The organism is Acinetobacter sp. TY2, assembly GCF_046269225.1.
Lineage (GTDB): Bacteria > Pseudomonadota > Gammaproteobacteria > Pseudomonadales > Moraxellaceae > Acinetobacter.
In genome coordinates this window covers 172,558-229,776 of sequence record NZ_JBJZOR010000001.1, presented here as the reverse complement: position 1 = coordinate 229,776, position 57,219 = coordinate 172,558, and the positions used below count along the sequence as shown (strand labels likewise).

General features: G+C 39.5%; 63 protein-coding genes and 1 pseudogene. 16 read left to right on the top strand and 48 right to left on the bottom strand.

From position 1 onward, the window contains the following. Positions 1-111: 111 nt before the first annotated feature. From ACK1JC_RS01130 to ACK1JC_RS01110, 5 genes are all read right to left on the bottom strand, one after another. On the bottom strand, positions 112-2,310 hold the full coding sequence (locus ACK1JC_RS01130) for a TRAP transporter large permease subunit (RefSeq protein WP_409510002.1): 2,199 nt from the start codon (positions 2,308-2,310) through the stop codon (positions 112-114). 416 nt (positions 2,311-2,726) lie between these two features. Beyond that, entirely contained in the window at positions 2,727-3,335 is a 609-nt protein-coding gene (gene rrtA / locus ACK1JC_RS01125) for a rhombosortase (RefSeq protein WP_409510018.1), read from the bottom strand. A gap of 80 nt (positions 3,336-3,415) precedes the next feature. Then, positions 3,416-4,522: a hypothetical protein gene (locus tag ACK1JC_RS01120; RefSeq protein ID WP_409510001.1), complete on the bottom strand. Its 1,107-nt coding sequence runs from the start codon at positions 4,520-4,522 to the stop codon at positions 3,416-3,418. Between the two features lie 573 nt (positions 4,523-5,095). Then, positions 5,096-5,503 (bottom strand): hypothetical protein, encoded by a 408-nt coding sequence (locus tag ACK1JC_RS01115; RefSeq protein ID WP_409510000.1) that lies wholly within the window; start codon positions 5,501-5,503, stop codon positions 5,096-5,098. After that, positions 5,496-5,753, bottom strand: coding sequence for a succinate dehydrogenase assembly factor 2 (locus tag ACK1JC_RS01110; protein WP_409509999.1), 258 nt, complete (start codon positions 5,751-5,753; stop codon positions 5,496-5,498). The genes ACK1JC_RS01115 and ACK1JC_RS01110 overlap by 8 nt, the downstream gene beginning before the upstream one ends. A 190-nt stretch (positions 5,754-5,943) precedes the next feature. Here ACK1JC_RS01110 and ACK1JC_RS01105 point away from each other — a divergent pair, with 190 nt between their 5' ends. Then, positions 5,944-7,116, top strand: coding sequence for an acyl-CoA dehydrogenase family protein (locus tag ACK1JC_RS01105; protein WP_409509998.1), 1,173 nt, complete (start codon positions 5,944-5,946; stop codon positions 7,114-7,116). Between the two features lie 123 nt (positions 7,117-7,239). Here the strand turns inward: ACK1JC_RS01105 and ACK1JC_RS01100 are convergent, their stop codons facing one another. The 30 genes and pseudogenes from ACK1JC_RS01100 to ACK1JC_RS00955 form a co-directional block, all read right to left on the bottom strand. Beyond that, positions 7,240-8,730: a flavin-containing monooxygenase gene (locus tag ACK1JC_RS01100; protein ID WP_409509997.1), complete on the bottom strand. Its 1,491-nt coding sequence runs from the start codon at positions 8,728-8,730 to the stop codon at positions 7,240-7,242. A gap of 201 nt (positions 8,731-8,931) precedes the next feature. Beyond that, positions 8,932-9,297, bottom strand: coding sequence for a 50S ribosomal protein L17 (rplQ, locus tag ACK1JC_RS01095; RefSeq protein WP_004281488.1), 366 nt, complete (start codon positions 9,295-9,297; stop codon positions 8,932-8,934). An 18-nt stretch (positions 9,298-9,315) separates the two neighbouring features. Beyond that, on the bottom strand, positions 9,316-10,323 hold the full coding sequence (locus ACK1JC_RS01090; protein ID WP_409509996.1) for a DNA-directed RNA polymerase subunit alpha: 1,008 nt from the start codon (positions 10,321-10,323) through the stop codon (positions 9,316-9,318). A gap of 17 nt (positions 10,324-10,340) precedes the next feature. Then, positions 10,341-10,967 carry a 30S ribosomal protein S4 gene (gene rpsD / locus ACK1JC_RS01085; RefSeq protein ID WP_409509995.1) on the bottom strand — a complete coding sequence of 209 codons (627 nt, stop codon included), beginning with the start codon at positions 10,965-10,967 and terminating at the stop codon, positions 10,341-10,343. A 12-nt stretch (positions 10,968-10,979) separates the two neighbouring features. Then, positions 10,980-11,366: a 30S ribosomal protein S11 gene (gene rpsK / locus ACK1JC_RS01080; RefSeq protein ID WP_004281491.1), complete on the bottom strand. Its 387-nt coding sequence runs from the start codon at positions 11,364-11,366 to the stop codon at positions 10,980-10,982. 19 nt (positions 11,367-11,385) lie between these two features. Continuing rightward, positions 11,386-11,742, bottom strand: coding sequence for a 30S ribosomal protein S13 (gene rpsM, locus ACK1JC_RS01075; RefSeq protein ID WP_004650467.1), 357 nt, complete (start codon positions 11,740-11,742; stop codon positions 11,386-11,388). Positions 11,743-11,848: 106 nt separating this feature from the next. Then, positions 11,849-11,965 carry a 50S ribosomal protein L36 gene (rpmJ, locus tag ACK1JC_RS01070; protein ID WP_000867907.1) on the bottom strand — a complete coding sequence of 39 codons (117 nt, stop codon included), beginning with the start codon at positions 11,963-11,965 and terminating at the stop codon, positions 11,849-11,851. A 20-nt stretch (positions 11,966-11,985) separates the two neighbouring features. Then, positions 11,986-13,305, bottom strand: coding sequence for a preprotein translocase subunit SecY (gene secY, locus ACK1JC_RS01065; RefSeq protein ID WP_409510017.1), 1,320 nt, complete (start codon positions 13,303-13,305; stop codon positions 11,986-11,988). 45 nt (positions 13,306-13,350) lie between these two features. Further along, positions 13,351-13,791: a 50S ribosomal protein L15 gene (gene rplO / locus ACK1JC_RS01060; RefSeq protein ID WP_409509994.1), complete on the bottom strand. Its 441-nt coding sequence runs from the start codon at positions 13,789-13,791 to the stop codon at positions 13,351-13,353. Between the two features lie 3 nt (positions 13,792-13,794). Next, a complete protein-coding gene (rpmD, locus tag ACK1JC_RS01055; RefSeq protein WP_067762901.1) occupies positions 13,795-13,971 on the bottom strand; it encodes a 50S ribosomal protein L30 in 177 nt (58 codons plus the stop codon). A 6-nt stretch (positions 13,972-13,977) separates the two neighbouring features. After that, positions 13,978-14,475 carry a 30S ribosomal protein S5 gene (gene rpsE / locus ACK1JC_RS01050; protein ID WP_409509993.1) on the bottom strand — a complete coding sequence of 166 codons (498 nt, stop codon included), beginning with the start codon at positions 14,473-14,475 and terminating at the stop codon, positions 13,978-13,980. A 2-nt stretch (positions 14,476-14,477) separates the two neighbouring features. Further along, complete coding sequence (rplR, locus tag ACK1JC_RS01045; RefSeq protein WP_004869518.1) at positions 14,478-14,828, bottom strand: 50S ribosomal protein L18; 351 nt, start codon at positions 14,826-14,828, stop codon at positions 14,478-14,480. Positions 14,829-14,842: 14 nt separating this feature from the next. Continuing rightward, complete coding sequence (gene rplF, locus ACK1JC_RS01040) at positions 14,843-15,376, bottom strand: 50S ribosomal protein L6 (protein ID WP_409509992.1); 534 nt, start codon at positions 15,374-15,376, stop codon at positions 14,843-14,845. A 13-nt stretch (positions 15,377-15,389) separates the two neighbouring features. Continuing rightward, positions 15,390-15,785 (bottom strand): 30S ribosomal protein S8, encoded by a 396-nt coding sequence (gene rpsH, locus ACK1JC_RS01035; protein WP_409509991.1) that lies wholly within the window; start codon positions 15,783-15,785, stop codon positions 15,390-15,392. 12 nt (positions 15,786-15,797) lie between these two features. Further along, complete coding sequence (gene rpsN / locus ACK1JC_RS01030; protein WP_166322118.1) at positions 15,798-16,103, bottom strand: 30S ribosomal protein S14; 306 nt, start codon at positions 16,101-16,103, stop codon at positions 15,798-15,800. A gap of 9 nt (positions 16,104-16,112) precedes the next feature. After that, complete coding sequence (gene rplE / locus ACK1JC_RS01025; protein WP_409509990.1) at positions 16,113-16,649, bottom strand: 50S ribosomal protein L5; 537 nt, start codon at positions 16,647-16,649, stop codon at positions 16,113-16,115. Between the two features lie 16 nt (positions 16,650-16,665). Then, a complete protein-coding gene (rplX, locus tag ACK1JC_RS01020) occupies positions 16,666-16,983 on the bottom strand; it encodes a 50S ribosomal protein L24 (RefSeq protein WP_409509989.1) in 318 nt (105 codons plus the stop codon). A gap of 11 nt (positions 16,984-16,994) precedes the next feature. Then, on the bottom strand, positions 16,995-17,363 hold the full coding sequence (gene rplN, locus ACK1JC_RS01015) for a 50S ribosomal protein L14 (protein ID WP_004725701.1): 369 nt from the start codon (positions 17,361-17,363) through the stop codon (positions 16,995-16,997). A 94-nt stretch (positions 17,364-17,457) separates the two neighbouring features. Further along, a complete protein-coding gene (gene rpsQ, locus ACK1JC_RS01010; RefSeq protein ID WP_409509988.1) occupies positions 17,458-17,715 on the bottom strand; it encodes a 30S ribosomal protein S17 in 258 nt (85 codons plus the stop codon). After that, positions 17,712-17,909: a 50S ribosomal protein L29 gene (rpmC, locus tag ACK1JC_RS01005; protein ID WP_409509987.1), complete on the bottom strand. Its 198-nt coding sequence runs from the start codon at positions 17,907-17,909 to the stop codon at positions 17,712-17,714. Before rpmC ends, rpsQ begins: the two co-directional genes overlap by 4 nt. After that, complete coding sequence (gene rplP / locus ACK1JC_RS01000) at positions 17,909-18,322, bottom strand: 50S ribosomal protein L16 (protein ID WP_409509986.1); 414 nt, start codon at positions 18,320-18,322, stop codon at positions 17,909-17,911. Before rplP ends, rpmC begins: the two co-directional genes overlap by 1 nt. Continuing rightward, positions 18,262-19,078 (bottom strand): annotated as a pseudogene (gene rpsC, locus ACK1JC_RS00995) (30S ribosomal protein S3). Before rpsC ends, rplP begins: the two are co-directional and overlap by 61 nt. Position 19,079: 1 nt before the next feature. Next, positions 19,080-19,409, bottom strand: coding sequence for a 50S ribosomal protein L22 (gene rplV / locus ACK1JC_RS00990; RefSeq protein ID WP_086179951.1), 330 nt, complete (start codon positions 19,407-19,409; stop codon positions 19,080-19,082). A 9-nt stretch (positions 19,410-19,418) separates the two neighbouring features. Then, a complete protein-coding gene (gene rpsS, locus ACK1JC_RS00985) occupies positions 19,419-19,694 on the bottom strand; it encodes a 30S ribosomal protein S19 (protein WP_004281508.1) in 276 nt (91 codons plus the stop codon). 19 nt (positions 19,695-19,713) lie between these two features. Next, positions 19,714-20,538, bottom strand: a complete 825-nt coding sequence (gene rplB, locus ACK1JC_RS00980) for a 50S ribosomal protein L2 (RefSeq protein WP_409509985.1) — start codon at positions 20,536-20,538, stop codon at positions 19,714-19,716. Positions 20,539-20,549: 11 nt separating this feature from the next. Then, a complete protein-coding gene (rplW, locus tag ACK1JC_RS00975) occupies positions 20,550-20,870 on the bottom strand; it encodes a 50S ribosomal protein L23 (protein WP_409509984.1) in 321 nt (106 codons plus the stop codon). Next, positions 20,867-21,469, bottom strand: a complete 603-nt coding sequence (gene rplD / locus ACK1JC_RS00970) for a 50S ribosomal protein L4 (protein WP_409509983.1) — start codon at positions 21,467-21,469, stop codon at positions 20,867-20,869. Before rplD ends, rplW begins: the two co-directional genes overlap by 4 nt. Positions 21,470-21,480: 11 nt before the next feature. Beyond that, on the bottom strand, positions 21,481-22,119 hold the full coding sequence (gene rplC, locus ACK1JC_RS00965; protein ID WP_409509982.1) for a 50S ribosomal protein L3: 639 nt from the start codon (positions 22,117-22,119) through the stop codon (positions 21,481-21,483). Positions 22,120-22,179: 60 nt separating this feature from the next. After that, positions 22,180-22,491 carry a 30S ribosomal protein S10 gene (gene rpsJ / locus ACK1JC_RS00960; RefSeq protein WP_004725677.1) on the bottom strand — a complete coding sequence of 104 codons (312 nt, stop codon included), beginning with the start codon at positions 22,489-22,491 and terminating at the stop codon, positions 22,180-22,182. 278 nt (positions 22,492-22,769) lie between these two features. Beyond that, positions 22,770-23,498: a type 1 glutamine amidotransferase gene (locus ACK1JC_RS00955; RefSeq protein ID WP_409509981.1), complete on the bottom strand. Its 729-nt coding sequence runs from the start codon at positions 23,496-23,498 to the stop codon at positions 22,770-22,772. Positions 23,499-23,678: 180 nt separating this feature from the next. On the opposite strand from ACK1JC_RS00955, the gene ACK1JC_RS00950 reads away from it, so the two are divergent. From ACK1JC_RS00950 to ACK1JC_RS00925, 6 genes are all read left to right on the top strand, one after another. Next, the gene (locus ACK1JC_RS00950; RefSeq protein WP_409509980.1) at positions 23,679-24,872 is read left to right on the top strand and encodes a PLP-dependent transferase; all 1,194 of its coding nucleotides are present in this window, start codon (positions 23,679-23,681) and stop codon (positions 24,870-24,872) included. A gap of 39 nt (positions 24,873-24,911) precedes the next feature. Beyond that, positions 24,912-26,495, top strand: a complete 1,584-nt coding sequence (locus ACK1JC_RS00945; RefSeq protein ID WP_409509979.1) for a helicase HerA-like domain-containing protein — start codon at positions 24,912-24,914, stop codon at positions 26,493-26,495. Positions 26,496-26,664: 169 nt separating this feature from the next. Beyond that, positions 26,665-27,426: a globin domain-containing protein gene (locus ACK1JC_RS00940; RefSeq protein WP_409509978.1), complete on the top strand. Its 762-nt coding sequence runs from the start codon at positions 26,665-26,667 to the stop codon at positions 27,424-27,426. Between the two features lie 122 nt (positions 27,427-27,548). Continuing rightward, positions 27,549-27,992 (top strand): RrF2 family transcriptional regulator, encoded by a 444-nt coding sequence (locus tag ACK1JC_RS00935; RefSeq protein WP_409509977.1) that lies wholly within the window; start codon positions 27,549-27,551, stop codon positions 27,990-27,992. Positions 27,993-28,094: 102 nt separating this feature from the next. Then, complete coding sequence (gene yihA / locus ACK1JC_RS00930) at positions 28,095-28,931, top strand: ribosome biogenesis GTP-binding protein YihA/YsxC (protein WP_409509976.1); 837 nt, start codon at positions 28,095-28,097, stop codon at positions 28,929-28,931. Between the two features lie 167 nt (positions 28,932-29,098). Then, positions 29,099-30,046, top strand: coding sequence for a metal-dependent hydrolase (locus tag ACK1JC_RS00925; protein ID WP_409509975.1), 948 nt, complete (start codon positions 29,099-29,101; stop codon positions 30,044-30,046). Between the two features lie 73 nt (positions 30,047-30,119). Here ACK1JC_RS00925 and ACK1JC_RS00920 read toward each other — a convergent pair whose 3' ends face one another. Both ACK1JC_RS00920 and ACK1JC_RS00915 read right to left on the bottom strand, forming a co-directional pair. After that, the gene (locus tag ACK1JC_RS00920) at positions 30,120-31,355 is read right to left on the bottom strand and encodes a dicarboxylate/amino acid:cation symporter (protein WP_409510016.1); all 1,236 of its coding nucleotides are present in this window, start codon (positions 31,353-31,355) and stop codon (positions 30,120-30,122) included. Positions 31,356-31,528: 173 nt separating this feature from the next. Continuing rightward, positions 31,529-32,404 carry an acyl-CoA thioesterase gene (locus ACK1JC_RS00915; RefSeq protein WP_409509974.1) on the bottom strand — a complete coding sequence of 292 codons (876 nt, stop codon included), beginning with the start codon at positions 32,402-32,404 and terminating at the stop codon, positions 31,529-31,531. A 321-nt stretch (positions 32,405-32,725) separates the two neighbouring features. Between ACK1JC_RS00915 and plsB the strand changes: the two genes are divergently transcribed. After that, positions 32,726-35,293: a glycerol-3-phosphate 1-O-acyltransferase PlsB gene (plsB, locus tag ACK1JC_RS00910; protein WP_409509973.1), complete on the top strand. Its 2,568-nt coding sequence runs from the start codon at positions 32,726-32,728 to the stop codon at positions 35,291-35,293. Positions 35,294-35,549: 256 nt separating this feature from the next. Next, complete coding sequence (locus ACK1JC_RS00905) at positions 35,550-36,692, top strand: catalase family protein (RefSeq protein WP_409509972.1); 1,143 nt, start codon at positions 35,550-35,552, stop codon at positions 36,690-36,692. A gap of 110 nt (positions 36,693-36,802) precedes the next feature. Here the strand turns inward: ACK1JC_RS00905 and ACK1JC_RS00900 are convergent, their stop codons facing one another. Beyond that, positions 36,803-37,612, bottom strand: a complete 810-nt coding sequence (locus tag ACK1JC_RS00900) for an NAD-dependent epimerase/dehydratase family protein (RefSeq protein WP_409509971.1) — start codon at positions 37,610-37,612, stop codon at positions 36,803-36,805. A gap of 83 nt (positions 37,613-37,695) precedes the next feature. Between ACK1JC_RS00900 and recG the strand changes: the two genes are divergently transcribed. Both recG and ACK1JC_RS00890 read left to right on the top strand, forming a co-directional pair. After that, on the top strand, positions 37,696-39,741 hold the full coding sequence (gene recG, locus ACK1JC_RS00895; RefSeq protein ID WP_409509970.1) for an ATP-dependent DNA helicase RecG: 2,046 nt from the start codon (positions 37,696-37,698) through the stop codon (positions 39,739-39,741). Positions 39,742-39,861: 120 nt separating this feature from the next. After that, positions 39,862-40,491 carry a ComF family protein gene (locus ACK1JC_RS00890; RefSeq protein WP_409509969.1) on the top strand — a complete coding sequence of 210 codons (630 nt, stop codon included), beginning with the start codon at positions 39,862-39,864 and terminating at the stop codon, positions 40,489-40,491. 3 nt (positions 40,492-40,494) lie between these two features. Here ACK1JC_RS00890 and ACK1JC_RS00885 read toward each other — a convergent pair whose 3' ends face one another. Next, a complete protein-coding gene (locus ACK1JC_RS00885) occupies positions 40,495-40,884 on the bottom strand; it encodes an NUDIX hydrolase (RefSeq protein ID WP_409509968.1) in 390 nt (129 codons plus the stop codon). Positions 40,885-40,976: 92 nt separating this feature from the next. Further along, entirely contained in the window at positions 40,977-41,573 is a 597-nt protein-coding gene (locus ACK1JC_RS00880; RefSeq protein ID WP_409509967.1) for a TIGR00730 family Rossman fold protein, read from the bottom strand. A 157-nt stretch (positions 41,574-41,730) separates the two neighbouring features. Between ACK1JC_RS00880 and ACK1JC_RS00875 the strand changes: the two genes are divergently transcribed. Further along, complete coding sequence (locus ACK1JC_RS00875; protein ID WP_409509966.1) at positions 41,731-42,744, top strand: magnesium and cobalt transport protein CorA; 1,014 nt, start codon at positions 41,731-41,733, stop codon at positions 42,742-42,744. A 160-nt stretch (positions 42,745-42,904) separates the two neighbouring features. Here the strand turns inward: ACK1JC_RS00875 and ACK1JC_RS00870 are convergent, their stop codons facing one another. From ACK1JC_RS00870 to ACK1JC_RS00845, 6 genes are all read right to left on the bottom strand, one after another. Then, positions 42,905-43,192, bottom strand: a complete 288-nt coding sequence (locus ACK1JC_RS00870) for a lipid asymmetry maintenance protein MlaB (protein ID WP_409509965.1) — start codon at positions 43,190-43,192, stop codon at positions 42,905-42,907. A 25-nt stretch (positions 43,193-43,217) separates the two neighbouring features. Beyond that, positions 43,218-43,847: a phospholipid-binding protein MlaC gene (locus ACK1JC_RS00865; protein WP_409509964.1), complete on the bottom strand. Its 630-nt coding sequence runs from the start codon at positions 43,845-43,847 to the stop codon at positions 43,218-43,220. A 27-nt stretch (positions 43,848-43,874) separates the two neighbouring features. Beyond that, entirely contained in the window at positions 43,875-44,552 is a 678-nt protein-coding gene (locus ACK1JC_RS00860) for an outer membrane lipid asymmetry maintenance protein MlaD (protein ID WP_409509963.1), read from the bottom strand. Beyond that, positions 44,552-45,331, bottom strand: a complete 780-nt coding sequence (mlaE, locus tag ACK1JC_RS00855; protein ID WP_409509962.1) for a lipid asymmetry maintenance ABC transporter permease subunit MlaE — start codon at positions 45,329-45,331, stop codon at positions 44,552-44,554. Before mlaE ends, ACK1JC_RS00860 begins: the two co-directional genes overlap by 1 nt. After that, on the bottom strand, positions 45,328-46,146 hold the full coding sequence (locus tag ACK1JC_RS00850) for an ABC transporter ATP-binding protein (protein WP_409509961.1): 819 nt from the start codon (positions 46,144-46,146) through the stop codon (positions 45,328-45,330). The genes mlaE and ACK1JC_RS00850 overlap by 4 nt, the downstream gene beginning before the upstream one ends. 446 nt (positions 46,147-46,592) lie before the next feature. Next, a complete protein-coding gene (locus ACK1JC_RS00845; protein WP_409509960.1) occupies positions 46,593-48,512 on the bottom strand; it encodes a DEAD/DEAH box helicase in 1,920 nt (639 codons plus the stop codon). Between the two features lie 401 nt (positions 48,513-48,913). Here ACK1JC_RS00845 and ACK1JC_RS00840 point away from each other — a divergent pair, with 401 nt between their 5' ends. Then, complete coding sequence (locus tag ACK1JC_RS00840) at positions 48,914-49,990, top strand: hypothetical protein (protein ID WP_409509959.1); 1,077 nt, start codon at positions 48,914-48,916, stop codon at positions 49,988-49,990. A gap of 71 nt (positions 49,991-50,061) precedes the next feature. Here ACK1JC_RS00840 and ACK1JC_RS00835 read toward each other — a convergent pair whose 3' ends face one another. Both ACK1JC_RS00835 and dxs read right to left on the bottom strand, forming a co-directional pair. Beyond that, positions 50,062-50,892 carry an inositol monophosphatase family protein gene (locus ACK1JC_RS00835; RefSeq protein WP_409509958.1) on the bottom strand — a complete coding sequence of 277 codons (831 nt, stop codon included), beginning with the start codon at positions 50,890-50,892 and terminating at the stop codon, positions 50,062-50,064. A gap of 178 nt (positions 50,893-51,070) precedes the next feature. Then, positions 51,071-52,975, bottom strand: coding sequence for a 1-deoxy-D-xylulose-5-phosphate synthase (gene dxs / locus ACK1JC_RS00830; RefSeq protein WP_409509957.1), 1,905 nt, complete (start codon positions 52,973-52,975; stop codon positions 51,071-51,073). Between the two features lie 319 nt (positions 52,976-53,294). Between dxs and ribA the strand changes: the two genes are divergently transcribed. The 3 genes from ribA to hemF all read left to right on the top strand — a co-directional run bounded on the left by ribA (position 53,295) and on the right by hemF (position 57,008). Next, complete coding sequence (ribA, locus tag ACK1JC_RS00825) at positions 53,295-53,897, top strand: GTP cyclohydrolase II (protein WP_409509956.1); 603 nt, start codon at positions 53,295-53,297, stop codon at positions 53,895-53,897. 127 nt (positions 53,898-54,024) lie between these two features. Next, complete coding sequence (locus tag ACK1JC_RS00820; RefSeq protein ID WP_409509955.1) at positions 54,025-55,914, top strand: NPP1 family protein; 1,890 nt, start codon at positions 54,025-54,027, stop codon at positions 55,912-55,914. 152 nt (positions 55,915-56,066) lie between these two features. Beyond that, a complete protein-coding gene (hemF, locus tag ACK1JC_RS00815) occupies positions 56,067-57,008 on the top strand; it encodes an oxygen-dependent coproporphyrinogen oxidase (RefSeq protein WP_409509954.1) in 942 nt (313 codons plus the stop codon). Positions 57,009-57,219 lie beyond the last annotated feature (211 nt).

The window sequence follows — 57,219 nt, the reverse complement described above, 5'->3', positions numbered from 1 at the left end:
TTGAAATCATCTTCATCGAATTTAAATATTCACCTGTATATTTCTGGTATAGCAATCTCACCCCAAACAAAAAGCACCTAAAGGTGCTTTTTGTTGTTTCTAACTTATCAATTACTTGGCGTTATACCAATCAAACATATTAAATAAGTATGGTACATAGGTGACGATTAACAAGGCTGAGAATAAGACCACAATCGGTAGAATCCAACGCTCATAACGGTAGTAGAAGCTCGTATATTTCTCCTTCGCTTCTGCGTCCGCGGCGGCGACTTCCGCATCACCGACCGAGAGCCTCGTCAGTAGATGGTTCAGTGCCACAGGTGGCGTTACATAACCAAATTCAAATGCTACCAATACAATCATCCAGAAGTGAATCGGGTGAATGCCATTTTCAAAGGCTACAGGGGCAATGGTTGCTGCAACCAAAATCACCGCACCAAATGGATCTGTTGTCATACCAATTAAAGCAAGTAACAACGCCATGAAGCCGAGTGTAATGAGAATGCTACCCAAATGTGTCGGTACCATTGTCACAATTTCACTACGTTCAATCAGACCACCAACACTTGCAGATAATGCCATCAGCATAATCAATGCACCGATATGTCCAACACTTTCAGATGTTGCAAACCAAACTGAATTTTTAAAACTACGCTTACTTTCAGCAGTCGCACCATGTTCTTGCAAGTACTGAGAGTGTTTCTCATGCTCAAGTGCCAGTGCTTTTTTTGGATTTTCAGGAACAGGTAATTTCGCACCAAAAATCTTATCAAACAAGATAAAGGCTAAAAGCATAATCGGTAGAATCACTGGTGCAGTGAATTCGTCCATTTGTGTATCTAGACCGAATTTATAGAAACCAACAACAGCAAATACAATTACGATATACGGAATCACAGGTACAAATGCACGCAACATGCCCGGCACTGCAATTTTTGGTGAATTAATACGGAATTTATCTTCAGCAAGGAATAATGAAACTCCAAGGAAAATAAATGCTGTTAACCAGAATACATAAATACCGTGATCAAATAACTCATCAGAAGTGACATGACGACTGTCGAGCATTGAAATTAAAATCACAAGTAAACATGGACGTAAAACAACACCCAACGAGCCTGACATTGCAGAAACAGCAAGTGCATATTGACGACGTGCGCCTGAGTTCCATACTTCACGGTAGATAATCGCACCCGCAGCTACAACGAAGATTCCTGAGGCTCCCGTATATGCTGTTGGAATTGCCGCACCAATCAAAATTAACCAAGTTAATGTTTCCGGTGCAAGATTCCATGGTCGCAACACAGCAAGGAATAAATCCATGACACGAGTTTGTGTCAACAACATCCCTGCCCAAATAAACAGTGCTAAGTTTAAGAAGATTCCTGAGAACTCAATCAGTAGACCAAGATAAATCCCTTGACCCATCGAATAATCCATAAAGAAGGTGAACGCAATACCCGTCACAATCGCCATGAATGCATACAAAGGAATACTCAGTAAAGCTAAACCAAAGTTACCGCCTGATTCAGCATTTTCAGGTGTTTGAAATAGCTTATAAATGCTGATAATGGTCAGAACGACAAAGAGGAACATCCATAACCAATACACACCAATGGTTTCATAGGTTGAAACTACGCCTGAATTGATGACTGAACGATATTGGCTAATCACCGATGCACTCAGTAAGCCATTACCCACGATCATTGCAATGTTATAAACTTTAAAATCAAGTTTAGTACGGGCTGGGCGTAAACCAATGTGATGCATTTTCAAAGATGCTGTGATTGCAGCAATCACCACCATCAAGATCAATAATAAAACTCGGTTTTCCGTCCCCCATTTGAGGATCCAGAAGAATCCAGTTTCCATACTACGATAAGCACGAATGGATGAATGATCTTCCATGTATTTAATCGATTTATCATAGAATGCGTGTTTTTCTTCACATTGCTGTTGAGCCGCCACAACTGACTGACGTACATCAGATTCTGACGTTGTACCAAAAATATCAGCAAACTCATCATTTGAGTTTGACTTCATTTGCTGTTGTACAAGCAAGTCAATATTAGGATGGCGTTCACATTCTGGTTTTATAGGTTCCGCACGCAAAAAGGAATATTGCATTCCTATTTGCTCATTTCCATATAGGCGTTCGCCTATACGAAGCATCTGACCATGGATCATATCCCCCGTCCCAACAATCAGGGTCAGAAGAAGTAAGATAAGTATGGAAAAAGTTGAGAACCACTCATTCCATAGATAACCGAGTAGACCTAATCCCGATCTTTTATTTACAGGTTCTTGCATTGTTATTCCAGTTTTTATATGTTTCCACCATACAATTGCTTGTACAGTTCATATTTTATTTTTGGTCTCAGGTAAAATCCTTTACCTAATATCCATTCCTGATATTACACAATTCAATGTGCATTATTTCATCGTTCAATAACATGACATAGTTGGATTTTTTTTGGATACTTTATGCCAACTCATTCAAGTTCATCACAAGAATATAAGCATTTTATACGAAATTTAATGCTCCATCTTGTTTACTAACATATCTTTAATTACAAAAGAAGCAAGAAAAACAAACGATTGTAGCTCCTACATAGATTCATTCTGATTTTAAGACAAGGTACATTTGAGCTTAAGACTACATTTAGATATAGTTTTCTTATCCAATGATTTTTATGAGCAATTTTATGGAAAAATTATGTGAATCACTATTCTAACTTTACAAACATTATATTTTTAATTTTTTGTGGATAAAGTGTTTGTACAGATAACATCAACGCAGTGCAGATTGCACCAATTATTACACCCATTAAATGTGCTTCCACCAAAACTGGACTCCCAATTAAAGTTGCCGTCTGTAAAGAGCCAAAACTGTTTTCCCAAACTATTTTTAGCAAAACCAAAACCAAAACTAGAATTGAAAATTTACGTTCTTTTTTCAACTGTAAACATGCCAAAGCACATGCCACATATAAACCATGCAATACACCAGATAAACCCGCATATGCTTGAACATCAGGGTAAATAAAGTAAAAACAAAAACTAATACAGGGTGCTAATGTCAAAAGCAGAAAAATTAAATAGCGTTTTCTCATCATAGGAAAGATAAAAGGCAGACAGATAAAAGCGAGCATATTCAATAAAAAGTGAATCCACCCAACATGTACCCAATGCCCTGTCCACCATCGCCAAGGTTCAGTAAAAAAACTGAATCGCCAATAAATAAAATATTGTTGAAAAATTTGTAAACAGGCAGAAATAGAGACACAAACTGCCAACATGAGTAATGTTTTTTTAAGCCATTCCGTTTCATGCATCATTCATACTCCCATAATCAAGAAAGAGCCTTTTTATAGCTCTTTCTTGATTCTTCACTTTAAAACTCAATCCCTTTATTTTAAGGTTGTGTTTCTTCAGTTACTGTAGCGGGCATTTCTGCTCCACCTGTATCTGGTGATTCGCCATTATTAACAGAGTCGCCAAACAATTCATCATCACCTGTTGTCGCTTGGTCATCCCAGAAATTACTCATACCATCATCGGCTGCACGTACACCTGTATTTTCAGTCCAATAACGATCAGCAATCCCTTGAACCATTTGCCCTGCCATACCATCAACTAAGCGAAACTCAGGATTAACGGGCTTATCTTCTGCTCGTGATGCTGCATAAGCGCGTAAAGCATCACGAATTTTTGTATCATCACCACTCGCTTGCGCAGCTACAGCATTTAGGGCGTGTGCTAAGCGGACACCTTTTTGCTCACCTATTTCCATAGATTGTTTCAATGTCACGTATGGATCTGGTTTACCATCACTAGCACCTGGCAATAGCGTCCAAATGACAGCACGTGTTGCCATTGGCGCACCCCAGAACTTGGTATTATCCAAACACGTCATCCCGCGTTCAACAATAGCAGCGATATCTTTTGGAACATTTACTGCACCACCTGAGTTAATATCATTGGTCATTGCTTGTAAGCCACTGAGCATACCAAGTAAATAAACGGTCTGATCTATATCCTTATGCATCGTTGGGCAAGAATCTCCCAATTTATACTTATACTTTGCCTGCCAACGCTCTGCAAATAACTGATACCCCGTATACTGACGCTCTGCTGCCAATGCCGCCCAACGTTTCTGTTCAATACGCGCATCTTGAGCTTCAGTCACTTTGCCATCTTTCGAAGCACGCAAATAACGGAGTTCTGCATTTAAGGCATTATTTTCAGCACACAATCCTGCTGCAGAGTACAGTAATACTGCCATCCGCGTTGGATCTGCACCCATATCTTTCGTTGCCATCACGGCAGGTGTTAAAGCTGTGCCTGTATTACAAGCCATATCTGTATCACCACCTGCTAAAATAGGTGGAACAATATGCTTTTCACTAAAACCTAGAGCGACATTTGCACCTGTTTTAACAACATAAGAACAACCTGATAAAATAGACGAGGCAACGATAGCAGTTGCAACAAATTGACCAATTCGATGGACCTTAGACATACTTCCTGTCCTCAATATAATTTTGTTTATTCCTTTTTGATTAAAATATCAGATGCATGCTCTTTATTAAAGAGTAATTACTCTAATTTTAATTCTATCTAGTGTGTCATTTATAATTGTATTAGAAATTGACCCAATTTTAGTTTAATGCAAATTTCAGGCAAAAAAAAGTAGCATTGCGACGGTTCAGCACATGCTACTTATTAAACGATAAACTCTCAGGAGAGTTTGTTAGTTTTGAGTTTTTGCATTCTCACTTTATTATCGTGAGCTTTCTCAATCTGTTCCCTCAGTATAGTTCCTAGTCTTCCTATGGTAATCGCAAGAACAATTGCGATGACTAGAAACCAATAGTTGTGAATTTCAGTCATTTTGAAATCCTCGGTTACTGTTGGTAGATTTAATTTACATCGATTTGAAAAAAGACAGCCACATAATTGTCTGACAATTTTATTTTCATCATCATTTATTCATTTTTGATTAGACAATTTCAAAATAACTTTAAAAAAAATATTTAATTATATGATTTTTATTATTTTTTTAATAATTATCACTTTTAAAACTGTCAAACAATTAACTTAAATTCACTCTGGTTTTAAGCATTTTCCACGAAATTAATGGCAGTTGGTCTTGCCAAATGATCAATGGTTTTAATTTTTGATTAGAAAAATACAAAATCACATAAAACTGATGATCAAACATACCTGTCACTTGGCTACGCTGAATCTGTGTGGAACTCGATATCTTGAATGACCATTCAGCATGATCGAGCTGTTCTAAATGCTCAACATAAGGCTGACGAAAGTGAATACCCCATACTACACATCCGACCAATAACACAACAATACAAAGTATAGGATGTAATAATTGAAATAATCCAAACATCATTAAAGCAAAAAATACAGACTGAAACACAATCACAATTCGACTGCGTTTCAGATGAAAGGCATGATGCGATGCCACAATCGGCACATCAGCCATGAACGTAGTGCTTCAGTTTATTGATCAACGCGCGCAATTCTGGACGAGATGGTTCTGAAACTTCCATAAACCAATCAAGTAAATCAGGATCTTCTTGATCAACCAATTCTTTAAATAATGCTTTTTCAGCGTCATCTGCAAGAAGATAATATTGTTTTACATATGGGTCGAAGTACACATCAATTTCTTTGAGCCCACGACGTGCACGATAAACCACTTTACGTTCTTCAAGTGTAATTTCTTCAGACATGATATTCCCCCAAATTGAACTGTTTACTCTTCTAGTGTACCCGAATACCTGCATCACACCGTAATAAATTCTTTTGACTGACCAAATTTATCAAAACGATCAAGTAAATGATGATTCATCACATTGTATCTTGATTCAATTTTTCGTATTTTCTAACTGAACAATAATTCTTCCTAGGGAAAATATAACAATGCAATCAGGTGCAATTCGTCCTTTAACTAACATGTTGCCACGTAATTTATTTAATGCCGAACATGAAGCATTTCGTGAAACTGTACGTAAATTTTATGAAAAAGAAGTTGTTCCAAATATTGAAAAGTACGAACAACAACAACATGTAGATCGTGATTTATGGAACAAAGCTGGGGAAATGGGGCTTCTGTGTGCCACAATGCCTGAAGAATACGGTGGTTATGGTGTAGACCGTCTTTACAGTATGATTTTGATTGAAGAGCAAGCCTATGCTATGGATTCTTCGACAGGTTTTTCATTACACTCAGACATTGTTGCCAATTATGTCAACAATTTCGGTAATGAAGAACAAAAGAAAAAATGGTTGCCTAAAATGGCTTCAGGTGAAACTGTTACAGCGATAGCAATGACCGAACCAGGAACAGGTTCAGATTTACAAGCGGTACGAACAACTGCTGTGCTAGATGGCGATGAATATGTCATTAATGGTTCTAAAATTTTTATTACGAATGGCTATTTATGCGACATGGCGATTGTCGTCTGTAAAACAGGCAGTACTGACAAAGGTTCATCAAACTTATCACTAATTATTGTTGAAGCTGATCGTGTAGGTTTTAGCAAAGGTAAACCGCTTAATAAAATAGGCATGAAAGGTCAGGACACTTGTGAGTTATTTTTTGAAGATGTTCGTGTACCAAAGGAAAATTTACTCGGTATGGAAGGCATGGGCTTTATGATGCTCATGAAAGAATTGGCTTGGGAACGTATGCTTGTTGCTATTATCTGCCAAGCAGGTTCAGAAGCTGCATTTTCTCATACTGTTCAATATACAAAAGATCGTAAAGCCTTTGGTAAGCCAATTAGTGCATTCCAAAATACACGTTTTAAACTTGCTGAAATGCGTACCGAAATTGACTTCTCTCGTGCTTATTTAGACCGTTGTATGGAATTACAACTTGAAGAAAAACTCGGAATTGATGCGGCTGCGGCTGCAAAATATAAAATTTCGGAATTATTCTCAAAAGTCGTCGATGAGTGTTTACAATTACATGGCGGCTATGGATACATGCTTGAATATCCAATTGCCCGTGCGTATATCGATAACCGTGCAAATCGTATTTATGCAGGAACCAATGAAATTATGAAAGAACTTATTTCACGTTCATTATAAAAATAAAATCATAAAAAAATAAGGAGCATATGCTCCTTATTTTTATCAACTCATTTAAATTTATATAAAGAATCAAAAAAAGGAACTTACGCTCCTTTTATCATAATGAATAACATCAATCCATCAAGAAACTAATTTAGGCTTTTTTACAGCATCAAGCTCTCTTTTACTGAATTGTAAAACATCATCATTAAAGCTCGCATTTTTTAGTTCTTTACGATCAGCAAGATAATTATTAGTCACTTTCCAAGGCGCATGTTTACCTTGTTTCGGCATCACATCTATCGCACGGGCAACATAACCTGAAGTCAAACTGCCCATCACAGTATCATCTTCCATTTCAGATGCATCACCTTTTGCAATGACTTCATCATAACCATTCTTCTCCATATGATTAAGAAGTCGGCTAATATATTGACCCGCAATATCCACCTTTAATGTCCAAGATGCATTGATATAGCCAATAATCATCGCCATATTTGGTACATCACTAACCATCACACCCTGATATAACATATGTTTAGAGGTATCCAATGGCTTCCCATCAACACTTCCTTTCACACCACCTAAAATTTGAATTTCAAGACCTGTTGCAGATACAATAATATCTGCATCTAAGTGCTTACCTGATTTAAGCTGAATGCCTGTTTCAGTAATTTTTTCAATATGGTCTGTTTCAACAGAAGCTTTACCTGAACGCAAAGTTTTAAATAAATCACCATCTGGAACAACACAAAGGCGCTGCTCCCATGGGTTATAGTTAGGTGTAAAGTGTTTCATATCCACTTTACCTTTTAGCTGCAATTCAATAGATTTCAATAATAATTTACGCAAAATTTTAGGCTGTTTCTCTGCCAATGCATAAATACCACGTTGCATACCGATATTTCGTGCGCGCGTCAGTTTATATGCCACATCTTCAGGCAAAATCTTACGCATCTTGTCATAAACCATATCTACCGATGGAATCGTAGCAATATAAGTTGGAGAGCGCTGTAGCATTGTCACATGACTAGCTCCGCCTTTAGCAAGCGCAGGCACAAGTGTAATGGCTGTGGCACCACTACCAATAATCACTACTTTTTTACCTTGATAATCTAGATTTTTAGGCCAAAATTGCGGATTAACAAATTCACCTTTAAACGACTCTTTTCCAGGAAAATCAGGCTGATAACCACGATCATGATTATAATAACCAGTACAACCAATTAAAAAATTTGCTTGCCACGTTTGAATTTTTTGATTCTCATCTTCAATTTCTACAGTCCATTTTTTGATTGAAGAATCATAATTTGCAGATAACACACGATGCTTAAAGAGAATTTTTTCTTTCAACTTATATTCATCAACAACTTCTGAAACATATCCCTTGATTGATGTTCCATCTGCTAAAACTTTCGCTTCCTGCCAAGGTTTAAAATTAAAACCGAATGTCGACATATCTGAATCTGAGCGAATACCGGGGTAGTTAAAAAGATCCCATGTTCCGCCAACATTTTCACGACGTTCAATAATCGTAAAAGAGCGGTTTGGTGAATTACGCACAAGATGTGTTGCAACACCAATACCAGAAATACCTGCGCCAACAATGAGAATATCAATTTGTTTATCCATGTTCTTTTTATAACCTTTTCATGAGTACATTTTTATTAAAGCACAAATTTGACAATACACAATGTCAAGTTTGAGTTTTTATCATTTTTTTTATATCAATTCAGGACAAGTCACATATTTTGTCTAACAATCAGGCAATAAAAAAGGTCGGTAAAATACCGACCTTTTTCGAACAACCGACTGTTCTATGGCGTTAAGTAATTAGTTTACTTCACGATCCACAAGCTCTACATAAGCCATCGGCGCAGCATCACCTGCACGGAAACCAGCTTTAAGAACACGTAGATAACCGCCGTTACGTTCTTTGTAACGAGGGCCAAGAACGGTAAATAATTTACCAACAGTTGCTGCTGAACGAGTACGAGCAAACGCTAAACGGCGGTTTGCTACTGTATCGTTTTTAGCTAAAGTGATTAAAGGCTCAGCTACACGACGTAACTCTTTTGCTTTAGGCACAGTTGTTTTAATCAACTCGTGTTCAAACAAAGAATTAGCCATGTTTTGGAACATCGCTTTACGATGACTGCTTGTACGGCCTAATTTCACACCACTATTACGATGACGCATGGTGATAGTCCTACTTAATTAACGGCTACGATAAGCAAAGCGATCATCCATACGGAGGCTAGCCGGAGGCCAGTTCTCTAAACGCATGCCGAGTTGCAAAGCTTTCGATGCCAGAACATCTTTGATTTCAGTAAGCGATTTTTTACCTAAGTTAGGAGTTTTTAACAACTCTACTTCAGTACGCTGTACCAAATCACCGATGTAGTAAATATTTTCTGCTTTCAAACAGTTAGCAGAACGAACAGTTAGCTCTAGATCATCCACTGGACGAAGCAAGATCGGATCAACTTCTTCACGAGGTTCTTGAGCAACAGGAGCTTGATCTTTCTGAAGATCAACAAAAATTGCAATTTGTTGTTGCAAGATTGTTGCCGCTTTGCGGATTGCTTCTTCTGGATCAACTGTACCATTAGTTTCAAGATCAATGATAAGTTTATCAAGGTCAGTACGTTGTTCTACACGAGCATTTTCAACTGTGTAAGACACACGTTTGATCGGGCTATAAGAAGCATCTAACTGTAAACGACCTACAGGGCGAGTTTCGCCTTCAGGGAAGCGTGAGTCAGATGTTTCATAACCACGGCCTTGAGCAACTTTCAGGCGCATTTTTAATGAGCCTGAAGCACTTAAAGTACCAATCAAATGTTCAGGGTTAACCACTTCAACATTATGAGGTAAACGAAGATCGGCAGCAGTTACGTCACCAGCCCCTTGCTTTTCTAATGTTAAATATGCTTCGTTCTGATCGAACAGCTTAATCGACAATCCTTTTAGGTTCAGCAAGAGCTCGACGATGTCCTGCTGCAAGCCTTCTAAAGTACTGTACTCGTGCTCGACACCTTCTATCTCAACTTCAACCACAGCAGCGCCAGGTAAAGAAGACAATAGAATGCGACGTAAAGCATTACCTAAAGTATGGCCAAAACCACGCTCTAAAGGCTCAAGAATCACTTTTGCCGAGGTCCCGCTTGCCGCATCGACCTTGATCGCTTGCGGAGTTAGAAACTCGTTTGCAGTACGCGTCATTATTGCTACCTCAAGGATTATTTAGAATACAATTCTACAATCAAGCTTTCGTTAATTTCAGCAGGTAGATCAGAACGATCTGGTGCAGCTTTAAACGTACCTTCAAGTTTCGAATGATCGATCTCGATCCAAGAAGCCGTACCACGTTGAGTAGCTAATTCAATTGCGTTTTTAATACGTAATTGTTGTTTAGCACCTTCGTGAACTGCAATCACGTCACCCGCTTTAACTTGGATTGAAGCGATGTTAACGCGACGACCATTTAAAGTGATTGAACGGTGAGATACAAGCTGACGAGCTTCTGCACGTGTAGAACCAAAGCCCATACGATAAACTACGTTATCAAGACGGCTTTCAAGCAACTTCAATAAGTTTTCACCTGTTGCGCCTTTAACACGAGCAGCTTCTTTATAGTAGTTACTAAATTGACGCTCTAAAACACCGTACATACGACGTACTTTTTGTTTTTCACGTAATTGTAGTGAGTACTCAGATTGTTTACCACCACGAGCTCCGCCATGTTGGCCAGGAGCTTTAGCAGCTTTTTTAGTTTTGACGTCAAATGGTTTAACGCCAGATTTTAATTGCAGGTCTGTCCCTTCGCGGCGAGAGAGTTTGCATTTTGGACCAATATAACGAGCCATGAATGTTTCTCCTTACACACGACGTTTTTTAGGTGGACGACAACCGTTGTGCGGAATCGGTGTCACATCAGTAATGCTGTTAATTTTATAACCCACTGCACCTAATGCACGAACCGCAGATTCACGACCTGGACCAGGACCTTTTACAAGGACGTCCAAGTTTTTCAAACCGTAATCCAAAGCAGCTTTACCAGCAACTTCAGCAGCTACCTGAGCAGCAAACGGTGTTGATTTACGCGATCCACGGAAGCCTTGTCCACCTGAAGTAGCCCAAGCCAATGCATTACCTTGACGATCAGTAATCGTAACAATGGTGTTATTAAAAGAAGCGTGAATGTGTGCAACACCTTCAGAGACGGTACGAGTGACCTTCTTGCGTGCGCGAGTATCTTTAGCCATCTTTTAGCTTCCAGAAATCTTATTTCTTAATAGGTTTGCGCGGACCTTTACGGGTACGAGCGTTAGTTTTGGTGCGTTGTCCACGAACAGGCAAGCTGCGACGATGACGAAGACCGCGGTAGCAGCCTAAATCCATTAAACGTTTAATGTTCATGGAAATTTCGCGACGTAAATCACCTTCGGTTGGAACCTTAGTAATTTCTGCACGAATCGCATCAAGCTGAGCATCATCTAATTCACGGATTTTAGTCGTAGTAGCAATACCAACAGCAGCTAAAATGTTTTTAGCTGTATGGCGACCAATACCAAAAATATACGTAAGAGAGATAACAGCATGCTTGTTATCCGGAATGTTTACACCGGCAATACGAGCCATTCAAATTCTCCAAAAAGGCAGTAGAGATAATCAACCGCCCTACAAAAATCTTGAAGGGCGGATAATAACCTAATTAGCCTACTGAAATCAACAGGTCTTAATTAAATTAACCTTGACGCTGCTTATGACGAGGTTCAGCGCTACAAATTACGCGAATAACCCCATTACGACGGATAACTTTACAGCTACCACATATTTTTTTTACAGAAGCCTGTACTTTCATGATGAAACCTCTAAGTGCGCTTATCCTTTAGGATGAGCAGTCGTTTTTTTCATTAATGATTGATTATCATATTGATGCGAAGTGAGATGAGCTTGTAGCTGAGCCATGAAGTCCATTACAACAACTACTACAATCAGTAATGATGTTCCACCCAAATGGAATGGAATACCAAATGAACTTTGCAGAATCATTGGCATCAAACATACGACTGTAATATAAATTGCACCAATAAATGTCAATCGATTAAGAATATGATCTAAGTAACGAGCAGTTTGCTCACCTGGGCGAATACCAGGTACGTAAGCTCCGCTGCGTTTCAAGTTTTCTGAAACTTCCTTAGGACTGAAAACCAGCGCCGTATAAAAATAACAGAAAAAGATAATTAACGCACCAAAGAGTACCAGATACAAAGGCTGTCCAGGCGATAAGACCAATGCTAGATCTTGAAGACCGCGTTTAATAAAACCTGCATTTGGATCAGCACTACCTAACCATTGACCTAAACTTGCAGGGAACAGCAATAACGAACTTGCGAAAATTGCTGGAATAACCCCTGCCATATTAATCTTCAATGGCAAGTGTGTCTGTTGCGCAGTGAATACACGACGACCTTGTTGTTTCTGAGCATAATTCACAGCGATACGACGCTGTGCTTTCTCAATAAATACAATTGCAGCCAAAACCGCAACTGAAAGTAAACCAAATACCGCTAATCCAATCAAGCTCGCAGACCCATTACTCACGCTAGTGAATGACTGAGTCACAATGCCTGGTAAACCAGCTACAATACCTGCAAAAATGATCATAGAGATACCATTACCAACACCACGTTCGGTAATCTGCTCTCCTAACCACATTAAGAACATTGTGCCTGCGACTAAAGAAGTCAGTGCTGGAATATAAAATGCCAATCCAGATGTCAAAGTAATCCCTTGACTAATAAGACCAGCACACATTCCCACACCCTGCACAAGTGCAAGTATCAAGGTACCATAGCGTGTATATTGATTAATCTTACGCTTACCCTGTTCGCCTTCTTTCTTTAATGCCTCCAACGAGGGAACAACTGTCGACATTAACTGCACGATAATCGATGCAGAAATATACGGCATAATTCCCAACGCTAGAATGGACATTCGTTCCAATGCCCCGCCCGAAAACATGTTAAATAAGCCAAGGAAGGTTCCTTCATTGTCTTTAAAAAACTGACTCAAAGCGACATTATCAATACCTGGCAGCGGAATATGCGCTCCTAGTCGAAAGACAACCAAAGCACCAATCAAGAACATTAATCGGCGAATAATTTCACGATATTTCACATGAAATGGCTGACCTTTCATCATGTTGACATGACCTGAAGAACTAGGAGACATAGACACTTGCGATTACTCCTCGACTTTACCGCCAGCAGCTTCTAGAGCAGCTTTAGCGCCTTTAGTCAGAGCTACACCCTGTACAGTAAATGCACGAGTGATTTCACCAGAAAGAACAATACGAGCACGCAACATATCTTTACGTACAACGTTTGCAGCTTTTAAAGTTTCAAGTGAAACAATATCACCTTCAACTTTAGTAAGTTCAGACAAGCGTACTTCAGCAGTTTTCAAAGCCAATTGGCTAGTGAAACCGAATTTAGGTAAACGACGATATAACGCAGTTTGACCACCTTCGAAACCTGGACGAGTACCACCGCTCTTACGTGAGTTTTGACCTTTGACACCACGGCCACCAGTCTTACCAACACCAGAACCGATACCACGGCCTAGACGACGGCTATCACGTTTTGCACCTTCAGCAGGTGAAAGTTCATTTAAACGCAGAGTCATGGCTTACTCCTCTACACTAACCATATAGTAGACTTGGTTGATCATACCACGGTTAGAAGGCGTATCTTGCACTTCTACAGTATGACCAATACGACGCAGACCTAAACCTTTAAGGCTAAGCTTGTGATTTTTCAAGCGATGCGCAGAAGATTTAGTCTGGGTAACTTTAATCGTTTTCATGATTGATTACCCTTGAATTTGTTCTACTGAAAGGCCACGTTTAGCAGCAACTTTCTCAGGAGAAGTCATGTCACGCAAACCATTAAAAGTAGCGTTCACAACGTTAGCTGCATTTGTAGAACCGTAGCACTTAGTCAATACATTACGTACGCCAACTGCTTCAAGTACTGCACGTACTGAACCACCAGCAATTACGCCTGTACCTTCAGATGCAGGTTGCATGTAAACACGGCTTGCACCGTGACGTGCATTGATCGGGTGCTGTACAGTACCATCAACAAGATCAACAGTGATCATGTTACGACGCGCAGCTTCAAGTGCTTTAGAAATAGCAGCTGGAACTTCACGTGCTTTACCACGACCAAAACCTACACGACCATTACCATCACCCACAACAGTTAATGCTGTGAAAGAGAAGATACGACCACCCTTAACAACTTTGGCTACACGATCAACGGCAACCAGCTTTTCAACAAGACCTTCGTTTTGTTCAACTTTAGCCATGATTAGAACTCCAAGCCGTTTTCACGAGCAGCATCAGCCAAGGCTTTGATACGACCATGATATTTAAAACCAGAACGGTCAAATGCTACTTTAGTAACACCAGCAGCTTTCGCGCGCTCTGCGATTAAAGCACCTACTTTAGTAGCAGCATCTACATTACCTGTAGAACCACTACGTAAAGATGCATCCAAAGTAGAAGCTTGCGCTAATACTTTGCCACCATCCGCAGAAATAACTTGAGCATAAATGTGACGCGGTGTGCGGTTTACACACAAACGAGTCGCACCCAATGCACGGATGTGCAAGCGTGTGCTTTTCGCACGACGCAAACGGGATTGTTTCTTTTCGTTCATAAGAACCTCGCGCCTTATTTCTTCTTAGCTTCTTTACGAAGTACAACTTCGTCAGAATAACGAACACCTTTACCTTTATACGGCTCTGGTGGACGATATCCACGGATATCTGCAGCTACTTGACCAAGCAAATGTTTGCTTGCTGATTTCAAAATGATTTCAGTTGCAGTAGGAGTTTCAGCAGTTACGCCTTCAGGAAGAGCGTAATCAATCGGGTGCGAAAAACCAAGGTTAAGATGTACAGTTGTACCTTTAACCGCAGCTTTATAACCAACACCGATAAGCTGCAACTTACGTTCGAAGCCTTCGCTAACACCTTTTACAAGGTTATTTAACACAGCGCGAGCAGTACCAGCTTGCATCCAAGAATCTTTCGATTCTGAAATTGGAGCAATTTGAAGTTTACCTTCTTCCTGTTTAAGCTCGACCAGCGCATGCAGGTTGAAAGACAACGTACCTTTGCTGCCTTTCACTTCGACCTGCCGGCCGTTCTGAGTAACTGTTACACCATTCGGTACAGTTACTGGGGCTTTAGCCACACGAGACATGAGGAATCACCTATTAAGATACAAAAGCAATAACTTCACCACCAACGCCTGCAGAACGTGCAGCGCGATCAGTCATGATGCCTTTGCTTGTAGAAACAATTGCAATACCTAAACCTTGCTTAACGCTAGGAAGGTTATCTTTACCGCGATACTGACGTAGACCTGGACGGCTTACGCGTTTCACAGTTTCAATAACTGGTTTGCCTTCATAGTATTTTAACGTAATTGTTAAAGTTGCTTTACCTTCAGCATCAGCAACTTCTACGTTAGAAATATAACCTTCTTGTTGAAGTACGCTAGCAATAGCAACTTTCAACTTAGAATTAGGCATAGAAACAGTTTGTTTTTTAGCCATTTGTGCGTTACGAACACGTGTTAGCATGTCGGCAACGGTATCTTGCATACTCATTTATAGTGCTCCTTACCAGCTTGCCTTAACAACGCCCGGTACATCACCTTGCATAACTGTTTCACGCAATTTGTTACGGCTTAAGCCAAACTTACGGAAATAGCCATGTGGACGACCAGTTAAACCACAACGGTTACGTAGACGTACTGGAGATGCATTACGTGGTAATGCTTGAAATTTCATCATCGCTTCAAAACGTTCTTCATCTGTAGCATTTACGTTTGCAATAATTGCTTTTAATTCAGCACGTTTTGCAGCGTATTTAGCAACAGTAGCTTCGCGTTTCAACTCGCGATTAATCATACCTTTCTTAGCCATATCGACCTCTTATTTGAACGGGAAGCCGAATGCACGCAATAGCGCACGGCCTTCGTCATCGGTGCGAGCAGTCGTAGTAACGGTAATATCCATACCACGAATACGATCAATCTTATCAAAATCGATTTCAGGGAACATAATCTGTTCCTTAAGACCCATTGAATAGTTACCACGACCATCGAATGATTTCGCAGAAAAACCGCGGAAGTCACGAATACGAGGAATCGCAATAGAGATCAAACGGTCTAAGAATTCGTACATACGTTCGCCGCGTAAAGTTACTTTACAACCAATCGGCCAACCATCACGGATTTTAAAACCTGCGATTGATTTACGAGCTAATGTAAGAACTGGTTTTTGACCAGCAATAGCTTGCATATCAGATAAAGCACCATCAAGGAGTTTTTTGTCAGCTGCTGCTGCGCCAACACCCATGTTGATCGTGATTTTAGTAATGCGAGGAATTTCCATCACATTCTTAACACCTAAAGTCTCTAATAATTGAGCTTTAAGTTCGTCGTTATAACGTGTTTTAAGTCTGGCCATAGCCTATTTCAACCTATTACTTCGCCGCCGCCACTGATTCACCATTTGATTTATAAACGCGAGTTTTCGCGCCTTCAATCACTTGGTAACCAACACGGTCAGCCTTTTGGGTTGTAGCATTAAAAATTGCTACGTTTGAAATATGAAGCGAAGCTTCTTGTGTAACTACAGCGCCTTCAGCACCTGTTGCACGATTCGGCTTTTGATGCTTCTTAACCAAGTTAAGGCCTTCAACCATAACGCGGTCATTTGAAACAGACAAAACAGTACCTTGTTTGCCTTTTTCTTTACCTGCGATCACAATTACTTGATCGCCTTTTCTAATCTTAGCCATGATTGCCTCTATTATAGAACTTCAGGAGCCAATGAAATGATTTTCATGAACTGTTCAGTACGAAGTTCACGAGTCACTGGTCCGAAAATACGAGTGGCAATCGGAGCCTTGTTGTTGTTCAAAATAACTGCAGCATTATCATCAAAACGGATCACAGAACCATCTGGACGACGAATACCGAATTTAGTACGAACTACAACTGCATTCATCACGTCACCTTTTTTAACACGGCCACGTGGAATTGCTTCTTTTACAGTAACTTTAATAATGTCGCCAACAGAAGCATAACGACGATGTGAACCACCTAGTACTTTAATACATTGTACGCGGCGAGCACCACTGTTGTCTGCTACGTCTAGCATACTTTCGGTTTGAATCATTGCCCTACTCCAAAACCGAGTCGCATCACCGGTCGCAATTTCGAAAGGCTCAAAGAGTACTCGAAATTGACCAATGATGCAACCAGAACGTTAATTACTCAGCAGCAGCTTCAATCACTTCAACTAAAGTCCAAGACTTAGTTTTAGACATTGGGCGGCTTTCTTTGATAGTTACAACATCACCAGTTTTAGCTGTGTTGTTCTCATCATGAGCGTGTAATTTAGTTGAACGGCGAATTGATTTGCCATACAACGGGTGTTGAACGCGGCGTTCAATAAGTACAACGATAGATTTTTCCATCTTGTCGCTTACTACTTTGCCTGTTAACGTGCGAACTGTTTGCTCACTCATTGTCCGTTCCCCTGTTTTTCGGTAAGGAGTGTCTTGATGCGTGCAATAGTTTTACGAGTAACCGCAACTTCATGCGATTTACCCAATTGACCAGTTGCTTTCGCCATGCGAAGACGGAATTGGTTAAGCTGTTGCTCATCAAGCAAAGCTGTCAATTCTTCTACCGATTTTTCACGTAGATCTTTAGTTTTCATTACATCACCGTCTTAGTAACGATAGTGGTTTTGAAAGGAAGTTTAGCTGCAGCAAGCTTAAATGCTTCTGTAGCCAATTCATCACTAACACCATCCATTTCGTACAAGATCTTACCTGGTTTGATTTGGCAAACCCAGTATTCCACAGAACCTTTACCTTTACCCATACGAACTTCTAATGGTTTTTCAGTAATTGGTTTATCAGGGAAAACACGGATAAAGATCTTACCACCACGTTTTACACGACGGCTAATTGTACGACGCGCTGCTTCAATTTGACGCGCAGTCATTTGACCACGTTCAACTGATTTAAGAGCAATAGTACCAAAAGAAATAGTGCTACCGCGATGCGCTAGACCAGTGTTACGGCCTTTTTGTACCTTACGAAATTTAGTACGTTTAGGTTGCAACATGGATTATTCTCCTTTTTCAGCAGAACGATCATTGCGACGACCACGACGCTCCTGACCTTCACCACGACCACGACCGCGTTTAGCTGGACGATCTTCTGCAGGAGCAGGGTTCATGACTTGTTTCATGCCACCTAAAATCTCACCACGGAAAATCCAAACTTTAACACCAATCGTACCGTAAGTTGTTTCAGCACGCATAGTAGCATAGTCGATGTCAGCACGAAGTGTATGCAAAGGTACACGACCCTCACGATACCACTCAGTACGAGCAATCTCAGCACCGCCTAGACGACCTGAAACTTCAACTTTGATACCTTTAGCACCAGCACGCATAGAATTCTGAACCGCACGCTTCATAGCACGACGGAACATTACACGCTTTTCTAATTGAGAAGCAATTGCTTCAGCAACTAAACGAGCATCTAGGTCTGGACGGTCGATTTCATTGATGCTTACTTGCGCAGGAATACCCATAATTTGAGTAAGTTCACGCTGTAATTTCTCAATATCTTCGCCTTTTTTACCGATAACGATACCAGGACGAGCTGTGCTAATAGTTACTTTAGCAGCGCCAGTAGGACGTTCGATAAGAATATTGCTGATCATCGCGCTTTTAAGTTTTTTAGTTAAAAACTCACGAACCTGAAGATCTTTAAGCAAATATTCAGCGTATTGTTTCGGACTCGCATACCAGTTGGCGTTATGACGTTTTACAACACCAAGGCGGATACCGATTGGATGAACCTTCTGACCCATATCAAACCCCTACCTTAACGGTAATGTGACAAGTACGCTTAGTAATACGATCTGCACGGCCTTTAGCACGCGGCATAATACGCTTAAGGCTAGTGCCTTCATCAACGTAAATCGTAGAAACTTTAAGGTCGTCTACATCTAAACTGTTATTGTGTTCAGCGTTTGCAATCGCAGATTCCAATGCTTTTTTAACTAAAACTGCAGCTTTTTTGTTGCTGAAGTTCAAGATGTTAAGCGCGTGAGCAACTGATTTGCCACGGATTAAATCTGCAACCAAACGAGTTTTTTGTGCCGAGATAGCGGCACCGCGTAATTTAGCAGTAACTTCCATCATAGCACCTTAACGTTTAGATTTCTTGTCAACACCGTGACCACGATAGGTACGAGTTGGCGCGAATTCACCGAGTTTATGACCAACCATGTGTTCAGATACAATCACTGGAACATGGTTACGGCCATTATGGACAGAAATTGTTAAACCAACAAAATCCGGGAGGATCATCGAGCGACGCGACCAAGTTTTGATCGGCTTACGGTTATTAGCCGCGATAGCCGCTTCAACCTTAGCGAACAAGTGCGCATCGACGAATGGGCCTTTTTTCAGAGAACGAGGCATTGTCAGATTCCTTTACTTGTTACTTAACGCGACGGTCGCGAATGATCATCTTAGTCGTACGCTTATTGGTACGTGTCTTGTACCCTTTAGCTTTTTGACCCCATGGGCTTACAGGTTGAATACCTTTGTTACGCCCTTCACCACCACCATGTGGATGGTCTACTGGGTTCATCGCCATACCACGAACGGTAGGACGAACGCCACGCCAGCGAGATGCACCTGCTTTACCAAGTGAACGAAGGTTGCTTTCTGAGTTAGATACTTCACCTAACACAGCGCGACATTCAACGTGTACTTTACGCATTTCGCCAGAACGTAGACGAATAATTGCGTAAGAACCGTCACGACCCAACAACTGAGCAGAAGTACCAGCAGAACGTACTAACTGTGCGCCCTTACCAATTTTAAGCTCGATGTTATGAAGTGTAGAACCGATTGGCATATTACGAAGTGGTAAGCAGTTACCTGGACGAATTGGAGCATCGTTACCAGACTGAACTTTATCACCAGCGCGCAAACCTTTAGCAGCGATGATATAACGACGCTCACCGTCAGCATAAAGCACAAGTGCAATATGTGATGTACGGTTAGGATCGTATTCAATACGCTCTACAGTTGCTGGAATGCCATCTTTATTACGTTTAAAGTCAACAAGACGGTAGTGCTGTTTATGACCACCACCTACGTGACGAGTCGTAATGTGACCGTTGTTATTACGACCACCAGTACGTTTTTTAGCTTCAACCAACGGTGCATGCGGTGCGCCTTTGTGAAGGTGGTCATGAACCACTTTCTCTACAAAGCGACGTCCCGGAGACGTTGGCTTACATTTTTGAATCGGCATAATCTTCGTCCTTATTCCGCTGCGGTTTCAGCGGTATCGCCCAAGTCAGCCATTTCAACATCTTGGCCAGCTTTCAGGGTGACGTATGCTTTTTTAACATCAGAACGACGTCCTAATGTTTTACCAAAGCGTTTTGTTTTCCCTTTAGTGATCGTCGTGTTAACTTTAACAACTTCGACACCAAATAGTTGCTCAACAGCTTTTTTGATTTCAAGTTTGTTTGCGTTAATAGCAACTTTAAAAACTTGAACACCAGCAGTTTCGCCTAAAACTTGTGCTTTTTCTGAGAATACAGGTCCTTGAAGGACTTGATAGATACGTTCGTTGTTCATCCGAGTTCTACCTCAATTTTCTTAGCAGCAGCTACAGACATAACAACTTTGTCGAACGCGATCAAACCAACAGGATCGATCCCAGCAGCATCAACCACATCAACATGTGGAATGTTACGTGCAGCTAAATATAGATTTTCATCTACAGCCTCAGTAACGATTAATGCGCGAGTAGCGTTCAAGTCGTTAAGCTTTGCAAGCAATTCTTTAGTTTTAGGAGCTTCAACAGAGAACTCTTCAACCAAAATAAGACGATCCTGACGAACTAGTTCAGCAAGGATACATTGCATTGCACCGCGGTACATTTTACGGTTAACTTTTTGAGACCAATCTTGTGGACGAGCAGCAAAAGTCTTACCACCACCAACCCAAATTGGGCTACGAATAGAACCAGCACGCGCACGGCCTGTACCTTTTTGACGGAAAGGTTTTTTACCACCGCCAGATACTTCACCACGTGATTTTTGAGCTTTAGAACCTTGACGGCCACCAGCTAAATATGCTGTTACTACTTGGTGAACAAGTGCTTCGTTAAAGTCACGACCAAACGCAACTTCAGACAACTCAACAGCTGAACCGGAAACAGTATTTAAATTCACAATATTTCCCCTCAGGCCTTGATCGTAGGACGAACGATAACGTCGCCACCGGTAGCACCAGGAACCGCACCTTTAACAACTAGAACTGAACGTTCTGTGTCGATAGAAACGATTTCAAGACCCTGTGTAGTTACGCGTTCAGCACCTAAATGGCCAGCCATTTTTTTGCCTTTGAATACGCGACCAGGTGTCTGGTTTTGACCAGTAGAACCTAAAACACGGTGAGAAAGTGAGTTACCGTGAGTTGCATCTTGCGTACGGAAGTTCCAACGCTTAACACCACCTTGGAAACCTTTACCTTTAGATTGACCAGTTACGTCAACAATTTGACCCACTGTGAACAATTCAACGGTAAGAGAACCACCAACTTCACGACCTTCAAGATCAGCTTCTGTAGCGCGGAATTCTTGAACTAGACGACCAGCAGCAACACCAGCTTTCGCAAAGTGACCTTTCTGAGCGTTAGTTACGCGAGATTCGCGACGTTCACCAGTAGTGATTTGAATCGCTTGATAACCATCAGTTTCAAGCGTTTTGATTTGAGTGATACGGTTAGGATCAACCTCAATCACTGTTACAGGTACAGAAACACCAGCATCTGTAAAGATACGTGTCATACCGCACTTGCGACCGACTAAACCAATAGCCATGTGCATAAACCTCTAAAAAAGCGGCCTAATTAACTTAGAGCGTTAATTAACCCGAAAGCCTTAACCCAATGCGATCTGAACATCAACACCAGCTGCAAGATCCAACTTCATCAACGCATCTACAGTTTTGTCTGTAGGTTGAACGATGTCGATCAAACGCTTGTATGTGCGGATTTCATATTGGTCACGCGCATCTTTGTTTACATGCGGTGATGTCAAAACGTTAAAACGTTCGATACGTGTAGGCATAGGGATTGGACCACACACCTGTGCACCTGTACGTTTTGCTGTTTCTACGATCTCTTGAGAAGATTGATCAATTAAACGGTGATCAAAAGACTTAAGACGGATACGAATTCTCTGGTTAGACATACCAGTTAACTCCAAGCCAAATATATAAAGAATCACTCCTGACGCATCTCACCCCACTAAAAAAGGATAAGTGTCAAGAGCAGTGAAAATCACTATGGTCATGATCGATGCCATGACTGTAACGATATCTGAACGACGTTATTTGCCATTCAGCCCATCATATTGAAGGGTCACTTATTATAGCGACTGTTTAACACTTAAGCAAACGCTATTGCCATTTTTTCCCAGATTTTAGTGAATTAATTGTAAGCTATCACTTTTCTGTATAGTCATTGCCTTTAAGGCTGTAGCACATATTCAATTGCACGATTCAATAATTGATGCCCTGGAATAAATGCAGTTTTATCTGACTGCTCCAAATCTCTTAACGACTGCTGATTTTTCCCATAAAAAACATTTTGTTCTTCTTCATGTGCAACAAAAAGCTTTAAAGCTTGTGGTGTAATTTCAGGATGAAATTGAAAACCAAGTACATTGTTCCCAATTTGATACACTTGGTTATGACACACACTATTTTCCGCCAACCGAATTGCACCCTTTGGAAGGTCAAACGTTTCGCTATGCCACTGCATTACATCAACATGCTCAGGCAACTGAAAGTCACCTTCTTTACAATACAGGCTTTTAAAAACTCTAGTCCAACCAATCTCTTGAGTGTGGTGTCTGTGTACATTTGCACCCAATGCACTTGCAATCAGTTGCCCCCCCAAACATAAGCCTATAGCAGGTTTTGATGATGCTAAGTACCGTCTAAGCCAACGCTTTTCTATGCGTAACCACGGGTAATTAGCTTCATCATTCACACTCATCTCTCCTCCCATAATCATCAATAAATCAACATCTTCTATGTTGGGTAATGCTTCAATTTCCAGTTTAAAATCTTTAGGTAATGCAAAAAATTCGGTTGCACTAATTTCAGCTCCTTGTTGTTTTAGATATTCATAGCAACTGCCAAAACCCTCACCTGCAATATGTTGAAAATAATGTACTTTTAACTTTTTCATCATGTTAGACCCTATTCTTGTTATTTCATTTGAGATTAAAAATATTCATTGTTCTAATGCATAGTGCAAAAACGAAGCCAATATTTTGAATGGTGATAAATTTTCACAATTTAATTCTTTGCTCCGTAAATTTAATGTGCTTTTCTTTCATAAATATTTGTTTTCTAAAATTTAGAGTTTTCTGTGAAATATAATCATCAAACAGCTTTAATTCATGCACCTCGCAAAGCACCTCAATATATTGCGACAGTTCAACCGCCTTTATTTCGTGCATCGACCATTATTTTTAAAAATACCGATGCACTGTTTAATCGCCATTGGACGGATGCTTATGACTATAGTTATGGTACACATGGCACACCCACTACTTTTACTTTAGGCGATCATATTGCTCAAATAGAAGGCGGAAAATATTGCCTACTTGCACCAAGTGGTTTGTCTGCCATCAACCTCGTCAATTCTTGCTTTTTAGCGCATGGTGATGAAGTGTGGGTCTCAGATAACATTTATGGCCCCAATATGGAGCATTTGCGCAATCTTGAAATGCGCTATGGTATTACCGTCAAAGTCTACAACCCGATAGATATTGAATCATTCCAACCCACAGAAAAGGCGAAATTAATTTGGTTAGAAGCGGCTGGCTCAGTGACTTTAGAGTTTCCCGATTTAATCAATTTGGTTCAAAAAGCCAAAGTGCACAATATTCTGACTGCTCTCGATAATACTTGGGGGGCAGGACTTGCCTTTAATGCTTTCGACTTTTCAAGCGAACATTTAAGTGTAGATGTAACCGTGCATGCACTGACTAAATATCCAAGTGGTGGTGGTGATATTTTGATGGGTTCAGTGGTGACACGGGATGAAAAATTGCATCATCAATTATTCCGTATGCACGCCATTCAAGGCATCGCGATTTCAGGTGATGATGCAGCACAAGTTCAGCGTAGTCTTTCATCAATGCAACTACGTTATGAGCATCAATCTGCTTCAGCGATTACGCTGTTAGAATGGCTTAAAACTCAACCTGAGTTTGCACAAGTCCTCCACCCTGCCGACACAGACAATATTAGTCATCGTTTTTGGAAAGACACTTGCCAAACAGCGCAAAGTGCAGGGTTAGTCAGTGTTATTTTTAAACCTGAATATGATATGAGTGCCATTCGCTCATTTTGTGATAATTTATCATTATTCAAACTTGGCTTTAGCTGGGGTGGTCCAGTCAGCTTAGTGATGCTTTATAACCTCAAAGATATGCGTCATTTAGATACTCCACATTTAAAACAAGGTTTATTGGTGCGTTTTTGTATTGGTCTTGAACATCCACAAGACTTAATTCAAGATATCACCACAGCACTACATCATATGAAAACAAAATAAGCAGCGACATCAACGGAATAATCACAATAGGAACCGTACATGAGCACACCAATCGTAATTGCAAAAAAAACGTCAGATACTACACAAGATATTGTTTTACATTCACAGTTTGCTAACCGCCACGGTTTGATCGCAGGAGCAACAGGAACTGGAAAAACCGTAACATTAAAGGTACTTGCCGAAAGTTTTTCTCGTATAGGTGTGCCTGTATTTTTGGCAGATGCTAAAGGTGATGTTTCAAGTATTGCCAAAGCAGGCAGTAGCAATGCTAAGTTTGATGAGCGTATTAAAAGTTTAGGTATAAATGCTGTCCCATTCGCGGCGTCTCCAACCACTTTTTGGGATTTATTTGGTGAACAAGGGCATCCTATCCGAACCACTATTTCTGAAATTGGTCCTTTGCTTTTAGCACAAATGCTCAATCTAAATGAAACACAAGAAGGTGTACTTTCTGCGGTGTTTCGTATTGCAGATGACCAAGGTTTACTACTAATTGATTTTAAAGATTTAAAATCAATGCTGACTCATGTCAGTGAACATGCAGCCGAATTAAAAGCTGAATATGGCAATTTATCTCCTGCGAGCTTAGGTGCAATTCAACGTAATTTGCTCGCATTGGGTGATCAAGGTGCAGATCGCTTTTTTGGTGAACCTAGCCTCGATATTATGGATTTTATTCAAACCGATCCTAATGGTCATGGTTACATTAACTTATTGGCTGCCGACAAGCTCATGAATACCCCGAAACTCTATGCAACATTTTTATTATGGATGCTGTCTGAGTTATTTGAAAAATTACCTGAAGTCGGTGATATGGATAAACCTAAATTGGTATTCTTCTTCGATGAAGCCCATTTACTGTTTGACAATGCAAGTCCTGCGTTACAAGAGAAAATTCAACAAGTTGTACGCCTCATTCGTTCTAAAGGCGTAGGTATTTATTTTGTTACACAAAGCCCTTTAGACATTCCTGAGAATGTTCTTGGACAATTAGGTAACCGTGTGCAACATGCTCTCCGTGCTTTTACTCCAAAAGATCAAAAAGCCGTAAAAACAGCTGCGGATACGTTTCGTGCCAACCCAACCTTCAAAGTCGATGAAGCCATTACTGAACTTGCAGTAGGTGAAGCCCTTATTAGCTGTCTAGATGAGCAAGGGACACCGCAAATTGTAGAGCGCGGCATGGTTATGCCTCCCTACTCTGCATTTAATCCCATTACCCTAGATGAGCGTAAAGCACTCATGGCTCAAAGTATTGTTGCTGGTGTTTACGATCAAATTGTTGATCGTGATAGCGCTTTTGAAATGTTACAACGTAAAGTCAGTGAAAATGAGCAACAGCTTGTTGCATTGCAAGTGGCAACTGAACAAGCCAAACAACTTGAGCAAATGCAAAAAGAACAAGCCAAGTTTCAAGCCAATATCGAAAAACAACAAAATAAAGAACAAGAACGCCTAGAAAAACTTCAAGCTAAAGAGGAAGAGAAAGCTGCTGCAGCACGCGCAAAAATAACACAAGATGTACTTGGTACTTTTGCAAAAAGTGTAGCACGTAGCTTAGGTGGTAGTACTGGGCAAAAACTAGTTCGTGGTCTATTAGGTTCATTGTTTGGTGGGCGCTGACCTTTTTTATTTCACCAATAAACACTTCATTTTAAAAAGCTTAAATTAAGGATAAACATTATCCTTAATTTTTTTATGCCTTTTTTACAACAAAGTTATTGTACATTTAAATATAAAGATGTATTTTAAATACATCTTTTAAATAGCCAGACAACAAGAGGTCCAGCAAATGACTCCTGAACATATTGAACTTGTAAAATCAACTGTTCCTGTATTACGTGAAAATGGTGTTGCTTTAACAAGCTACTTTTACAACCGCATGTTAAACAATCATCCTGAGTTAAAAAATATCTTTAACTTAGATAGCCAAAATTCTGGTCGCCAACCAAGAGCTTTAGCTGCTGCGGTTTTGGCGTATGCTGAACATATCGAAAATCCTTCTGTTTTAGCAAAAGCTATTGAACACATCACCACAAAACATGTCAGCTTAGATATTCAACCTGATCAATACGCGATTGTGGGTGAGAACCTTTTAAACTCAATCAGTGAAGTTCTCAATGTACCGATGGATTCTGAACTGATTGCCGCATGGGAAGTTGCATATTTACAATTGGCAGATATTTTAATTGGTGTTGAAAAACAAAAATATGAACGCTTAGCGACACAAAATGGTGGATGGGCAGGATGGCGCGACTTCACTATTAGTGACATTATAGCGACTGAACATGGGAAGCGCTTTACAGTTAAAGCAAGTGATGGTTTAACTATTATAGCTGCACCTGCTGGTCAATTTATTTCGGTAAAAGTTAAAGTACCTGGACAAGAACTACAGCAACCCCATCAATTCATCTTACTTTCAGGTGATGAACAACAGTACCAATTTGAAGTAAAAGCAACCGACAATCCAACCGAGTACTCAGTTTCAGATATTTTACTGAATCAATATAAAGTCGGCGATCAAGTTCAACTCACCGCTCCACAGGCAAAATAAGACTTTTCTATCTGCATTTAAATAGCAATAAATCGTAAATTTCAACTGAAAGCTCCCGAAAAGGGAGCTTTCAGGCTAAAATAATACAAACTACTAAGTCGCATCGATAAGATCACGCCAAAATGCAACTCAATAAATTCACTGATTATGCTTTACGCATACTCATGTATATTTCACGCTCTAGAGATACGCCTTATACCATTGCAGAAATTGCAGCAGATTTGCACGTCTCTCAAAATCATTTGACAAAAATTGTGCATTTTATGGCAAAGCAACATTGGATTATTACCACACGAGGTAAAGGCGGCGGCATTCAACTCAATCCAACAACTTTAAATGCCCAACTTGGCAATGTTGTTCAAGTCCTACAAGGCTATGCGCCTATTGTAGAATGCAATAATCCACCTTGTGTTTTTCGTACAAACTGTGGTTTAAAAGGTATTCTTGATCATGCCATACAACAGTTTTATCTTAGCTTAAACCAATACACCCTATCTGATGTTCTCAATACATCACCTCAAGGCTCAACAAATCAAGCTCCTTTGATTTCACTGCTTAATCTGTAACATTTTTCATCATGATAAATTGGCTTGTTGATCTGCAAAATTCGCCTGAATCACCGACTTCCTTTATAATGCATCTTATTCCGTTATTTTCGAAGTTGGATTATGCATCGCCACAGTGGTAAATCAAGAAACGCCAAAATTGCTCAAGCACCTAAGCAAAAAATTAGTTATGAACGCAAAGTGGACTCTGTGGTTGAAGAGTATGCAAATTCGTCTTTAAACTGGTTACGCAGAGCTGAGTTTCTGATGAGTGCACCAAAACTGAATTTATGCGTAGAAGATACGGGATATGAAGTTGCTTTTGCAGGTCGCTCAAATGCAGGTAAGTCAAGTGCAATCAATGCATTGACTAATCAAAAACAACTAGCACGAGCATCAAAGCGTCCTGGTCGTACCCAAATGATTAACTTTTTCAGCTTGGGGAATCCTGATCAACGTCTTGTCGATTTACCTGGCTATGGCTATGCTGCCGTACCTGAATCGATGAAAATTGTTTGGCAAAAAGAACTTGAAAACTACCTGATTCATCGTCAAAGTTTACAAGGTTTAGTGTTATTGATGGATATTCGCCATCCTCTACAACACTTCGATGTCATGATGTTAGAGTGGGCGTATTCTCGTCAACTTTTTGTTCATGTTCTATTGACTAAATCAGATAAATTGAACCGTGGCCCAGCTAGTCAAGTGCTCATTGATGTACAACAACAACTGCGTAAAATGAAGCTCAATTTCTCCATTCAGTTGTTCTCATCAATGAATAAACAAGGACTTGAAGAACTTGCAAGTGTTATGGCAGGACGTTTAAATTACACATTGGAACAAAATACAGTGTTTGATTTAGATGCTATTCCTGAAGCTTCGGAAGATGATCTTTTAGATGATGAACAAGATATGGATCAAGATGATGATTTAGGCGATGAACAGCCAAATTTAAACTAAAACCTTCTTTTTTATAGATTGTCCAACAAAAATCATCACCAATTGATATTTGATTGTCCCAAATTGCTAAATACAATTTGGGACTTTTTTTTATACTCAGTACATGTAAGCATTGTTGATGATTACAACAAATAAAATCATAAACAATTAGAATCAGGGACTCTGCTATGAAATTACTCTCACGCATCAAAAACAGTAAAATTGGTTCTTCCATCCAATACTCAATCAAACCGCGTAAAGTCAAATTTGAATGGAAAGATACACCGATTGATTGGATTCCAAATCAACCTTTCATTAGCTATTTTATTAATGAAATTAATATGATTTTACCTGCTGGTGAATTTTGGTTTTGTCGTTTATACAACAAAGTTTTACCACAAATTACCGATGAAAAACTGAAAGAAGATGTTCGTGCATTCATCCGCCAAGAAGCTATGCATGCTCAAGCACACAACTCAGCAAATAAAGAATATCTCACTATTCGTAACATTGATGTTGAGCGTAATCTAAAATTGATGGATTTGTTATTTACTAAAGTTCTAGCTGACAAACCCCTCACCTTTATTCCCGTACCTGGCCCACTTGAGCATCAATGGGATTTATTCCGATTAGGCATTATTGCCACTGTAGAGCACATGACCTGTGTACTCGGAAAATACGTTCTGTACAACAAAAAGTGGGAAGAGCTCGGTGCAGATGCCAATATGCTTGATTTGGTCAAATGGCACGGTGCAGAAGAAATTGAACATCGTACTGTCGCATTTGATCTTTATCGCCATTTGGGCGGTGGTTATATTTCTCGTTACTATCAGAGCTTACTTGTAATTGCTGCTGTTATAGGGCTATGGGTTGATGGTGCAGCACATATTATGAGACAAGACCCACGTTTCGCAGACAAAAAACCTGCGCTTTATAAACCATGGATTTGGCGTGAATGGGTTCGTATTGCGCAAACAGATAACCGTCTTATGCCACATCCGCTTTGGTTGGTTTCACAGCAACTTGGTTATTTGATGCCTTGGTATGATCCAGTACATGAAGCAAAAACTGAAGATGCAATTGCCTATTTAGATAAATCACCTGCTGCAAAACGAGCATTACTGAAAGTTGCATAATACAAATTACAGAAAATTTTAAAATAAAAAACCTGCTTTAGCAGGTTTTTTATTTTCTCTAAATACTTCTAAACTAATTATTTACGACATTTCTCGTATGGCGATCAACCACCACACTAATCATCATATCACCTTGAACATTGACTACGGTACGTACAGTATCAAGTAAACGATCTATAGGAAGTAGAATTGCAATTGCTTCGGCAGGTAATCCAACAGACTGTAAAACCATAATCATCGTCACCATGCCTGCACTTGGAATCCCTGGTGCACCAAGCGATGCAATCATTGCTGTCAAACAAACAATCAATTGTTGTCCTATACTTAAATCTAGTCCCATCAAGTTTGCAATAAACAAAGCAGCAGCAGCTTCATAGAGTGCCGTGCCATCCATGTTTAATTGTGTACCAAGCGGGATCACAAAACCTGCAACTTGCGGACGAACGCCTAAATTTTCTTGTGCACACTTCATCGACAATGGCATGGTTGCAGAACTCGAGCTTGTTGCAAATGCAGTGATCAGTGCTGTGCGTGTTCCCTTAAAAAAGGTGATCGGACTCATCTTGCCAAAAATCCACAGCAGTAATGGCAGTACAACTGCTCCATGAAAAATAGTTGTACCCGTTACAACGGCAGCAAACTCCGCTAAACGACTCAATATTGAAATATCTTCTGTCGAAACCAATTTTGCAAGGAGCGCAAAAATACCAATGGGCGCAAGTTTCATGACCCAACCAACAAGCATCATCATCACTTCAAAAAATTGCGTACTGAGCTTTTTGATTGAATTAAATCGTTCACCGCCTTTCACTAAAGCCACACCAAGCATCAATGCGAAAACAACAACAGCAAGCACATTACCATCCGAAAATGCCTTGAACGGATTAATTAAGGTATTTTGAATAAAGTTGGTAAAGAATGCAGATGGCGTCAGTGTATCTGGTGTTTGATGTTCATTCATTGCATCCTGAAACATAGCAATATCAACGCCCTGTCCGACACCAAATAAATGCGCTGCACCAATACCGAGTATCAATGCCAATGTCGTGGTCGTCACACAGCAGAGCAATGTAATTTTCCATGTCCGACTCAACTGCCCGCCCGACTGTAAATTAGATACCCCAACCACAATGGAGCTAAATATAAGTGGAACCAAAAGCATTTTTAACAGACCAATAAAAATGCTACTCAAAATACTCAAACCATAAATACTATGGTCAAAAAAAGCGGTCTGAGGAAATTGATTGAGTAAAAATCCAAATGCGACGCCCAATATGGCTGCAATCAGAATCTGAGTATTCAGGTTCATCGTCATTATGCTTTCTTATAAATTCAAATTGAAATATGCCATTGAAACATTGAATAATCGAGAATTTTTTTGTGAAAAGCACATAACCAACTCTTCTATTGAACAATAAAAAGCCCTGAATTATTCAAGGCTTTTATCATGTTACATGTCTTTTATAGCTATTTTAAATCATATTATTGCGTTTCAATTTCACGTAAACGCATTAAGCCTTCTTGTGTTGTACTACAAACCAACTGACCATTTTGCCACATACGCCCAAAGTTCAAACCACGTGAATTGGCACTCACCGTTGCATCCATGTCATACAGCATCCATTCATCGGCACGGACAGGTCTATGAAAATAGATGGCATGATCAATGCTCGCACATTGCAAACTTGGCGATAAATAATTCACGCCATGTGGGCGTAAAGCCGTCATCATTAAAGTGTAGTCTGAATAGAAAGCAACAATTGCTTGATGCAAGGAAATATCATCAACAACATCTGTAGGCAAGTCTTGATGCGTCCGTAAATAATGCGCATACGACGGTGCTTCAGGCTGTGGCTGAAATGGATTACTTGCATTTACCTGACGAATTTCAACCTGACGTGGGCGCATAAATGCGGTACGAATATTTTCAGGAACGAAGCTCACCAAATTTTCTTTGAGCTCTTGTTCAGGCTTTAATGTTTCAGGCGCAGGATATTCTGGCTGCTCAATTTGATACTCCAAGCCCTCTTCATAATTTGCAAAAGACACCATTGCTGTGAAAATGATACGACCGTGCTGAATAGCTTTCACTTGGCGACTTAAGAAACTTTTCCCATCACGCAAATTTTCAACTTCATAAATAATGGGTGCGTTAATATCTCCCCCATATAAGAAGTAAGCATGTAATGAATTTACAGGACGATCTGCTGTATAAGAAGCCGCACGTAAAGCCTGCCCAAGGACTTGTCCACCAAATACACGCTTGCCTACAAGGTTACGGCTTTGTCCACGAAAAATATTCGCTTCAAGCCTTTCTAAGCTTAGTAGTTCAACCAATTCTTGGGTTAGATTATTCATATACAATCCGCACGATAAGAGATAAGGCTCTAAAATAGATTCCGTATTTTCTGTATTTGGCTGCTATTTCTAATCAAAAATAGTGACTCAATACAGATGATTTTTTATTTTGCCACAACTCCCTAGCAAAATACTAAATTTTGATTGACTGTGTTGTCACAACTTAACTTTGTTATAATCTGTAAAAATACGATTTTTAACGATAAAGTCCGCGTATTTCACTATAATTTGGCTGAAAATGACCTATTGTTTGTCTACTAATTTATAGAAAATATTGCTCATTGAAATACATGTGCTGTTCATCATTTGCTAGGAGTTTTTATGTCCAAGAGTGGTTTTGGTCAAATGTACCGTCGGCTTTCCAGTAAGCTGCTTGACCTTGTGGTCACACCGCATGTTCTTGGAGAAATTCCGTCCGATGTAGCAGCGGATTCTCAATCTCCACAACAAGCCAATAAAAAAGTGGTCTGCTATGTTTTACAAAACCATTCTCGTAGTAATGCGTTAGTGGTTGATGGTGAAACACGTCGCTTAAAACTCCCAGCAGCACTTGATCCACTTGTACTTGAAACACAAAAAGAAAAAGCAGCGGTCATCTTTTTACAACATCAAGATGATCATAATTTACTGCAATCGACGACGCATTCATTTCCACCGCGTCTATTACGTCTCATTGAATTTTTAGAAAAACACCCTGATTACGACATTGAGCTGATTCCAGTCACGGTGCTTTGGGGGCGTTCACCCGATAAAGAAGATTCATTACTGAAACTGTTGTTTGCAGATACATGGGCAACACCAGGTAAAGTCAAACAACTAATGAATATTGGCGTTCATGGTCGTCAGTCTTATCTAGAGTTCCATGATGCACAATCGTTAAAAAGCCTTGTGGAATATGCCAATATCCATCATCCAAATATATCACCTGTCACTTATATTGTTAGTCATCTCAATCAATATTTAGATCGTCAGCGTGAAGTGATTTTAGGGCCTGATTTATCTGACCGCCGCAATGTTATGCACTCATTGATTAAAGCGCCTGATGTACAAGATGCCATTCGTAAAGAAAGCATTCGTTCTAAAGTAAGCATGATTGATGCTGAACGCAAAGCCATTGGTTTTGTCAATGAAATCGCTTCGGACTACTCAGCGTCAGCAGTACATTTTGCCGATAAAGCACTAACTCGTTTATGGACTCAGCTTTATGATGGTGTGGAAGTGCATAATTTCAGTACCGTTCGTGAGTTGGTCAAAGATTACGAAGTCATTTATACGCCATGTCACCGTAGTCATATCGACTACCTATTATTGTCATATGTGATCTACAAACGTGGTTTGATGGTGCCGTATATTGCCGCAGGCGATAACTTGAATATGCCGTTTGTGGGTCAACTTCTGCGTGGTGGTGGCGCATTCTTTATTCGTCGTTCATTCCGTGGTAATGCACTTTACACTTCTGTATTTAAAGAATATTTATTTAATATTTTGTCACGTAACACACCTTTAGAATACTTCATTGAAGGTGGTCGCTCACGTACAGGTCGCTTACTTCCACCAAAAACAGGTATGTTGGCAATGACGGTACATAGCCATTTACGTGGTCGTGCGAAACCGATTGTCTTCATTCCAACTTATGTGGGTTATGAGCGCTTGATGGAAGGTGCAACCTATGTCGGTGAGATGAATGGTAAAGCCAAAGAGTCTGAATCCATTTGGGGTATTGTTCAAACTTTGAAAAAGATTGAACGTATTTTCGGTAAAGTTCACGTTAACTTTGGCGAGCCTGTATTCTTGGATGATTTACTCAAAGCACACGGCGCAGACAAGATCAAAATTGAACATAATGATGATCCGATTCCACAAGAAATTTCAAATGCGGTAAATAGCTCAGCCAATGCAATTTTAGAAAATATCAACCGTGCTGTCGTGATTAACCCTGTTTCATTGCTCTCTTTGATTTTATTGGCGACACCGAAACACACGCTTGATGAAGAAATTTGTGTGAAGCAACTCGATACTTATCGCAATTTGCTCACCGCTATTCCTTATGATGGTCGTACGCAAGTCACGCCACTTTCAGGGAAAGAAATCATTGCTTATGGTCTTAAACTAAAATTGATTAAGCGTGTACCTCACGTCCTTGGCGATATTATTGCGATTGCAGACAATCAAGCAGTTTTACTAACATATTTCCGCAATAACATTTTGCATGCTTTTGTTTTACCATCACTTATTGCTGCCTTGGTAGAGCATAATGGTCGGATCAATAAAACTGATTTGTTAAATGTCATTCGTACGCTTTATCCATTTTTGAAAGCTGAATTGTTCTTAAAATGGAAAGATAGTGAAATAAATGCTCAAGTCACTGAATATATTGATGCTTTGGCGCAAGCAAACTTGATTTTTGTCGATGATGAAGATTTTATTTTCTGCCCTACGCCAAATTCGGAAGACCATAACCAGCTTGCAGTTTTAGCTGCGCCTGTACGTCAGAGTCTTGAGCGCTATTACATGACGATGGCTTTAATTTCGCAACGTGGTTCGGGCAATATTTCGATTCGTCAGGTTGAAGAATTGAGTTATTTAGTCGGTCAGCGTTTGTCTGTGTTATATGAGTTCAATTCACCTGAGTTCTTTGATAAAGCACTATTCCAAAGCTTTGTAAAAGTATTGACGGAACAAGGTTATATCAAGACCAATGAAGATCATGCGATTGTGTATGGTGAACAATTTAGCAATGTTGCACAGTATGCCAACTTGGTATTGGATGATGTAACTTTACAAATGCTTCAACACATTACGTCATTTACTGATGATGAGTTAAAAGCGGCTTTAGATGCTTTAGCTGCGCAGCAAGCGAAGAAACGGTTAAAACGGAAGAAGAAGTAAATCCTTATACATCCCTCCTCTCCTAATTGGAGAGGAGGGATTAATTTAAAATATAATCGATATCTATTTGAAAATAAAAATCAATTTAGCATCCCTCATTATCTTAAATAAGTTATATTTGAAGCTAAATTTAACTCAAAAATATTTATAAGCTCAGTGGCTTTTCAATTTTATAATTATTGATGGATTAAATGAACCTGATCTCTATCAGGCAAATAAATTAGACATGATACTTGCTCAGCGCAAGGAGATATCAATGATAAAATTGATCAAGCCTATATGTTTAAGTCGACTATTACAGTCTATGGTAATCATCAATATCTGCTCTACTGTCAATGCGAATACCTTACCGATTACACTTAACTCGTCAAATGATGTTACTTATCCCGCAATAGATGAAGGTCTAAATGAAAACCTTTATCCAAATGAAACAACCACAGCTATAGAAATTGCAGACACCATTGAAACATCCATTCGAAAGCACTATACAACAGGTATCGCACTACGAGATGCACATCCTAAAGCCCATGGCTGTGTACATGCAGAATTCAAGATCAATGAAAAACTACCTAAAAATTTAGCTCAAGGTGTTTTTATTCCTGGAAAAACATATCAATCTTGGATTCGCTTTTCTAATGGATCTCGCGATGCGACGCAAGCAGACATAAAAAAAGATGCTCGAGGCATCGCAATAAAAATTTTAGGAGTACCAGGAACAAAGCTTTTAGCAAATGAAGCATCTACTCAAGATTTTATTATGATTAATCACCCTGTTTTTTTTGTAAATAACCCTGCTCGTTATTTATCGTTAATGCAGGATATAAATAGTGAGCATTCTTCTAAACAACTTCATATCCCCTTTGCATTAGGGGCGAAAGGCACTTGGATCGCATTCAACTCTCGAAATAAAATTTCAAATCCTTTGCATACAAGGTATTGGTCTATGGTGCCATACCAGATGGGACTAGGACAGAATCGTGAAGCTGTAAAGTATTCTATACAAGCATGTTCAGCATTTAAAGAGACTATTCCATACGCTCCGAATCATGATTTCTTAAGAGAAGCACTCAAAACAAGTCTGCAAAAAAATGATGCTTGCATGGAGTTTTTAATACAGCCTCGAACATCAAATACCATGTCAGTCGAGGACTCTATGACTGAATGGAAAGAAAGCAAAGCCCCTTTTTATAAAGTAGCAACAATTCGTATTCCACAACAAGTTTTTGATACTCCTGAACAAAATAAGTTTTGTGAAAACCTTTCTTTTACCCCATGGCATACGCTACCTGAATATAAACCGCTTGGAGCAATAAACAGAATGCGAAAAGTGATTTATGAACGTATTAGCCGGGTGAGACATGAGATGAATTCTACTCAAAGAATAGAGCCTCATTCATAAATTGATTTATATAGAAGTTATAAAATTATAGATCATTCATGCTTCACAAAAAAATTCCTAATTTTTAAATGTTTAATAAAATCAATTACAAAATAACATGCATCAAACATTTATAACAACTTTCTATAATCTAGCAAACAACTATCATGCTTTAATTTATACCCACTATTCACCATATTCTTCGCAAAAATCTTTTTCCCAGTTTCATTCTGACTTTGCAAAACCAACTCAGGTAAATTCAAATCACGTTGAATTTTTAAAATCATTTCATGCAAAGGTTGGGGTTGGTTATTTGTACAAATATATGATTTTTCAGGATGTTCCACGTGAAGCAAATGCGCTAAAAAGTTCGCCAGATCATAAATATGAATCCGATTAGACCAATTAATATTAGAATAAGTCTTTGTTACTTCAGCAAGTTTTACCATTCTTGCAGATGAATCCCCATAAATCCCTGTCGGGCGTACAATTACACATTCATTTGGATAAGCCTGTTGCCATAATTCTTCCATTTTTAACAGCAAATAACCTTGCTCATCACACGGAATAGTCGGTGAATCATCGTTAATCACCGCACCATGATTCTCCCCATACACACGAGTTGAAGACACCACAACAATCCTCTTCACAGGATGATCCTTTAATGCACGAACAATAGGCTGAACAGAATTGACATAAGTCTGCATGTAAGCTTCAACAAAACTTAAAGACGTATTTCGAGGTGGTGCTAAAAGCACATAGACAGCATCGACAAGTGAAATCTGCGATAAATCGAGTTGATGTATATCTTGCGTCAGATGTTGAGCAAAATCATCAGTCTTTGGACTACGACTCACTGTGGTAATTTGGTGATTCTGCTGAAATAATTGTTTAGCAACCCGCGAAGATGTTTTACCATAACCTATAAATAGAATATGCATGATCCGACCTATTTAAACCGATTCATCAAAAATTGACTCACCGAAACTGATGATTAAATCAGTACACACTAAGTTGAGGGAAAATGGCTGCTGTTCATCAATTACAAGGCGTTGGCAATGCTGCCGCAACTTTACTTGAAAAACTGAATATTTTCACGACAGATGATCTGCTGTTCCATTTACCACGTGACTACGAAGATCGTAGCACGATCATTGCCATGAACCAATTACAGGTTGGACGTAGTTACCTTATGGAAGGCGTGGTCAAGTCTATTGAAATGCCACCTGGAAAACGCAAGTCGATGGCGATTTTATTGCAGGATGATTTCGGTAAAGTCACCTTACGTTTTTATCATATTTATAAAGCCTTGATGGATCGAGCCAAAGCAGGTAATCGCTTGAGAATATTCGGTGAGGTTCGAGTCGGTGCAAGAGGTTTAGAGTTATATCATCCTGAAATACAGCTCATTACCGAACTTACACCACTACCCCACACTGAACTCACCGCAATTTACCCTGCGACTGAAGGCTTAACCCAACCTAAACTACGTGAATACGTCAAACAGGCACTGAATCATCACGCCGATGATTTACCTGAATTACTCCCTGAAAAATTCACCAATGGTTATGCGCTAAATCAAGCACTTGAATATATTCATCATCCACCTGTAGATGCCAATATGTTGCAACTGTCGCAAGGTTCACACCCTGCTCAGCAACGCCTAATTTTTGAAGAATTGGTGGCACATCAAATTAGCTTATTGACTCGCCGTGCATATATACAACAAATCGCAGCACCATCATTTAGCTACAGTAAAACCTTTGCCAAGCAACTATTGGCGAGCATGCCTTTTGAAATGACCAATGCACAAAAACGTGTATCAAATGAAATTGCCAAAGATTTAAAGCAAAACAAACCAATGCTTCGCCTTGTTCAAGGTGATGTAGGCGCAGGAAAAACACTTGTTGCAGGAGTTGCCGCCTGCCATGCACTTGAGGAAGGTTGGCAAGTTGCACTCATGGCGCCGACTGAGATTTTAGCGGAACAGCATTATTTAAACTTTAAAAAATGGTTTGAACCACTCGATTTAAATGTGTCATGGCTTTCAGGCAAACAAAAAGGTAAGGCACGTACTACGGCTGAACTCACGCTAAAAGATGGTACTGCAAATGTAATTATTGGGACACATGCGCTATTTCAGGATAATGTCGAATTTGCCAAACTCGGTTTAGTCATTATTGATGAACAACACCGTTTCGGGGTCGATCAGCGTTTAGCACTGCGTAATAAAGGCGTAGACAATACCACGCCACATCAATTGGTGATGACTGCCACCCCCATTCCTAGAACACTCGCAATGTCTGCTTATGGTGACTTAGACACTTCAGTCATTGACGAACTTCCGCCAGGTCGCACACCTATTCAAACCGTGACAATTCCGCTAGAGCGTAGAGAAGAAGTTTTACAGCGTGTTGCGAAAAACTGTGCCGAAGGGAAGCAAGCCTATTGGGTATGTACACTTGTAGAGCAGTCTGAAACCTTGGATGCTCAAGCGGCTGAGGCCACTTATGCGGAAATTAAAGAACGTTTTCCACAACTAAATATTGGACTTGTACATGGCAAAATGAAGGCTGATGAAAAGCAATCTGTCATGCAACAATTTAAAGACAATGAATTACAGTTATTGATTGCTACCACCGTGATTGAAGTGGGTGTTGATGTGCCGAATGCCTCTATTATGATCATTGAAAATGCTGAACGTCTTGGGCTTTCACAACTGCATCAGCTTCGTGGTCGTGTCGGACGTGGAGCAACAGCGAGTTTCTGCGCCCTGCTGTATAAGCATCCGCTGTCCCAAAATGGGCAAGAACGTTTGCGTATCATGCGGGAAACTAATGACGGCTTTCTGATTGCTGAAAAAGATTTAGAAATACGTGGACCAGGTGAATTACTTGGCACAAAACAAACAGGTGATATGGGCTTTCGTGTTGCCAAGCTCGAACGAGATGACCACTTACTAAATCAAGCACATTATATCGCAGGTCAAGTTTTAAAAGATTATCCTGCAAATGCAGAAGCCTTGCTGAAACGATGGCTACCTGAAGCACCAAGGTATGCATATGTTTAAACAAAGTCCTCATCCCTTTTAGGGGGGACTTACTTTATTAATTCCACTATGCAAAAATCATTTTTTAATAGCTAAATTTACTTTAAAATTGATATTTAAAATTAAAAAAAGAATAAAAATATGTTCCAACTCATCAGCCGAATTCTACAAAAAAGCGTACAAAGCATGTCAAATTGTCTACTCTGTGGCATAGACCAACAACAATATCATTCATTATGTAACGATTGTTGGGGACATCTGCCATGGCTCAAACAACATATCATACGGCATGAACAACAAATTCTTTGCGCTCATCATTATCAATTTCCCATAGACCGAGTGATTCTGACCTACAAATATGAACAACAATTACAATACCAAAATTTACTGGCACACAGCTTATTAAATTTAAGACTGCCTAAAGTCCAAGCCATTGTACCTATGCCTATTTCAACGCAACGGCTCGCAGATCGTGGCTACAACCAAATGCTAATTATTGCCAAAATTATGGCTAAGGAACTAAATATTCCTGTATGGCAACCCATTAACCGTGAAGCACAACACTCGCAAAAAGGTTTAAGTCGAATCGAACGTATTGAAAATATCGAAAATCAATTTCAAATCATTTCTACCGAAAGACGTAAATATAAAAAAGTACTCATCATCGATGATGTAGTGACCACAGGTAGTTCTATTCATGCACTTATACAAGCACTGAACAAACTCGGCTGTCAGCAAATTTATAGTGCCTGTATTGCCGCAGCAGACTAAAACCTATAAATTTGCCCTACACCACGGAATAACCACTTCCCTTGTAAGTGGTGCAAGTAAAGTCTGATCATGGTCTAAATCAATCCATTTCATTTCTGCAATTTCAGCATCCATTTTTGGTGCGTGATCTAAATTTACCTGATAAACATAACTCACCAATTGATGCCCTGCTTCATTCGCAGCGAGTGTTTCAAAGCGACCTAAAAATTGCTGTATTTGTGCAGTCGTACTAATTTCTTCTTCAATTTCACGTAGCATTGTTTGTTCAGGTAATTCATTGATCTCAAGTTTTCCACCAACTTGCATAAAAAATTGAGTATTTTTCTTTCTCACCAATAATAACTGATTTTGATCATTCAAAATAACAGCCGCAGCAACAGTAATAACATTCATACATTAAAATAATTAAAAGCAAAAAACACAATATATTGTGATATTAATTAAAATTAAAATCAATATATTGTGTTTTTACAACTTAACAAAAACTAAGCACGCTTTTCTTCTTGTACTCTTTCTTGTTTACCCCATTTTGGTTCAGGTGCAACAAATACTTCAAATTGAGCCATAATCGCTTCTATAGAATCTGAACAAATCAAGGCATCAGTAAAACGTTCTTTAGTAAAACCTTTCTGTGTACTCAATTGAATAAACTTAAATAAATCACTATAAAAACCTTCAACATTTAAAAATGCACACGGCTTTAAATGAATACCTAGCTGTGCCCAAGTCCATTGTTCAAAAATCTCTTCCCATGTCCCAGAACCACCCGGTAAAGCAATAAAACCATCGGAGAGTTCAGACATTTTAGTTTTACGTTCATGCATATCTTTAACAACATACAGTTCTGTTAAATCTGGATGCGCCAATTCAGCATCGACCAAATTCTGTGGAATCACACCAATGACCTGACCACCAACAGCCAATGCGCTGTCTGCAAGAATACCCATCAAGCCTGAACGACCACCACCATAAACTAAGGTTTTCCCTTGCTTGGCGATTAATTCACCCGTTAATTTTGCCGTTTCAGCAAAGATAGAATCTGATCCAAATGCAGATCCACAAAAAATTGCGATAGAATTCATATAAATCTAACCCTGTTATGCTATGGTCATGATGTAAAATTAAACAATACGAGAGATTTTTTAAAAATAAGCGATGTATTCCGTGTTTTCCTCGGAATCCTTGTCTAAAATACACCCATCAATTAACTCAGTATACTGCGCAAAGGAGAAAGAGACGATGCTTGAAGCCTTTTATGCCACAGAGCGCGGTAGCTTGGAAGATGCAACCATTAATGGCGGTTTTGACTTACACCCTGAATTGGTTTGGGTTGACCTTATTGCACCTTCACAAGAAGAACAAGAATGGGTGCTAGACGCCTATGAACAAAATCTTCCTACGCTAAAATCACTCGAAGATATTTCATCCTCTGCTCGATTCTATCGTGATGATGATGGAATTTTACATATCAGTACCTATTTTTTAACAAAAAATAAAAACTATCAGGTTGAAGGTGATCCTGATGATTCAACTAACATGCTGGCAACGGTACAAACGGTTGCATTCATTTTGCATAAAAACCGCTTGTTCACCTTACGTGGTGAAAAACTTGTAGCATTTCGTGCATTTCGTGCCCGTGCCCGCCGCAATGATTATGATATTGACTATAAAGATCCGACTTGGATTTTACTTGGTCTACTTGAAGCTAAACTCGATGAACTTGCCGATATCCTCGAAGATATTCACAAAGACCTTGAGTCGTATTCAACTGAAGTCTTGAACGTGCGTCATCGTGAAATGATTTTAGACCTTGATGATATGATTACACGTTTGGCTCAAAAAGAGGATATGCTCGGAAAAGCACAACTCTGCCTGATTGATTTACGCCGAGTACTGACCTTCTTATCCCGACCTCGTGCATTGGGTAGTCATATTTATGATGCAGATATTCGAGAGCTTAGTGAGGATGTTCGCTCACTGGTCGAACACGATGCATTCTTATTCCAAAAAGTTCGATTCCTGCTCGACACCACGTCAGGCTTCATTAATACTGAGCAGAATGATACGATTCGTCGATTCTCCATTTTACCCAGTATGCTTGCACCACCCATGCTAATTGCAAGTATTTATGGTATGAACACCGAAGTTCTACCTTTTGCACATGGTTCGACAAGCTTTTATGTTGTGATCACAATCTTGATCGCGTTCTTTGTAGGACCACTCATTTACTTTAGATGGAAAAAATGGATTTGATGAGCAAGGCTTTGAAACACTGCTTCAAAGCGAAGCAAAAGAAATGCACCACATCTACAATCATGCCCGAATATTCTTACATATATTGAATATTGCTAATCTCAAAATTTTACAGAAATAAAAAAGCACCTTTCGGTGCTTTTTTATTTACTTTAATGATTTAAATCAATATCAAATCATCTTGTAAATGACAGGCTTGAATAATTTTCATCATTTTTGTAGGTACAGCTTTAAATTGTAATCCTTGCACATTCGGTGTTTGGCGCAACCACTGTACCAACACTGACAATGCCAAAGTACTCCCATGTTCAAGCTGAGATAAATTGATTGTCAGTGGAAATTTATTTTCATCACGAATAATCTTCAAACCACTTTGATAATAGCTTTCAGCATTATCATAAGAAATTTTACCGCTAACATACAATTCCTGATCTTTTAATTCAATCACGCATCCACCCATCATTCACAATCAATTATTTTTTCACTGCTGCATCAGCATCAGGTTTGAATGTTGCAATTGCCTTATCAATATTGCCATTGTTACGTTGAACGTTTGCTGCAAACTGATTGCGGAACTGTAAGCCAAGATCAATACCAGATACATTGATGTTACGGATTTTCCATTGTGAACCTTGATCTGACAGTTGGAATGACACAGGGATTTTTTCACCTTTGTTATTAAAGTCGATCGTCACTACAGGATTTTTACTTGCACTCGCTTTATACGGACGCATGGTATAAGTTTGATTCGTAAATTTCGCAAACGCACTACCGTAGTTTTCGATCAATGTATTACGAAAATTTTGTTCAAACTTAGCACGCTGTGCAGCATTACTGTATTGATTCGTCGCATATGTTCCCATCACAATACGTGTAAAAGCCTGACCATCGACATACGGATCAAGGTTTTGACGTACAATCGCTTTTACAGCATCGGGGTTACTCTGAAGTTTCGCATGATCTGCTTTCAAACGTGAAATAAGACCATCAGCAACACGCTTAACAAAAGCGGGAGGCGCTTCAGTAGGTGCTGCATTGGCAACTGTCGCCATCATTGTTGCAAGAATACCTGCTGTAAAAGTTTGTTTTAATACTATATTCATGTTCACCTTCAGTTACTCCTCTAATGCTTATTCGACAAACGAATTTTGAGCATCAGTTGTTTCGGTCGTAGCAGGTGCATCTTTAGACTCAGATGCAGCGCTTGATGATTTACCTGCACCACCTGTAATAAATTTAGAAATTAGATCTTCAAGATCCATTGTGCCTTGTGTATTACCTACAGCATCACCACGTTTGAGGTAATTCAAACCACCACCAGGTACAACTTTTAAATATTTTTCACCCAACAATCCATTGGTCGCAACCATAATATAAGCATCTTCATCAATACTTGTGATGGATGTCATGTTACTAATCAGTGTTTTTTCCATTTCTTTTTGTTTCACAGCATCTGCAGACTGATAATCAGCACTGTAACGCAATTCTTCGAGTGCATTTTGCTGTACATCTTTCAATTGTTTACTATCAAATGATGTCAATTGACCGTCCAAATCAAATGTGACTTTTGCAAGGCGTGAAACAGGGTCTAGGGTAATAGATTCCACACGACCAATGGTGACACCACTCATCGTTACTTTGGCACGAGGTTTTAAACCATTCACATTATCAAATGTAGCTGTCATGCTATAGCTATCTTTGAGATTTGTCCCCATCAAGCCACTAACCTTCATGGCAAGGAAAAATAGAGCAATCCCAAAGACAATGACAAAAATACCTACGGCTAGCTCACTACTACGTGATTTCATTAAACCCCTCCGAACATGACCGCAGTCAACACAAAATCAAAACCAAGTACACAAAGCGATGAATAGACAACCGTACGTGTTGTCGAAGTAGCAATACCTTCCGATGTTGGCTCACAAGCGTAACCTTGATATACCGCAATCCAAGTACAAATAAGTGCAAAAACAATACTCTTGATAATTGTGCCATTAAGCACATCTTTACTAAACTGTATTGTGCCTTGCATACCGCTCCAAAATGAACCTTCATCAACACCCAAAAAGTCCACTCCCACCAATTTACCACCCATAATTCCAATGGCAGCAAAAATAACAGATAACATAGGTAAACTTACAATCCCCGCCCAAAGACGCGGTGAAACAATACGTTTGAGTGGATCAACACCTATCATTTCCATACTTGAAAGCTGTTCTGTCGCTTTCATTAAACCAATTTCTGCAGTTAATGCAGAACCTGCACGTCCTGCAAACAACAACGCAGCAACAACAGGTGCAAGTTCACGCAGTAAGGTCAATGAAACCATTGTACCAAGCATAGACTCAGAGCCAACATTAACCAAAATTGAATAACCTTGCAGACCAATGACTAGACCAATGAACAGCCCAGATACTGCAATGATTAATAATGACATGACCCCGACACGGTACATTTGATACAGAAATAGTCGGAAGCCCAAAGCTGTAGGCATAGAAAATAAGATCTGCAACAGCATCTGCGTTGCAACTCCAATGCCCTGTACACGCTCAATAACACGTCTACCTAATAAGGCAATTGCATTCATGAATGTACCTCATTCTTTAAATACGGCTGATGACTAAACTGATAATCAACAGGTCCTTCCATCGAACCTGTCAAGAATTGCTGTACAAACGGTGAAGCATGCTGACGCAATTCATCAGGTGTGCCCTCTCCTTGTACTTTGCCCTCGGCAACCACATAAATATAGTCAGCAATAGATAAAGTTTCAGATACATCATGTGAAACAATAATTGAAGTCAAATCGAGCGCATCACGTAAAGAGCGAATCAAGCGCGTTAAAACCCCCATCACAATTGGGTCTTGCCCTGCAAATGGCTCATCATACATAATGAGATCAGGGTCAAGTGCTATAGCACGCGCCAAAGCAACACGGCGATTCATGCCACCCGACAGCTCAGCTGGCATCAATTTTTCAGCACCACGTAAACCAACAGATTCAAGTTTTAAAGCCACAAGTTCTGCAATTAAATTTTCAGATAATTTCGTATGTGCACGAATGGGAAAAGCCACATTTTCATACACCGTCATATCTGTAAACAATGCACCACTTTGGAATAACATTCCCATACGTGCACGTGCAGCAAAAAGCTCATTTCGTGACATGGATGCAATATTTTTTCTATCAAGCAATACTTCACCATGATCAGGCGTCAATTGTCCCCCAATTAGGCGCAATAAAGTTGTTTTACCTGTACCTGACGGCCCCATGATTGCGGTAATTTGTCCACGTCGAATTTTAAGATTTACATTGTCATAAATGACACGTTCACCACGATTAAAACTTAAATTGCGTACTTCAATTAAAGCCTGATCGTCGGGAAGTGTTTGATTATTCATAATTGAACATTTCCTGCAATTACAGTCCGCATACTATACTCTGATCACCCTGAGTTGTATTAAGATGAAATAATAATAATTTGGGACGCAGTGTATCATTTTTATACTTAAAGTCTGAATCTTATACTAAATTTATTATTGAATAATGTACTTAAAATGTTCTTATTTATTAAATTATTTTAGGTAAAACAAAATGCATTTACAGCAATACACTAAAAACAAAATATCCGATATTACATAACAAGAGCAGGAAGAAAATATTAAACATAATCACTCCAAAATGGGAATTTCCATAAATACGAATATTCACATTATTACCTATATTTATCTAAAAATAAAAAAAGCATGAACTACAACACACTTTATTGTATCAGAATAAATTTTGCATGCAATAAAAAACCAGCCCTAAAGCTGGTTTTTTTAAATTTACTTAAACTATTTTATATTTAGTCGTTAAATTTGCGACGTGGACGATCTTCTCCACCTTCACGGCGCGGACGATCTGAATTAAATTCACGCTTAGGACGATCTTCACCACCAAAAGTGCGTTTTGGACGGTCGTCACCAAAAGAACGTTGTGGACGATCACCGAAACCACCTTCACGGCGTGGCGCTGGACGATCACCAAAATCACGCTTTGGACGGTCGCCGAAGCTACCTTCACGACGTGGTTTGTAATCTACGCTGTTACCACGGTTATCATCATTAGAGCGAGGACGATCACCATAAGATGGACGATCGCTACGCGGAGCTGAACGATCACCGAAATCACGCTTTGGACGATCATCGCCATACGATGGACGGTCACCACGTGGACGATCACCGAAACCGCCTTCACGACGTGGTGGACGATCGCCAAAATCACGCTTTGGACGATCATCGCCATACGATGGACGGTCGCCACGTGGACGATCACCGAAACCACCCTCACGGCGTGGAGCTGGACGATCACCAAAATCACGCTTTGGACGATCATCGCCATACGATGGACGGTCGCCACGTGGACGATCACCGAAACCGCCTTCACGACGTGGACGATCTTCACCACCTTCACGACGTTTGAAGTTGCTTTCGCCTTCAAAACGACTACGACCACCGCTATCACGGCTACCAAAACCGCCACGACCGCCGCCGTTACGACCACGACCGCCACCATCACGACCACGACCGCCGCCATCACGACTACCGCGTGCAGGAGGTGGAGATGGCTCAAGGCCTTCGATTTCAGAAACGTTCAAACGCGCTTCTAAGTAATCTTCTAAAGCACGAATTTTACCGCGTTCACGGTAAGTTGCCAAAGTGATTGCTTTACCTGTACGACCCGCACGACCTGTACGACCAATACGGTGTACATAGTCTTCGTTCTTCATAGGAAGACCGAAGTTAATTACGTGTGAAATTGTTGGAACGTCAAGACCACGAGCAGCTACATCTGTAGCAACAAGGATTTTTGCACGACCTTCACGAATAGAACGTAAACGACGGTTACGTACAGTTTGTGGCATAGCACCATGAAGTGCTACAACTGAAAGACCAGCTTCTGCAAGCTCTTCAGCAAGCATATCTGTATCTTCTTGAGTTGACGCAAATACAACAGCCTGATCTACATCTTCAGCACTTAACCAATGCGTAAGCAATTTTTTCTTATGCTCAAAACCATCAGTCCAATGCAAAGTTTGGGTAATGTCAGTATTTGTAGAATGACCTGTTTCAATTGCAATACGCATTGGATCATTCATCATGCGTTCAGCAAGGTTAATGATACGTGGTGCAAATGTTGCAGAGAACATTAATGTTTGTTTACGATTTAACGCTAAATCGCTGATTGCTTCCAAGTCTTCAGAGAAGCCTAGATCAAGCATACGGTCAGCTTCATCGACAATTAAAGCGTCAACTAAATCAAGTTTAATTTGACGACGGTTTACAAGATCAAGTAAACGACCTGGAGTCGCAACTACAACTTGTGCACCTTTTAATTGTTGAATTTGCTTACCAAAAGGCATACCGCCCATGATTGCAGCAACACGAACACCTTTCATGTGACGTACAAGTGCAATAGCATCTTGACATACTTGCTGTGCAAGCTCACGTGTAGGAGAGATAACAAGGATATTCGGTTGAGTTACCGCTTTCATGCGATCTTTAAATGAATTAAGCGTGTCTTGACCCGCTAAAGCATTTAATGTTGGAAGTAAAAATGCAGCAGTTTTACCAGAACCTGTTTGGCTTGATACAAGAAGGTCTTTACCTTCCATAGCCGCAGGAATAGATTGCTCTTGAACTGGCGTAGGCGCAGTAAAACCAAGAGATTCAAGTGCTTTTTGTAGCGACTCGTCTAAAGAAAAATCAGCAAAAGTTTTGCTCATAGAGTATGTCACCCGAATGTGGGTGCTCCATTAAATATATAGTCTGATGGACATCGGCAAAAACCGGCACAGCAATAATCGCTGAAAAATAGAAATCAGCGGAAATCCGAGAACGACGATGCGTATAACGCACATTTGATAACAGCCGCAACCTGAAGGAATCGCTTAAGCGATTGGGTGGGGCGCGAAATATTGTCCTCTCTTGGGACCGGACGCGCTACACAATATAGAAGAGAAATGTTCAGGTAATGAACGAAATTTAGTGCGTGGGCGGAGTATAGCAGGATTTAAAATAAAGTCACGAAGTTTTATTGTTTTTTCCTGTGAGTAAATGAGATATAATTATTTTGAAATAAAACACTTCTATTTATCCCTAAAAACAACAAAGCTAGATTAAAAAAATGTCTACACAAACCATTGAACAAGAAACTATTCAAGTGATTAGAAAAAACTTCAATAAAGATCATTATATTATTCGCTTTATTAAAAACCTATTCACTAGATCTAAACAACCTAAATGGATGAATGCTGATGATCCACTATCCGAACAATATCGACAACAATTAAAATTACTCAATCATGGAAATATTGTTTGGGCGGCAGTCGTACAAGCGAATAATTTATTATTTCAAGATGGTCCGATGGATCATCCCGTGCATATTGTCTACTCTTCTACTCAAGACTTTGATAATAATCCTGAATACTTATCAGAAATCGCATCAAAAATTTATAGTTTAAAAAATACTGTTCCTGATGATATCCAATTGAGTAAACTTGCAGAAATGGTCACGAATGAGCAAGAGCGTGGCTTAGATTGGGAGTTGCCATCATCACTTACAAACGCATCAATACGTTCAACAACATTTGTCTTTGCCAGAGAACATAGTCCGAATCGCATATTGTCCAGTAATAAAATTCCAATTTTAATACACCCTTCTACTCATGCATGCATGATGGTTCCATCACGATTTTGGACACAAAAGTTGACAGATAGTTGGAGCAACCCTGAACAAGAACAAGAACAAGAACAAGAACAAGAACAAGAACAAGAAATCTATCAAAAAATTGGTGAACTTCTGTGGTCTATCATGCCTGAAGAAGCAACTGTAATATATTTTACAGGTGATATTTATCCTGAACATTGGTCAGGTGGAGCAGATTGGCTTCTCAAAAATGGGAAAAACGAGAGTTTTCTATTTGGTGAAAGTCCTTACGAAATTGAAAGTCAAATATATGAATTAATGAAAAAGTTAAGATCACTGGATATGTTTGCAGAGAAATGGACAAACTATAAAATCACATTAACAGAAACAGGAAAGATTGATTTCGAATTTGCCTATATTCCTGAAGAAGATCATTGGCCAGGACTACTTATGAAAGGTGTAAGTGAATTAAAAGAAGATGAGTTAGATCTACACAATATTCCATTTGAAGAATGGGAAATGCGTATTAAACATAGGGAACAAAATAAAGATTAAATTTCAAATAACGCATAAAAAAGCCTTCATAAAAATGAAGGCTTTTCAAACTCAATCTACGAAAGTATAAATTACTTCGCAGCTTCACCCCAAGCAGGAACAACTTGTTGCATGAGTGGTTTTAACATTTTCATAGAACAAGCGATCACTTGACCATTTTCCATAGAATCAGAACCACCACGTGCATCAACAACAGTACCACCCGCTTCTTTCACGATTAATTCACCTGCTGCGATATCCCAAGGCTTCAGGCCAAGTTCAAAGTAAGCATCAAAACGACCTGCTGCAACATAAGCAAGATCGAGTGCTGCTGAACCTGAACGACGATATTGCGCGCCTGCCTCAGTGACATTCAACAATGAATCAAAATGGTTTTTTGCATAAGAAACGACTTCACCGTTACGAACTTTACGAAATGCATGACCTACGCCCATGAAAGTCTTTTCAAGGCTGTCTTTTACATTTACACGAATACGGCGTTGGTTCAGCATTGCACCACGACCACGGCTTGCAGAGAATAACTCATCTTTCACAGGGTCATAAATAACACCGTGTTGAGTGATACCTTTGTGCTGAACTGCGATAGATACGCAAAAATGAGGAACACCATTAATGAAGTTTAATGTGCCATCAAGTGGATCAATAATCCAACACCAATCAGCGTCGTGACCATTACCTTCTTGATAACCAAATTCTTCACCAAGGAAGCTGTGATTTTTATAACTTTTACGAAGTGTATCAATCGTCAACTGTTCAATATAACGGTCTACACGCGTTACAGGACCATCGATACCTTTTTCTTCGACTTGTAGATCGAGTTTATGACGATTTTGATGCGCTTTTAAAAGCTCTTGACCAACTAATTGAGCCGCACGCGCAGCCATAACCACCATAGGTTCCATTGAACACCCACTACAAATTTGAAGATATTGATAAAGAATAATGCATAAAAGCCCGAATATTTTAGCAAATATTCGGGCTTTTAGGGGAAAAATGTTTATGAAGTTTATAAGCTATGAATTTATATCGCTTAATTGAGCTAAATCATCCAATTCAATATCAAAATAATTTTTAATACTTTTAAACATGCTGAATCAGTTTCGTCCATGCATGTTGAACTGAAAGTTGAATGCCTTTAGCATCTAGACCGCAAGATTGTAACATTTCAGCATGGCTCGCTTGTGCTAAGAACGTATCAGGCAAACCTAAATTCAACATAGGTTTTAAAATTTGCGCTTGCGCCATAAATTCATTCACAGCACTTCCCGCTCCTGCCATTACTGCATGTTCTTCGACAGTAACAAATAAACTCGTTTGATCTGCCAAATCTCGAATAATTTGCTCATCAAGTGGTTTGACAAAACGCATATTCACGATACGTACAGCAACATCTAGCTGTTCAGCAAGTTGCTTTGCAGCTTCAAGCGCAGGTTGAACACGACTACCAAAAGCTAAAATCGAAATACCGTCTTCATGTTCAGTATTAAACGTCGCTAAAAGTTCAGCTTTACCTATATCCATTGTGATCATTGTTTGCTGAATTTCTACACCCAAGCCATTACCACGTGGATAACGTACTGCGGCAGGCCCCTGATGCATATACGCAGTATGCAACATTTGACGACATTCATTTTCGTCTTTCGGCGCCATAATCACAATGTTCGGTACGGTACGCATAAAGGCATAATCATACGCCCCTGCATGTGTTGGACCATCTTCACCGACTAAACCTGCACGATCAATACCAAAAGTGACATCAAGGTTTTGCAAAGCAACATCGTGAACCAGTTGATCATAACCACGTTGTAAGAATGTCGAATAAATCGCAACAACAGGTTTTAAGCCTTCACATGCCATACCAGCAGCAAGTGTGACCGCATGCTGTTCGGCAATCGCAACATCGAAATAACGCTCAGGATATTGCTGTGCAAATTGCACCATACCCGAGCCTTCACACATTGCAGGTGTGATCGCGAGCAATTTTTCATCTTGCGCTGCCTCATCACACAACCATTGCCCAAAAACATCGGCATATTTTGGGGCGGTATTTTTTGAAGCTACCGCGCTGAGTTTACCAATCGCATGGTACTTAATTTGATCCGCTTCGGCAGGTGCAAATCCTTTACCCTTAACGGTATAAATATGGATTAAACGAGGTCCCTTACGCTGTTTTAACGCATTAAAGACCTGAACCAATTGATTGACATCGTGTCCATCAAATGGACCAAAATAATCAAAACCAATGGCTTTAAATAGGTTATCGGCAGCATCAGTTGCAGATTCATGCAAACGAGAATTAAAGTCCCATTCAGGGCAATCTTGAACGAAGGCTTGCCCCTGTTCATCAACATTAATAAATTTACCTTGTTCCCAAATAGACGCTAAATGTTTGGCAAATCCACCTGTGCTTTGTGAAATTGACATATCGTTGTCATTTAATACAACCATTAGGTCTGCATTGTGGGCAACCGCATCATTCATGGCTTCAAATGCCATACCAGCTGTCATTGCACCATCACCAATGATGGCAACAACTTCTCGCTTTTTTTGTTGATATCGGCTTGCCAATGCCATGCCTAAACCTGCAGAAATTGCAGTCGATGAATGTCCTACACCAAAGGTATCAAATACAGATTCTTCACGTGCAGGAAATGCAGCTAAACCATCTTTCGCACGAATGCTAACAAGTTGCTCACGGCGACCTGTTAGAGCTTTATGCGGATAGGCTTGATGTCCAACATCCCAAACCAAGCGGTCTTCGGGAGTGTTAAAGCTATAATGGAGTGCTACGGTCAGCTCAACGACCCCAAGATTGGCACCAAAATGCCCACCACTTTGTCCAGCAGCGTATAAAATATATTGACGTAGCTCATCTGCCACCTGTGTCAGACGGGCTGGCTCAAGCTGACGTAATTGTTGTGGATGGTCTATTCCATTCAACAATGGCGTATCAGGGCGTTGACTCGGGATTTCGGTATACAACATATGTGGCAAAGCCTTCTAAAGCCTGGCAAATCTAAGCTGGGAACACGGGGTAGCATATTCGTGAAAGATCATCATATCACAAACCTTCCGCCACATTTATAAGGATGCTCCACTGAACGGTTCTCAGTTCGGCATTTATGTCAATTTGGTCTAATTATCCTGAATAATCTTAGTATTTATCAACCATTTTCGTGTTCTTTATACAAAAAAGAATAATGTATTTTCAGGATTGTGCATAAAAACATACGTTACCATTCTACCTATATGCATGCTTTACGCTATACTTTAGCCAATTTCAACACAAAAAATGGTTAAGCCTGTGCCGATTGAATTTATTGCTACGTCTAAACTCCCTACGGCTTTTGGTGACTTTAAAATTTCTGTTTTTCAAGATCCACAAACTGGTGAAGAGCACGTTGCGCTTTCAAAAGGTCTTGAAAATGCACCAACCGCACCTGTTTTAGTACGTATTCATTCTGAATGTTTAACGGGCGATGCCTTTGGGTCACTCAAGTGTGACTGTGGCCCACAGCTGCATAACACCATGCAAATGATCAATGATGCAGGTCAAGGTGTGATTTTATATCTGCGTCAAGAAGGTCGTGGTATTGGCTTGACCAATAAAATTCGTGCTTATGCTTTACAAGATCAAGGACATGACACTGTTGATGCTAATTTGATGTTAAACCTCCCTGCCGATGCCCGCACTTATGATATGTGTAGCATTATGTTGGATCATTTAGCCGTAAAACAGGTCAAACTCATCACTAACAATCCGTTAAAACTTAAAGCTTTAACTGACTTAGGTGTTGATGTAACGGATCGTGTGCCATTGACTGTGGGTTTGAATGAATTCAATGCTGATTATTTAAAAACTAAACATGACCGTATGTCGCATATGTATGAGAAAGAGGATTTTTAAAACAAAAATGTGATATAAATCAAATTAAACCATACTAGATTAAGCGAAAATCACTGATTTCAGGGATATTTTTCACTCTTTTTCTTGGCTAGATTCTATTTTCTAGCATTAGAAACTTGAGATGACCATGAAAAAAACTATCTTAGCAATGAGTATTTTCTCGATATTATTAATGGGGTGTAATGGTAGTGATTCTAAAACCAATAACAATGAAACATCTTCTCCACCCCAAAATACACACCTAAACTTTGGGGAAAAAACCGATAAAGTTCAAATTACTAGTTTAAAATATCCTAATAGTACATCGGAGACAGTTGACCTTTTAGATGGTAAGCTCAAAGATACTCCTATATTACTTGGCCAAGCCGAAGATCTATTTATCATTAACTATTTATCAGGTGAGAAAAATATTGGTTTCATCCTTGCAACCAAGCAACAAATTTTAGACCACAAAATTGAATTCAATGAGTTTTCCTTTCTCATTAGCAATGAAGCAATGGAACGGTTTCTCGGCTTAAGCTATGCCGACATGATAATATTTACAGATCTGTTAGCAGATAAAATCTTAAAAGAAGATTTAGATGGCAATAAAACGATTAATTATGAAGATATTTTGAGTTTAAATAAAAATACTCAAGCTCTTCAGAAATTAGAGTTTAACTATGATGAATACTTTAATAATAAAAATAATAGCTTCAATATGAGTCTTAATGATGCGTATAAAACAGCTGATTCATCTTTATTTAGATCAATTATGGATGAAGTTTTTGATTCATTAATAAGGCTTGAAGAGCCAGCAATATTCACCAAAACCGTCTATCAAACAGAAATATCATCAGGTGAGAATGGCGAAATCACTAGCAACGATCCTAGAATTGAAACTCTAAATAAGGACAATAATACAGCAGTCTTGCTCAACAATCCTATTGAAGGATCTGCCACTGTTCGTACAACAAATATATCAAACATAACATTAACAGCCACTCCCACAACACCCAATATGGTCTTTGAAGGTTGGGAAGGCTGTGAAAATAGCAATGCAAATACTTGTACCATTGACCTGAATCAGAATAATAAAGTTTATGCACATTTTGGTTCTATTGATCATTTAGAAACGCCTAATTGGAATACCAAAACCTGTGCCCAAGCCAAAGCAGAATCAGTAAATAATGAATTACCAACTGCCTGCTTATCTCTCAAAAATTATATTTCACCTTCTGATGCAGAATTAAATCAAGGTCGTGCTGTTTTTGCCTTCGGTACTGATGGGTGCTATGCCTCAGCTCCAGTCTATACCGCACTTGACGGTTCGCTCAGAGCTAATCCTGGAATTCCTTTAGCAGGCTCTAAGACAGATAAATGTAATTATTTCGATCAAATGAATAATGCATATCTGACATATCATGAAGTGAGCTCAAATAAATCAAATTACAAAGCACGTATTTTTGGTTTATATGCGGTTAAAGATCAATGTAGTCCTGCAGTACCAGAGAAGTTATGTGGGCATAAAAATGAATGGGAACATGTCATTATTTGGATGAAAGACAATCAGCCAGAATATGTAACCCATACCCGACATGGCTGGATTGAAACCAAAGAAGCTTCAAAAGCGACACACTTAGCAAATGCTCCAAATACATTTGTATTTAAATACATTCAGGAAGGAGGCATTAATAGCCATTATCCAGATTTTGCAGGAAGTAAAAATGGTATCTATATACCATCTGAACAGCCAACACCACAAGGAACTCTATTTGGTCATGACAGCAAGCAAATATTAGACTATAAATACGCATCCACTGACTTTAAACAATGGTTTGAAAGTAAAGGGAAAACTAAACAATCTTGGGAGCGTGTGACTCAGCGTATTTATGACAATAGTTGGCTTAATAGCAAAGTTTGCCCTGTAAGAGTTGCTGAGGGTTGCGAAAAGCATTGGTTTAAACCAAACTTTCTAGTTATTGATAAAGTTCCAGTTATGCCTAAAGCATGGGAAAATGCAAAAGTAAAATTCTAATCAGATAAAGCCTCACACAATTAAAAGATGCTTAAAATATAGAAGCATCTTTTTTTTAAATAAAAGCATTAAATTCCTTACTTTTTTTATGGTTTTATGTTTTTATGTATACAACTTCAGAAATTTTATTTTCATCTTCCCAAGAGGTTCACATGCAGAATCCAACATCCGCAGATATCCAACGTGTACGTGATTTTTTATGTGATTTACAAGCACGCATTTGTTCTGCGCTAGAACAACAAGAAAAAATTGGCGGTGGAACTGCGACATTTGAAATTGATGATTGGCAACGTCCTGAAGGTGGTGGTGGTCGCTCTCGCGTACTACAAAATGGCATTGTAGTTGAAAAAGGTGGTGTGATGTTCTCACACATCAACATTTCAAATCTGCCTGCATCTGCAACTGAACGCCATCCGCAAATTGCAGGAGCAAAAGCGCAAGCAATGGGTGTTTCACTCGTTATCCATCCGAACAATCCGAATGTACCAACTTCTCATGCAAACGTTCGCTTATTTGTTGCCGAAAAAGAAGGTCAAGAACCAATTTGGTGGTTCGGTGGTGGTTTTGATCTCACGCCTTTTTATCCAAATGATGAAGATGTCCTTGCATGGCATCAAAAATCGTATGATCTCTGTGCACCGTTTGGTGATAATGTTTATGCAGAACATAAGCAATGGTGTGATGATTATTTCTATTTAAAACACCGTGATGAACAACGTGGCGTGGGTGGCTTATTTTTTGATGACCTAAATCAATGGGACTTTGAAAAATGCTTTGAATATATTCAAGCGGTGGGCAATGGCTACCTTGAAGCTATTTTACCGATTTTCCAGAAAAATCAAGATAAGCCTTATACCGAAGCGCAACGCGACTTCCAACTGTATCGTCGTGGTCGCTATGTTGAATATAATTTAGTGTATGACCGAGGCACTCTATTTGGCTTACAAACAGGTGGTCGTATCGAGTCAATTTTGGTGAGTATGCCACCGCTTGCAGGTTGGTCATATCGTCCAATATGGGATGAAAACAGCCCCGAAAAACGTTTAACGGATTATTATTTAAAACCTAAAGATTGGTTAAATGAACTAAAATAGTTTAAAAAACTCCGTCATTTTAGATTGTTTGAATGCAATACATTTTAAGAGAAAACAAAAAATGTATTGTATTTTGAACTTACAATTCAATGTAAAACCTTATTTTAATTTACTTAAATAGTATTTTTAAAAATTTAAACTCGCCACACTCAATTACAACATAAATTAAATCTTCAATTCTTGATACGTTCTGTTGCAAACACAATAACAT

Excerpts from the sequence above, each read along its gene's own strand:
- rpmC (WP_409509987.1), bottom strand. The coding sequence starts at position 17,909 with ATGAAAACTAAAGATCTACGTGAAAAATCGGTAGAAGAATTGACAGCT.
- rplX (WP_409509989.1), bottom strand. The coding sequence starts at position 16,983 with ATGGCTAAGATTAGAAAAGGCGATCAAGTAATTGTGATCGCAGGTAAA.
- ACK1JC_RS00890 (WP_409509969.1), top strand. The coding sequence starts at position 39,862 with ATGTTCCAACTCATCAGCCGAATTCTACAAAAAAGCGTACAAAGCATG.
- mlaE (WP_409509962.1), bottom strand. The coding sequence starts at position 45,331 with ATGAATGCAATTGCCTTATTAGGTAGACGTGTTATTGAGCGTGTACAG.
- rplF (WP_409509992.1), bottom strand. The coding sequence starts at position 15,376 with ATGTCTCGTGTGGCTAAAGCCCCAGTAACTGTACCGAATGGTGTAACA.
- secY (WP_409510017.1), bottom strand. The coding sequence starts at position 13,305 with ATGAAAGGTCAGCCATTTCATGTGAAATATCGTGAAATTATTCGCCGA.
- ACK1JC_RS00940 (WP_409509978.1), top strand. The coding sequence starts at position 26,665 with ATGACTCCTGAACATATTGAACTTGTAAAATCAACTGTTCCTGTATTA.
- hemF (WP_409509954.1), top strand. The coding sequence starts at position 56,067 with ATGCAGAATCCAACATCCGCAGATATCCAACGTGTACGTGATTTTTTA.
- rpsJ (WP_004725677.1), bottom strand. The coding sequence starts at position 22,491 with ATGTCTAACCAGAGAATTCGTATCCGTCTTAAGTCTTTTGATCACCGT.
- ACK1JC_RS00915 (WP_409509974.1), bottom strand. The coding sequence starts at position 32,404 with ATGAATAATCTAACCCAAGAATTGGTTGAACTACTAAGCTTAGAAAGG.
- rpsH (WP_409509991.1), bottom strand. The coding sequence starts at position 15,785 with ATGAGTATGCAAGATACCGTTGCCGACATGCTAACACGTGTTCGTAAC.
- ACK1JC_RS00865 (WP_409509964.1), bottom strand. The coding sequence starts at position 43,847 with ATGAATATAGTATTAAAACAAACTTTTACAGCAGGTATTCTTGCAACA.
- ACK1JC_RS00885 (WP_409509968.1), bottom strand. The coding sequence starts at position 40,884 with ATGAATGTTATTACTGTTGCTGCGGCTGTTATTTTGAATGATCAAAAT.
- ACK1JC_RS00935 (WP_409509977.1), top strand. The coding sequence starts at position 27,549 with ATGCAACTCAATAAATTCACTGATTATGCTTTACGCATACTCATGTAT.
- recG (WP_409509970.1), top strand. The coding sequence starts at position 37,696 with ATGGCTGCTGTTCATCAATTACAAGGCGTTGGCAATGCTGCCGCAACT.
- ACK1JC_RS01110 (WP_409509999.1), bottom strand. The coding sequence starts at position 5,753 with ATGTCTGAAGAAATTACACTTGAAGAACGTAAAGTGGTTTATCGTGCA.
- ACK1JC_RS00845 (WP_409509960.1), bottom strand. The coding sequence starts at position 48,512 with ATGAGCAAAACTTTTGCTGATTTTTCTTTAGACGAGTCGCTACAAAAA.
- yihA (WP_409509976.1), top strand. The coding sequence starts at position 28,095 with ATGCATCGCCACAGTGGTAAATCAAGAAACGCCAAAATTGCTCAAGCA.
- rpsD (WP_409509995.1), bottom strand. The coding sequence starts at position 10,967 with ATGGCTCGTTATATTGGTCCAAAATGCAAACTCTCTCGCCGCGAAGGG.
- rpsS (WP_004281508.1), bottom strand. The coding sequence starts at position 19,694 with ATGCCTCGTTCTCTGAAAAAAGGCCCATTCGTCGATGCGCACTTGTTC.
- rplW (WP_409509984.1), bottom strand. The coding sequence starts at position 20,870 with ATGAACAACGAACGTATCTATCAAGTCCTTCAAGGACCTGTATTCTCA.
- rpsM (WP_004650467.1), bottom strand. The coding sequence starts at position 11,742 with ATGGCTCGTATTGCCGGTGTAAACATTCCGGATAACAAGCATGCTGTT.
- ACK1JC_RS00820 (WP_409509955.1), top strand. The coding sequence starts at position 54,025 with ATGAAAAAAACTATCTTAGCAATGAGTATTTTCTCGATATTATTAATG.
- ACK1JC_RS00900 (WP_409509971.1), bottom strand. The coding sequence starts at position 37,612 with ATGCATATTCTATTTATAGGTTATGGTAAAACATCTTCGCGGGTTGCT.
- rplE (WP_409509990.1), bottom strand. The coding sequence starts at position 16,649 with ATGGCCAGACTTAAAACACGTTATAACGACGAACTTAAAGCTCAATTA.
- ACK1JC_RS01120 (WP_409510001.1), bottom strand. The coding sequence starts at position 4,522 with ATGTCTAAGGTCCATCGAATTGGTCAATTTGTTGCAACTGCTATCGTT.
- rpsE (WP_409509993.1), bottom strand. The coding sequence starts at position 14,475 with ATGGCTAAAGTTGAACAAAACGAAGGTCTTGTTGAAAAGCTGGTTGCC.
- ACK1JC_RS01115 (WP_409510000.1), bottom strand. The coding sequence starts at position 5,503 with ATGGCTGATGTGCCGATTGTGGCATCGCATCATGCCTTTCATCTGAAA.
- ACK1JC_RS01105 (WP_409509998.1), top strand. The coding sequence starts at position 5,944 with ATGCAATCAGGTGCAATTCGTCCTTTAACTAACATGTTGCCACGTAAT.
- rplR (WP_004869518.1), bottom strand. The coding sequence starts at position 14,828 with ATGAACGAAAAGAAACAATCCCGTTTGCGTCGTGCGAAAAGCACACGC.
- ACK1JC_RS00945 (WP_409509979.1), top strand. The coding sequence starts at position 24,912 with ATGAGCACACCAATCGTAATTGCAAAAAAAACGTCAGATACTACACAA.
- ACK1JC_RS01130 (WP_409510002.1), bottom strand. The coding sequence starts at position 2,310 with ATGCAAGAACCTGTAAATAAAAGATCGGGATTAGGTCTACTCGGTTAT.
- rpsQ (WP_409509988.1), bottom strand. The coding sequence starts at position 17,715 with ATGAGTGAGCAAACAGTTCGCACGTTAACAGGCAAAGTAGTAAGCGAC.
- ACK1JC_RS00955 (WP_409509981.1), bottom strand. The coding sequence starts at position 23,498 with ATGATGAAAAAGTTAAAAGTACATTATTTTCAACATATTGCAGGTGAG.
- rplO (WP_409509994.1), bottom strand. The coding sequence starts at position 13,791 with ATGACTCTGCGTTTAAATGAACTTTCACCTGCTGAAGGTGCAAAACGT.
- rplC (WP_409509982.1), bottom strand. The coding sequence starts at position 22,119 with ATGGCTATTGGTTTAGTCGGTCGCAAGTGCGGTATGACACGTATCTTT.
- rrtA (WP_409510018.1), bottom strand. The coding sequence starts at position 3,335 with ATGCATGAAACGGAATGGCTTAAAAAAACATTACTCATGTTGGCAGTT.
- rpmD (WP_067762901.1), bottom strand. The coding sequence starts at position 13,971 with ATGAAAACGATTAAAGTTACCCAGACTAAATCTTCTGCGCATCGCTTG.
- ACK1JC_RS00925 (WP_409509975.1), top strand. The coding sequence starts at position 29,099 with ATGAAATTACTCTCACGCATCAAAAACAGTAAAATTGGTTCTTCCATC.
- ACK1JC_RS00850 (WP_409509961.1), bottom strand. The coding sequence starts at position 46,146 with ATGAATAATCAAACACTTCCCGACGATCAGGCTTTAATTGAAGTACGC.
- rpsK (WP_004281491.1), bottom strand. The coding sequence starts at position 11,366 with ATGGCTAAAGATACTCGCGCACGCAAGAAGGTCACTCGTACCGTCTCT.
- ACK1JC_RS00875 (WP_409509966.1), top strand. The coding sequence starts at position 41,731 with ATGCTTGAAGCCTTTTATGCCACAGAGCGCGGTAGCTTGGAAGATGCA.
- ACK1JC_RS00860 (WP_409509963.1), bottom strand. The coding sequence starts at position 44,552 with ATGAAATCACGTAGTAGTGAGCTAGCCGTAGGTATTTTTGTCATTGTC.
- ACK1JC_RS00840 (WP_409509959.1), top strand. The coding sequence starts at position 48,914 with ATGTCTACACAAACCATTGAACAAGAAACTATTCAAGTGATTAGAAAA.
- rplQ (WP_004281488.1), bottom strand. The coding sequence starts at position 9,297 with ATGCGTCATCGTAATAGTGGTGTGAAATTAGGCCGTACAAGCAGTCAT.
- rplB (WP_409509985.1), bottom strand. The coding sequence starts at position 20,538 with ATGCCGATTCAAAAATGTAAGCCAACGTCTCCGGGACGTCGCTTTGTA.
- plsB (WP_409509973.1), top strand. The coding sequence starts at position 32,726 with ATGTCCAAGAGTGGTTTTGGTCAAATGTACCGTCGGCTTTCCAGTAAG.
- ACK1JC_RS00920 (WP_409510016.1), bottom strand. The coding sequence starts at position 31,355 with ATGAACCTGAATACTCAGATTCTGATTGCAGCCATATTGGGCGTCGCA.
- ACK1JC_RS00880 (WP_409509967.1), bottom strand. The coding sequence starts at position 41,573 with ATGAATTCTATCGCAATTTTTTGTGGATCTGCATTTGGATCAGATTCT.
- ACK1JC_RS01100 (WP_409509997.1), bottom strand. The coding sequence starts at position 8,730 with ATGGATAAACAAATTGATATTCTCATTGTTGGCGCAGGTATTTCTGGT.
- rpmJ (WP_000867907.1), bottom strand. The coding sequence starts at position 11,965 with ATGAAAGTACAGGCTTCTGTAAAAAAAATATGTGGTAGCTGTAAAGTT.
- ACK1JC_RS01090 (WP_409509996.1), bottom strand. The coding sequence starts at position 10,323 with ATGACGCGTACTGCAAACGAGTTTCTAACTCCGCAAGCGATCAAGGTC.
- ACK1JC_RS00905 (WP_409509972.1), top strand. The coding sequence starts at position 35,550 with ATGATAAAATTGATCAAGCCTATATGTTTAAGTCGACTATTACAGTCT.
- rplP (WP_409509986.1), bottom strand. The coding sequence starts at position 18,322 with ATGTTGCAACCTAAACGTACTAAATTTCGTAAGGTACAAAAAGGCCGT.
- rplV (WP_086179951.1), bottom strand. The coding sequence starts at position 19,409 with ATGGAAGTTACTGCTAAATTACGCGGTGCCGCTATCTCGGCACAAAAA.
- ACK1JC_RS00835 (WP_409509958.1), bottom strand. The coding sequence starts at position 50,892 with ATGGAACCTATGGTGGTTATGGCTGCGCGTGCGGCTCAATTAGTTGGT.
- dxs (WP_409509957.1), bottom strand. The coding sequence starts at position 52,975 with ATGTTGTATACCGAAATCCCGAGTCAACGCCCTGATACGCCATTGTTG.
- rpsN (WP_166322118.1), bottom strand. The coding sequence starts at position 16,103 with ATGGCTAAGAAAGGTATGATTAATCGCGAGTTGAAACGCGAAGCTACT.
- rplN (WP_004725701.1), bottom strand. The coding sequence starts at position 17,363 with ATGATTCAAACCGAAAGTATGCTAGACGTAGCAGACAACAGTGGTGCT.